43 protein-coding genes and 2 tRNA genes are annotated in these 57671 nt (G+C 51.6%); 20 read left to right on the forward strand and 25 right to left on the reverse strand.

Annotated features, from left to right (window positions below; translation table 11 throughout):
* Positions 1 to 143 precede the first annotated feature (143 nt).
* Entirely contained in the window at positions 144 to 341 is a 198-nt protein-coding gene (locus WG891_RS23140; protein WP_337264691.1) for a hypothetical protein, read from the forward strand.
* 149 nt (positions 342 to 490) lie between these two features.
* Entirely contained in the window at positions 491 to 985 is a 495-nt protein-coding gene (locus tag WG891_RS27135; protein ID WP_443006290.1) for an ESPR domain-containing protein, read from the forward strand.
* Here the strand turns inward: WG891_RS27135 and WG891_RS23145 are convergent.
* Complete coding sequence (locus WG891_RS23145) at positions 961 to 1455, reverse strand: hypothetical protein (protein WP_337264690.1); 495 nt, start codon at positions 1453 to 1455, stop codon at positions 961 to 963. The two genes, WG891_RS27135 and WG891_RS23145, sit on opposite strands and share 25 nt — an antisense overlap.
* A gap of 744 nt (positions 1456 to 2199) precedes the next feature.
* Between WG891_RS23145 and WG891_RS23150 the strand changes: the two genes are divergently transcribed.
* Entirely contained in the window at positions 2200 to 10878 is an 8679-nt protein-coding gene (locus tag WG891_RS23150) for an autotransporter outer membrane beta-barrel domain-containing protein (RefSeq protein WP_337264689.1), read from the forward strand.
* Between the two features lie 295 nt (positions 10879 to 11173).
* On the opposite strand, the gene WG891_RS23155 is transcribed toward WG891_RS23150, so the two are convergent.
* Entirely contained in the window at positions 11174 to 12691 is a 1518-nt protein-coding gene (locus tag WG891_RS23155; protein WP_337264688.1) for an FAD-dependent monooxygenase, read from the reverse strand.
* Positions 12681 to 13343, reverse strand: coding sequence for a class I SAM-dependent methyltransferase (locus WG891_RS23160; RefSeq protein WP_337264687.1), 663 nt, complete (start codon positions 13341 to 13343; stop codon positions 12681 to 12683). Before WG891_RS23160 ends, WG891_RS23155 begins: the two co-directional genes overlap by 11 nt.
* A gap of 253 nt (positions 13344 to 13596) precedes the next feature.
* Between WG891_RS23160 and WG891_RS23165 the strand changes: the two genes are divergently transcribed.
* From WG891_RS23165 to WG891_RS23205, 9 genes are all read left to right on the forward strand, one after another.
* Positions 13597 to 16683 (forward strand): amino acid adenylation domain-containing protein, encoded by a 3087-nt coding sequence (locus tag WG891_RS23165; protein WP_337264686.1) that lies wholly within the window; start codon positions 13597 to 13599, stop codon positions 16681 to 16683.
* 13 nt (positions 16684 to 16696) lie between these two features.
* Complete coding sequence (locus WG891_RS23170; protein WP_337264685.1) at positions 16697 to 19882, forward strand: non-ribosomal peptide synthetase; 3186 nt, start codon at positions 16697 to 16699, stop codon at positions 19880 to 19882.
* A 3-nt stretch (positions 19883 to 19885) separates the two neighbouring features.
* Positions 19886 to 24208 (forward strand): non-ribosomal peptide synthetase family protein, encoded by a 4323-nt coding sequence (locus tag WG891_RS23175; RefSeq protein ID WP_337264684.1) that lies wholly within the window; start codon positions 19886 to 19888, stop codon positions 24206 to 24208.
* Positions 24209 to 24212: 4 nt separating this feature from the next.
* Positions 24213 to 25265, forward strand: coding sequence for a hypothetical protein (locus WG891_RS23180; RefSeq protein ID WP_337264683.1), 1053 nt, complete (start codon positions 24213 to 24215; stop codon positions 25263 to 25265).
* 62 nt (positions 25266 to 25327) lie between these two features.
* Complete coding sequence (locus WG891_RS23185; protein WP_337264682.1) at positions 25328 to 25519, forward strand: MbtH family protein; 192 nt, start codon at positions 25328 to 25330, stop codon at positions 25517 to 25519.
* 55 nt (positions 25520 to 25574) lie between these two features.
* Positions 25575 to 26642: a methyltransferase gene (locus tag WG891_RS23190; RefSeq protein WP_337264681.1), complete on the forward strand. Its 1068-nt coding sequence runs from the start codon at positions 25575 to 25577 to the stop codon at positions 26640 to 26642.
* 68 nt (positions 26643 to 26710) lie between these two features.
* Complete coding sequence (locus tag WG891_RS23195; protein ID WP_337264680.1) at positions 26711 to 27754, forward strand: methyltransferase; 1044 nt, start codon at positions 26711 to 26713, stop codon at positions 27752 to 27754.
* 78 nt (positions 27755 to 27832) lie between these two features.
* Positions 27833 to 28372, forward strand: a complete 540-nt coding sequence (locus WG891_RS23200) for a dihydrofolate reductase family protein (protein ID WP_337264679.1) — start codon at positions 27833 to 27835, stop codon at positions 28370 to 28372.
* Positions 28373 to 28409: 37 nt separating this feature from the next.
* Positions 28410 to 29918, forward strand: coding sequence for a M28 family metallopeptidase (locus WG891_RS23205; RefSeq protein ID WP_337264678.1), 1509 nt, complete (start codon positions 28410 to 28412; stop codon positions 29916 to 29918).
* A 241-nt stretch (positions 29919 to 30159) separates the two neighbouring features.
* On the opposite strand, the gene WG891_RS23210 is transcribed toward WG891_RS23205, so the two are convergent.
* From WG891_RS23210 to WG891_RS23230, 5 genes are all read right to left on the reverse strand, one after another.
* Positions 30160 to 30921, reverse strand: coding sequence for a lysogenic protein (locus WG891_RS23210; protein ID WP_337264677.1), 762 nt, complete (start codon positions 30919 to 30921; stop codon positions 30160 to 30162).
* Between the two features lie 42 nt (positions 30922 to 30963).
* Positions 30964 to 31968, reverse strand: a complete 1005-nt coding sequence (locus WG891_RS23215; RefSeq protein WP_337264676.1) for a phage integrase — start codon at positions 31966 to 31968, stop codon at positions 30964 to 30966.
* A gap of 97 nt (positions 31969 to 32065) precedes the next feature.
* A complete protein-coding gene (locus tag WG891_RS23220) occupies positions 32066 to 32587 on the reverse strand; it encodes a hypothetical protein (RefSeq protein WP_337264675.1) in 522 nt (173 codons plus the stop codon).
* The gene (locus tag WG891_RS23225) at positions 32554 to 33651 is read right to left on the reverse strand and encodes an ORC-CDC6 family AAA ATPase (RefSeq protein ID WP_337264674.1); all 1098 of its coding nucleotides are present in this window, start codon (positions 33649 to 33651) and stop codon (positions 32554 to 32556) included. Before WG891_RS23225 ends, WG891_RS23220 begins: the two co-directional genes overlap by 34 nt.
* Before the next feature lie 10 nt (positions 33652 to 33661).
* Positions 33662 to 34231: a phage repressor protein CI gene (locus WG891_RS23230; RefSeq protein WP_337264673.1), complete on the reverse strand. Its 570-nt coding sequence runs from the start codon at positions 34229 to 34231 to the stop codon at positions 33662 to 33664.
* A 376-nt stretch (positions 34232 to 34607) separates the two neighbouring features.
* On the opposite strand from WG891_RS23230, the gene WG891_RS23235 reads away from it, so the two are divergent.
* Positions 34608 to 35051 (forward strand): phage regulatory CII family protein, encoded by a 444-nt coding sequence (locus tag WG891_RS23235; RefSeq protein WP_337264672.1) that lies wholly within the window; start codon positions 34608 to 34610, stop codon positions 35049 to 35051.
* A 515-nt stretch (positions 35052 to 35566) separates the two neighbouring features.
* On the opposite strand, the gene WG891_RS23240 is transcribed toward WG891_RS23235, so the two are convergent.
* From WG891_RS23240 to WG891_RS23250, 3 genes are all read right to left on the reverse strand, one after another.
* A tRNA-Leu gene (locus WG891_RS23240) sits at positions 35567 to 35652 on the reverse strand.
* A 10-nt stretch (positions 35653 to 35662) separates the two neighbouring features.
* Positions 35663 to 35736, reverse strand: a tRNA-Cys gene (locus WG891_RS23245).
* A gap of 310 nt (positions 35737 to 36046) precedes the next feature.
* Positions 36047 to 37507 (reverse strand): TrkH family potassium uptake protein, encoded by a 1461-nt coding sequence (locus tag WG891_RS23250; protein ID WP_337264671.1) that lies wholly within the window; start codon positions 37505 to 37507, stop codon positions 36047 to 36049.
* A 609-nt stretch (positions 37508 to 38116) separates the two neighbouring features.
* On the opposite strand from WG891_RS23250, the gene WG891_RS23255 reads away from it, so the two are divergent.
* The 3 genes from WG891_RS23255 (at position 38117) to WG891_RS23265 (ending at position 39245) form a co-directional block, all read left to right on the forward strand.
* On the forward strand, positions 38117 to 38416 hold the full coding sequence (locus WG891_RS23255; protein ID WP_076939816.1) for a sigma-S stabilization anti-adapter protein IraP: 300 nt from the start codon (positions 38117 to 38119) through the stop codon (positions 38414 to 38416).
* Positions 38417 to 38540: 124 nt separating this feature from the next.
* Positions 38541 to 39044 (forward strand): YlaC family protein, encoded by a 504-nt coding sequence (locus WG891_RS23260; protein ID WP_156293857.1) that lies wholly within the window; start codon positions 38541 to 38543, stop codon positions 39042 to 39044.
* Positions 39045 to 39113: 69 nt separating this feature from the next.
* On the forward strand, positions 39114 to 39245 hold the full coding sequence (locus WG891_RS23265; RefSeq protein WP_277755854.1) for a hypothetical protein: 132 nt from the start codon (positions 39114 to 39116) through the stop codon (positions 39243 to 39245).
* A 565-nt stretch (positions 39246 to 39810) separates the two neighbouring features.
* Here WG891_RS23265 and WG891_RS23270 read toward each other — a convergent pair.
* On the reverse strand, positions 39811 to 41532 hold the full coding sequence (locus WG891_RS23270; RefSeq protein ID WP_337264670.1) for a potassium/proton antiporter: 1722 nt from the start codon (positions 41530 to 41532) through the stop codon (positions 39811 to 39813).
* 509 nt (positions 41533 to 42041) lie between these two features.
* On the opposite strand from WG891_RS23270, the gene WG891_RS23275 reads away from it, so the two are divergent.
* The gene (locus WG891_RS23275) at positions 42042 to 42281 is read left to right on the forward strand and encodes a YceK/YidQ family lipoprotein (RefSeq protein ID WP_337264692.1); all 240 of its coding nucleotides are present in this window, start codon (positions 42042 to 42044) and stop codon (positions 42279 to 42281) included.
* Positions 42282 to 42335: 54 nt separating this feature from the next.
* Here the strand turns inward: WG891_RS23275 and WG891_RS23280 are convergent, their stop codons facing one another.
* The gene (locus WG891_RS23280) at positions 42336 to 42710 is read right to left on the reverse strand and encodes a MysB family protein (protein WP_337264669.1); all 375 of its coding nucleotides are present in this window, start codon (positions 42708 to 42710) and stop codon (positions 42336 to 42338) included.
* Positions 42711 to 42969: 259 nt separating this feature from the next.
* Between WG891_RS23280 and WG891_RS23285 the strand changes: the two genes are divergently transcribed.
* Positions 42970 to 43368 (forward strand): VOC family protein, encoded by a 399-nt coding sequence (locus WG891_RS23285; protein ID WP_337264668.1) that lies wholly within the window; start codon positions 42970 to 42972, stop codon positions 43366 to 43368.
* Positions 43369 to 43413: 45 nt separating this feature from the next.
* On the opposite strand, the gene WG891_RS23290 is transcribed toward WG891_RS23285, so the two are convergent.
* From WG891_RS23290 to WG891_RS23310, 5 genes are all read right to left on the reverse strand, one after another.
* Entirely contained in the window at positions 43414 to 44949 is a 1536-nt protein-coding gene (locus WG891_RS23290; protein WP_337264667.1) for a peptide MFS transporter, read from the reverse strand.
* Between the two features lie 461 nt (positions 44950 to 45410).
* Complete coding sequence (gene mdtG, locus WG891_RS23295) at positions 45411 to 46649, reverse strand: multidrug efflux MFS transporter MdtG (protein WP_337264666.1); 1239 nt, start codon at positions 46647 to 46649, stop codon at positions 45411 to 45413.
* A gap of 199 nt (positions 46650 to 46848) precedes the next feature.
* Positions 46849 to 47133, reverse strand: coding sequence for a YciI family protein (locus tag WG891_RS23300; RefSeq protein WP_337264665.1), 285 nt, complete (start codon positions 47131 to 47133; stop codon positions 46849 to 46851).
* A 67-nt stretch (positions 47134 to 47200) separates the two neighbouring features.
* Positions 47201 to 48121, reverse strand: coding sequence for a Kdo(2)-lipid IV(A) acyltransferase (locus WG891_RS23305; protein ID WP_337264664.1), 921 nt, complete (start codon positions 48119 to 48121; stop codon positions 47201 to 47203).
* Positions 48122 to 48414: 293 nt separating this feature from the next.
* Positions 48415 to 49512: an NADH:flavin oxidoreductase/NADH oxidase gene (locus WG891_RS23310; RefSeq protein ID WP_337264663.1), complete on the reverse strand. Its 1098-nt coding sequence runs from the start codon at positions 49510 to 49512 to the stop codon at positions 48415 to 48417.
* 203 nt (positions 49513 to 49715) lie between these two features.
* On the opposite strand from WG891_RS23310, the gene trhO reads away from it, so the two are divergent.
* Positions 49716 to 50768: an oxygen-dependent tRNA uridine(34) hydroxylase TrhO gene (gene trhO / locus WG891_RS23315; protein ID WP_337264662.1), complete on the forward strand. Its 1053-nt coding sequence runs from the start codon at positions 49716 to 49718 to the stop codon at positions 50766 to 50768.
* A 57-nt stretch (positions 50769 to 50825) separates the two neighbouring features.
* Here the strand turns inward: trhO and WG891_RS23320 are convergent, their stop codons facing one another.
* Positions 50826 to 51404 (reverse strand): YceI family protein, encoded by a 579-nt coding sequence (locus WG891_RS23320; protein ID WP_337264661.1) that lies wholly within the window; start codon positions 51402 to 51404, stop codon positions 50826 to 50828.
* Positions 51405 to 51428: 24 nt separating this feature from the next.
* Positions 51429 to 51983: a cytochrome b gene (locus WG891_RS23325; protein WP_337264660.1), complete on the reverse strand. Its 555-nt coding sequence runs from the start codon at positions 51981 to 51983 to the stop codon at positions 51429 to 51431.
* A 433-nt stretch (positions 51984 to 52416) separates the two neighbouring features.
* Between WG891_RS23325 and WG891_RS23330 the strand changes: the two genes are divergently transcribed.
* Positions 52417 to 53475: an AI-2E family transporter gene (locus WG891_RS23330; protein WP_337264659.1), complete on the forward strand. Its 1059-nt coding sequence runs from the start codon at positions 52417 to 52419 to the stop codon at positions 53473 to 53475.
* A 23-nt stretch (positions 53476 to 53498) separates the two neighbouring features.
* On the opposite strand, the gene WG891_RS23335 is transcribed toward WG891_RS23330, so the two are convergent.
* From WG891_RS23335 to pyrC, 5 genes are all read right to left on the reverse strand, one after another.
* Positions 53499 to 54107: a LuxR C-terminal-related transcriptional regulator gene (locus tag WG891_RS23335; RefSeq protein ID WP_337264658.1), complete on the reverse strand. Its 609-nt coding sequence runs from the start codon at positions 54105 to 54107 to the stop codon at positions 53499 to 53501.
* A 216-nt stretch (positions 54108 to 54323) separates the two neighbouring features.
* Positions 54324 to 55436: an N-methyl-L-tryptophan oxidase gene (solA, locus tag WG891_RS23340; RefSeq protein WP_337264657.1), complete on the reverse strand. Its 1113-nt coding sequence runs from the start codon at positions 55434 to 55436 to the stop codon at positions 54324 to 54326.
* Positions 55437 to 55578: 142 nt separating this feature from the next.
* Complete coding sequence (gene bssS, locus WG891_RS23345; RefSeq protein ID WP_024913228.1) at positions 55579 to 55833, reverse strand: biofilm formation regulator BssS; 255 nt, start codon at positions 55831 to 55833, stop codon at positions 55579 to 55581.
* Positions 55834 to 56189: 356 nt separating this feature from the next.
* Entirely contained in the window at positions 56190 to 56429 is a 240-nt protein-coding gene (gene dinI / locus WG891_RS23350) for a DNA damage-inducible protein I (RefSeq protein WP_076939829.1), read from the reverse strand.
* Between the two features lie 75 nt (positions 56430 to 56504).
* On the reverse strand, positions 56505 to 57554 hold the full coding sequence (pyrC, locus tag WG891_RS23355; RefSeq protein WP_337264656.1) for a dihydroorotase: 1050 nt from the start codon (positions 57552 to 57554) through the stop codon (positions 56505 to 56507).
* Positions 57555 to 57671 lie beyond the last annotated feature (117 nt).

Raw genomic sequence — 57671 nt, forward strand, 5'->3', positions numbered from 1 at the left:
GAACAGCCGGATCAGCGAGCTATTACCCTACGCCGAAAACAGCTTCAGTTAATGTCTGCTAGCTTATTACATTATTTTAATCACACAACGCGAGTTCGCCGTTCGGTTACGGAGCCAGTACCTATATCGGCAACATGCTGGCAATGAATATCCGTTGGGGCAACTTGCTAATGGGTAAAATGATTGTTGCAGGAGACTTATCAGGCACGCCTCGGGTGCAGGCGCAGCGGCATGCTCTGCTCACTGCAGATGCGGTAAAAAAAGCTTATGATTATCACGTCAACCTTCCTGTAGCCCCTCCGTTTTTTACTACACTACATTTAGTAGGGATATTTTTTTAGCAAGGCTCTCACTAAATAATTCTTATTTGATAATCGTATTCTTGGCGTTTCTAAAAATTCATGCAATCAGTGACATTCCTTAATAATTTGTAAACTAAACGTATTGTCATCTGATCTAAAACAACGCCGGCGTATAGAGGATGATTTTAATGAATCGTATATACCGTATTGTTTTTAACTGTGCATTAGGGCTTGTGCAAGTGGCTTCTGAATTGGCACGCGGTGCTGGTAAGTCACACCAAAGCAGCACTGTGGTTGAAAGTGATGGACATTATGATTCCGAACGTCAAAAAATCGGTTCGCCAAACTGTTATCACTCCATCGGTGGCCAAGGGGTTTCTTGCTACTTTTTGGGGCAAGTGACAGATGGCCCTCAATCTTGTGCCAGAAAAATAACACATTGGCCACTGCTCAGCGCCATATGTCTTCTCATGCTCTCTCAGGGGGTTTCAGCTAACGGAACAGGGGGTGCGAACGCTTCCGTCCTAGGGGGAATGGGGCTTATGGTGGTGCAGGCGGTGGCGGCGGCGCTAGCGGTGCAGGAGGGCAACCCAGTTCCCGTTCTACGGCAGGTTCTCCCGGTTTGGCTAACGGTACCGGAGGGGCAGGTTCTCCAGGATCAGGTGCAGATACCGATCCCGTAGGAGCCGCCGGGACAGGGGGGAGCGTGGGCAGTGCCGGTAACCCTGTTGGGGGGGCGGGCGGTGCCGGGGGGAATGCGGCTTGTGTCCCTTCTTGTTCCGGAGGGTTCGGTGCTGGCGGCGGCGGCGGCGGTGCCGGATTTGTAGGTAGTACATTGAACGCGGTTACTGCCATCATGCGGGGAGGGCGGGGTGGCAATGGTGGTAGCGCTATATCGGGCAATGCGGACGGAGGAAGTGGTGGTGGCGGTGGCGCCGGTGTTGTACTCAACGGGACCGGTACTACCACTATAAATAACAATATTTTCGGTGGTGATGGGGGTAATGGAGGAGGGGGCTTTGGTGTCGGCGGCTCTGGTTTTGGCGGTGGTGCTGGCAGTGGTCTGGTGAGTAACGGCATCTCGGTTATTAATAGCCGTTCTATTACCGGTGGTGCCGGAGGTGTTGGGGGAACCAGTGCGACGGCTACGCACAGCCGCTCTGGCGGTGTAGGCGGTTCTGGCGTTACGGGATCATCCTTTACGTTAACTAACAGTGGAGTTATTCAGGGCGGTAATGGAGGAGCAAGTGGTACGGGGGCTACAGGTACTCCAGGTGCAGCGGCATTAGGCGGTATTGGTATCACCGGCAGTAACATAAGGATCATCAACTCTGGCACTATTATTGGCGGCAACAGTGCCGACTCGGTGCGCAATAATGCTATCTCATTTACCAGTGGTACCAATAGCCTAGAGTTACAGACTGGCTATTCTATTACCGGAAACATCGGCGGGAGCGGAACCAATACGTTGATATTAGGGGGAGACACCAATGCATCCTTCAATATGTCGAATATAGGCGGTCAATACAATAGTTTTAGTGCGTTACAAAAGACCGGTAATAGTGCCTGGACGTTGATAGGAAGCAGCACCACGACTATGCCATGGACTATCACTGCAGGTACATTACAGACGGCTGTTAATGGTGGACTAGGACGCGGTGCAATCAGTGTTGGCAATGGGAGTACTTTATTCTTTAACAACTATGCGAGTGGAACTCTTGTTACATTTAACACTAATACACTCAGTGGTGCAGGGACCTGGACATTAAATAACAGCAATATCAATTTGGCCAGTCTTAACTCGGCTAGCAATTTTACGGGTGCTATTAATCTCACCAACACTTCAAGTTTAACTATTAATAATGCAACGGGATTAAATGCTAATGCCAACCTCAATATGGAGAATGCTAATAGTCGGTTACTGATTAACACGACGGCTAACTATACTCTCAATAATACTATTACTGGCGCAGGGCAAATCAATGTCAATGGTGGTAATGCTACCTTTGGTTTTGGTGCCGGTGCTGGCAGCGCGTTTACCGGTACGGTGAATCTGCAAAATAGCCAGTTCGCCTTGGCGAATAATAATACTGCTGCGTTAACCCGCTCCACGCTCATCCTTGATAGTGGCAGTAGTACCACCGTTGGGGCTGCAGGTACCTCGAGTACGCAAAATATCGGTAACCTGGGTATAACCGGCGGTACATTAGCGTTTTACAGCAATCTATTCAGCGATCGTGCGGATAGCATCATCTCAACGTCAGCCCTGACCGCGAGTAGCGGTGTAATTAATATTATTGGTGATGGTGCGACCAATGTAGATACGCTTAGTGGGAATAACTCGTTACTCAATCAAATCGTTAATACCCAGTGGACACAGCTTGTCAGCTCCACGAGTGCCGGCAGTGTCAATGGGTTAACTATGCAGGTCAATGGTGCGGCAGTGGGCCAAGGTGGGCGTTATGGCATTAGGCAAAATAATGTACATGTCGCCAACGGTATTTATGATTTTGGTTTATCTAATATCGGGAGTAATGGTCAAGGGCTCTATATGAGTTATGACCTTGGTGCCCTGGAGCTACTGCAAGATGGCCCGGATGCACTGGTGATAGCCACCGACGGAGTCGCGGGTTCTAACACCCATTTATCTGTCAACATTTTCGGCAGTGGTGGCCTGGTGCTGGACGGCACCCTGGCCCCGCTCACCCTATCCAACACCGCCAACAGTTACAGCGGCAGTACCACTATTCAGGGAACGGTACTGGCCGGGGGTAATGGCACCCTGGGCAACACCTCTTTGCTGGCGGTTAACGGCGGCAGTACTTTTAATCTCAACAATTACACCCAGAGTGTGCAGGGTGTAAGCAACAACGGCACGGTGCTGTTGGGCAGCGGTCTGCTGACCAGCGGCGCGTTCACCAATGCTGGCGTGATGGACCTGGGGACCGGGACGCTGGCGCTGACCGCTGGCGGGAGCTCCAACGTTACCGGGGGTTTGACGGGCGGTGGGGTGTTGAATGTTCAGGGGGGCACCTTGACCGTCAGTGCCGCAAACAGTGGCCTGACGGCGGACACCCGGATAGACAGCGGTGCCTCGCTGGTGCTGAACGGTGCCGGGACGCTGGGCAGCAGTGACGTGAACGTGGCGGGCAGCCTGACGTTTGCCCGGGATGGCAGTTTTGCCAATCTGCTGAGTGGTACCGGCACTGTCAATACCCAGGGGGATGTGCGGTTAAGTGGGGCCAACACCTTCACCGGTGCCCAGGTGATTGCGGCGGGCAGCCGGTTGAGCGTCACCGCCGCCAATAATCTGGGGGCCGCGGCAGCGACGGTGGCTTTAGCTGCCGATACCTCGACGCTGGAGTTCGATGGGGTAAACGGCGCGGTGGCCAATGCGCTCAGCGGGGTGAGCGGCTCAACGGTGAGCGTCAATCAGGGGGCCGTGATGTCGCTGACCGGGGATAACAGCACCTTCCAGGGGCAGTATGCGCTGGCGGGGGGCAGCACCCTGACGGTGTCACAGGCACAGCACCTGGGCCAGGGCTCGGTAGATATCGCCGATGGCAGCACGCTGCTGTTTGCCACCTACGCCGGTGGCCTGTTGAGTACGCTGAACAACAGTCTGAGCGGGAGTGGAGACTGGACGCTGAGCGCCAGCCATCTTGACCTGAGCAACAGCAATCATGCCCAGGGCTTCAGCGGTACGGTGAATCTTACCAACGGCACCCGCCTGACCCTCGACAGCGGCACGGTGCTCAACAATGCCACGGTGATGAACGTGGCGGATGGCAGCAGTGCGCTGAACCTGACCAGCAGCGGGGCATTGACTTTCAACAATACGCTGCTGGGGAGCGGGGACGTGAACGTCAATACCAATAATGCGGCGTTTAACTTTGGCGCCGCGGTAGGCAACAACTTCGCCGGTAACGTGAATCTGCAAAACACCCTGTTTGATTTGTCTGGCACCAACACCGTGGCGTTAACGCAAGCAACGCTGGCGCTCAATGCGGGAAGTCTCACCACCGTGGGGAGCAGCGGGGTAAGCAGCAGCGAAGCGGTGGGTAATGTTGCTGTGAATGGCGGTACGTTGAAATTTTATGCCGCGATCCCTGGTCAACTGGCGGATGGAGTGATTGCGACCAGCAACTTTATCGCTAACAGCGGTGTGGTCAATGTGTTGGGCAACGTCTCTATTGATAACACCCCTCCTGGTGGTTCATTACTGAATCAGATCTCTGCCGCTAACGGCATTCAACTGGTCAGTGCCCAGAACGCCTCAGGGGCGAATACCCTCACGCTGCAAATCAACGGTATCGCAGTCGGGCAAGATACTGTCAAGCAGATCGATCAGGGGGGCGTACATGTTGCTGATGGCATTTACGATTATGGCCTGAGCAATACGGGGGATAACGGCGCGGGCTTGTACATGAATTATGCCCTCACGGCCCTGCAACTGATTGAAGATGGCCCGGATGCGTTGGTGATAGCCACCGACGGAGTCGCGGGTTCTAACACCCACTTATCGGTCAATATTTTCGGCAGCGGGGGGCTGGTGCTGGACGGCACCCTGGCCCCGCTCACCCTATCCAACACCGCCAACAGTTACAGCGGCAGTACCACCATTCAGGGAACGGTACTGGCCGGGGGCAATGGCACCCTGGGCAACACGTCTTTGCTGGCGGTTAACGGCGGCAGTACTTTTAATCTCAACAATTACATGCAGAGTGTGCAGAGTATAAGCAACAACGGCACGGTGCTGTTGGGCAGCGGCCAACTGACCAGCGGCGCGTTCACCAATGCCGGCGTGATGGACCTGGGGACCGGGACGCTGGCGCTGACCGCTGGCGGGAGTTCCAGCGTTACCGGTGGCCTGACGGGGGCGGGGCTGTTGGAGGTTCAGGGGGGCACTTTTACGGTGAGTGCCGCAAACAGTGGCCTGACGGCGGACACCCGGATAGACAGCGGTGCCTCGCTGGTGCTGAACGGTGCCGGGACGCTGGGCAGCAGTGACGTGAACGTGGCGGGCAGCCTGACGTTTGCCCGGGATGGCAGTTTTGCCAATCTGCTGAGTGGAACCGGCACTGTCAATACCCAGGGGGATGTGCGGTTAAGTGGGGCCAACACCTTCACCGGCGCCCAGGTGATTGCGGCGGGCAGCCGGTTGAGCGTCACCGCCGCCAATAATCTGGGGGCCGCGGCGGCGACGGTGGCTTTAGCTGCCGATACCTCGACGCTGGAGTTCGATGGGGTAAACGGCGCGGTGGCCAATGCGCTCAGCGGGGTGAGCGGCTCAACGGTGAGCGTCAATCAGGGGGCTGCGGTGTCGCTGACCGGGGATAACAGCAACTTCCTGGGGCAGTATGCGCTGGCGGGGGACAGTACCCTGACGGTGTCACAGGCACAGCACCTGGGCCAGGGCTCGGTAGATATCGCCGATGGCAGCACGCTGCTGTTTGCCACCTACGCCGGTGGCCTGTTGAGTACGCTGAACAACAGTCTGAGCGGGAGTGGAGACTGGACGCTGAGCGCCAGCCATCTTGACCTGAGCAACAGCAATCATGCCCAGGGCTTCAGCGGCACGGTGAATCTTACCAACGGCACCCGCCTGACCCTCGACAGCAGCACGGTGCTCAACAATGCCACGGTGATGAACGTGGCGGATGGCAGCAGTGCGCTGAACCTGACCAGCAGCGGGGCATTGACCTTCAACAATACGCTGCTGGGGAGCGGGGACGTGAACGTCAGCACCAATAATGCGGCATTTAACTTTGGCGCCGCGGTAGGCAACAACTTTGCTGGTAACGTGAATCTGCAAAACACCCTGTTTGATTTGTCCGGCACCAACACCGCGGCGTTAACGCAAGCAACGCTGGCGCTCAATGCGGGAAGTCTCACCACCGTGGGGAGCAGCGGGGTAAGCAGCAGCGAAGCGGTGGGTAATGTTGCTGTGAATGGCGGTACGTTGAAATTTTATGCCGCGATCCCTGGTCAGCAGTCGGACGGTATGATTACCACGGATAATTTTACGGCCAGTAGTGGCATTGTGAATGTCTTGGGGAATGTCACCATTGATAATACGCCTCCTAATGGTTCATTACTGAATCAGATCTCTGCCATCAATGGTATTCAACTGGTAAGCGCCAATACGGCCTCGGGAGCCAGTCATTTAACTTTGCAGATTAATGGTAATGCGGTTGGGCAGGATACCGCCTACCAGATCGACCAAGGCGGCGTACATGTTGCTGATGGCATTTACGATTATGGCCTGAGCAATATTGGGCGCAATGGCGCGGGTTTGTACATGAATTATGCCCTCACGGCCCTGCAACTGATTGAAGATGGCCCGGATGCGCTGGTGATAGCCACCGACGGAGTCGCGGGTTCTAACACCCACTTATCTGTCAACATTTTCGGCAGTGGTGGCCTGGTGCTGGATGGTACCTTGGCTGCGTTAACCCTCTCCAACAGTAACAACAGCTACACCGGTACGACCACGATTAGGGGAGGTAACGTCCTGCTAGGGGGCAATGGTGCCTTAGGCAACACGTCTTTGCTGGCGGTTAACGGTGGCAGTACCTTCAATCTCAACGGCTACAACCAGAGTGTGCAAAGCTTGGCCAATAACGGCGCGATACTGTTAGGCGGCAGCATACTGACGAGCGGTGTGTTAACTAATACGGGCACCATGGATCTGGGAACGGGGACGTTGTCACTTACCTCTGGTGGGACATCCACCAGCACAGGGGGGTTGATCGGTAACGGGTTGCTGCATCTTCAGGGGGGGACCTTCACCGTTAGCGGTGCCAACGGTGATTTGGCTGGCAATACTGAGATTGATAACGGCGCGGTACTGGCGCTGAACGGTGCCGGGACGCTGGGCAGCAGTGAAGTGAATGTAGAAGGGAGCCTGAATCTTGCCCGGGATGGCAGTTTTGCCAACGCGTTGAGCGGTACGGGCACTATCAACACCTTGGCAGATGTGCAGTTAAGTGGGGTTAACACCTTTACCGGCTCCCATGTGATTGCGGCGGACAGCCGGTTAACCGTTACTGCTGCCAATAATCTGGGGGCGCAAGCTGCTATGGTGAATTTGACCACGAGTAGCTCAGAACTGGCATTCAATGGGGTTCACGGGGTGGTAGCTAACGCGTTAACCGGGGTGACGGGCTCAACGGTGAGCGTCAGTCATGGCGCAGAGATGTCGCTGATCGGGGATAACAGTAACTTCTTTGGCCAATATGATCTGGTGGGCAGCAGTATCCTGACGGTAATGCAGGATCTGAATCTGGGCAATGGATCGGTGGCGATTGCCAGAGGCAGCAGCTTGCTGCTTAGTAATTATGCCAACGGGGCATTAAGTTCACTGAAGAATGTGTTAAGCGGGGTGGGGGATTGGAGCCTGGAGGAGAGCCACATCGATCTGACCAATAACAGTAATGCACAGAATTTCAGTGGCATGGTGAACATCGCCAACGGCTCCAGTTTGGCTATTAACAACAATACACTCCTAAACAGTGCCGTCACTCTGAATGTGGTGGATGATGGCAGCGATCTGAACATCAACACCAGTGCTCCTTTCACTTTCAGTCATGCGCTGATTGGTTTAGGTGATGTGAATGTCGATACCAACAACACAGCATTTCACTTTGGGGCTGCGGTGGGCAGTGCTTTTGCTGGCAATGTGAAACTGCAAAATACCCTGTTTGATCTTTCTGGCCTCAATACCAGCGCGTTAACACGGGCGACATTGGGCCTGGAGGGGGGGAGTAACACCACGGTCGGTGATGGGGTCCAGGCCATAGGTGGCTTGGTGATGACGGGGGGATTATTAACCTATGCCAATCTCACTGAAAATAATGGTCTGGTCACCAGCGAGGGCAAGATAGCAGCGCAAACCATCGATACCCGCTCTGGCGGTAAGGTGAGTGTAAATCTGCCGCAAAATCTATCGCCCAGTATCAAGGGCTTGAATACCCTGGATCTTGACACTGGGGTAATTGTTGTCGGATTGGCACAGGGTGCAGCCATGGGAAGCGGTGATGAGCTTACGCTGACCGATGGTAACGATATTCCAATTGTGACCACATATCAGCAAGGTATCACCAATCCGAATGACACTACCGTGGCGGCAATGGGAACCTTTAAGTATGGGCTCAGTACTGGGGTTGATCAGGATGGCTTATATGTTAACTACGGTTTGAAACAGCTTGAGTTGCTGACCAGCGGCACTGAAGCGCTGATATTGCAGGGCACGCTGGCCAATAACGGTACGCTGCATAATAACCTCAATGCCAAAGTCACCGGCAGTGGCGACTTGGCGATTGACACTCTCAATGATGGCACCATCATTACCTTATCTAATGGCCACAATGATTACACCGGGGATACGCTGGTTCGCTCCGGTATCCTGAAACTGGTTGTGGATTCAGCCTTGGGTGACACGGCAAATCTTGCCATTAACACCGGTGCCAGCGTGGATTTAAATGCACATTCCCAAACGGTGGGGGCATTAAATACAGGCAGTAATAGCACCTTGAAACTCAACAATGGCAGCCTGACGGTGAAAAATGGCGGGCAAGCTAATGGCGTGATGAGCGGTGCGGGTGACTTGATACTGGATGCGGGCACCCTCAAGCTGACCAGTAATAGCCCAGACTACCTTGGCACGACACATATCCACTCTGCAGCCAATGCGGAACTGGCTCAAACTGCAGCCTTGGGACAGGGCACGATTATTGTGGATGGCAACCTGACGATGGCAAATGCGGTGGGGGATCTTGCCAATGGGCTACAAGGGGCGGGGAAAACTGACCTGACTGATGCAGCCGACGTTCGGCTGACGGGGAATAGCAGCCTGTATACCGGTACTTTCTTCACGCAAATGGGGACAACACTACAGGCTGGAACCACCGAAAATTTGGGTTCCGCCACCGTGGTCAATGAGGGGCGTTTAGTTCTGGATACCGATACGCTCTGGCAGTTTGACACCCCAGTCAGCGGCCATGGTTCGGTGATTAAGGCAGGCAGCGGCACGCTGCAAATAGCCAATAATCTGGTGAGTGCCAACAGCACAATCGTCAGAGCTGGCCGGTTATTGCTGAGCACTATTCCTGTCATACCCACTAATCTGCAGGTCAGTACCTTTGCTGCCAGTGGGATATCTCAGGCTGTCTTGCACAGCGACGTATCGGTTGAGGCGAACGCTACCTTGGCCGGTGACGGTCAGGTGATGGGAAATGTGACCAATGCGGGCAATATCAGTGTCGGGCGTAATGCAACGGCGGCAGATTATGCGGATTTCACTATTAATGGCAACTATGTTGGCAATAACGGCAATATCACATTTGATAGCGTGTTAGGGGATGATGCCTCTAACACGGATAGACTGGTGATCACCGGTAGTACCTCCGGCAATAGTCTGGTGACGGTGAATAATATTGACGGTCAAGGGGCGGAAAATATCAAAGGTATTGAAATCATCCACGTGGGTGGCGCTTCTGCGGGTAATTTTACATTAAATGGCCGTGCAGTGGCGGGGGCGCTGGATTACTTCCTTTACAAAGGAACTCCAGCCGATCCTAGCGATGGTAGCTGGTATTTGCGCTCTAACTATGAAGATCCGGCCAAGGATACCTATCGTCCAGAAGCGGGCAGTTATCTGGCCAACATTTCTGCCGCCAATAATTTGTTCAATACTCGCCTGGATGACATAAAACCCTCTCTTAATGGCGGTGAAAGCAGCCTATGGCTACGTCAGTTGGGATCGCGCACTAAGTTCAACGATGCCTCCGGCCAGCTTTCCAACAGCAGTAATAACTATGTTGTGCAACTGGGAGGGGAGGTGTTTAAAGGCCAACTGACGGGAGAAGATGATTTTTCAGTAGGGGTTATGGCGGGATACGGCCAGAGCAATGGCAGCTCAGACTCGCGGGAAAGCCAGTATCGTTCTGACAACCGTTTAAATGGTTATTCTCTTGGGGTATATAGCACTTGGTATCAGTATGCGAATAAGCGTAATAGCCCTTACCTACATGATTGGCTGCAATACTCCTGGTTCAACAGTTCCATCAAGGGGCAGGCAGAGGAGGGAGAGGATCAACGGTTGCATGGTATTAGCGCCTCTGTGGAGGGGGGATATCCGGTGCAGGTTTATCAACTCGCTGATAACACGGGCTATATCACACCACAGGCTCAGTTGACCCTCAACGGTGTGAAAATGAGTGATTTTACCGAGGCCAACGGTACTCGGGTACAACAAAGTCGCAGTTACAATCTACAATCCCGTGTCGGGGTGAAATTCTCCAATGATACACAGATAACGGGTGATAAAACCGGTAGCAACCTCTTCACCACCTATGCTGCTCTTAATTACATCGCCAATAGCCATATGTCGGGGGTCACCCTGAATGGAACCACGTTACAACAGACGGGTAACCGCCATTTGGTTGAAGTACAGGTTGGTGCTGAAGGTAAGTTAACTAAAAATTTAACCGTTTGGGGGAACCTGACAGACCAGATTGGTCAGCAGGGGTATGACAATAAGGCGGTGATGCTGGGGGTGAAATATTCGTTTTAACCGGTTGTTATCCAAGTGAAACGAGTTGCAAGGCGAGCGTTTCATATATTGATGACATCGTAGAATCTCCGATTCTGGAGTGGGATTATTGTTTCTGCGATCAAAAAGGCGTAGGCGTGCCAGTAGCAGCAACGTTTCCAGCGGATGGATTCGTTGCTGAGGTTCGACAGCTTGCAGGCCCACGCTCTGCTCGCCAGCGGCATCGCCCCAGGTTGGCGCAACACCGGAAAGTAAAAAATACCCTGGCAGAAACATTCCCCGCACGCTGCCTTCTTTTCTCTGGCGGCACGCAGTATTACCTGGGCGTTCCCTTCAGCCACGGAGCAAGCTTTTCTTGCGCAGCCGTTATTTGGTTACCTATCCATATCACTACGCCATCGGGCCTGACCAGGGCCGCCTGGCCAACAGACAACCGATTGTTAGGCGAGTCATGGCTGACGCTTGCCGTATGCAGGTTGGGAAAATGCTGCCGTAATTTTGTTGCCAGCGCCGGTGCCTGATGATGAACCAAAACAAACTCCCTCTTCCGCAGCAACTGCGTTAGACTCTGCCGCTGTGCCTGCTGCCGATCCGGCTGCAAAAACAGCAAAGGTAAGCGACGCCCCACCAGCCGATGATCGCCTTTACGCCGCAGGCTGCGATATTGCACGCCTTCACCCGCCAAGGCATTAACGACCTTTTGAGCGACGTACGGGATGCGCGTGGTCTGCAACCCGAGCCAATGGAGTAAACGGCCAGCCGGGCCAGATGCGGTATTAAAACGAAACAGCAGGTCGGTATTGCGCAATGCCGCGGCGGCGAGGGGTTTTCGTTCACTTTCGTAACTGTCTAAAATATCTACCGGCAGGGTTCCCTGGATGGTGCCCGCCAGCTTCCAGGAGAGATTAGCCGCATCGCCAATCCCCATCTGCAACCCCTGTCCTCCTGCGGGCACATGGGTGTGGGCCGCGTCTCCCAGCAAAAATACCCGCCCTTGGCGGTAATGGGCCGCCAGGCGCTGCTTGCTGCGATAACGTGCGCTCCATAATACCTGGCTGAGGCCAAAATCATGCCCCAGAATCGCCTGCATCCCGCCGGCAATCTCCTCATGGGTGACCGGCTGTTCAACCGGGATATCCATGCGTGCATTATCTTCAATGCTGACCCGATAGCTGCCGTCGGGTAACGGGAATAGGGCGACCAGCCCCCTGGAGACAGAACGTGCGTGTACGGCAGGGGACGGTGGCTGCTGCAGCAGCACGTCCGCAACCACCAACGAATGTGGGTAATCCTGGCCCGGAAAGGGAATATCAAGTAACTGCCGTACCGTGCTGTTAACCCCGTCGGCACCGAGAACCCAGTCATATTTCACCTGATGTTGCCGAGCGGGGGTGCCATGTTCCAAGGTTACCTCAACGCTATCCTGGTGGGCGGCCAGTGCGGTGACTTTATAACCGCGCTGCAGATTTACCCCGACACGCAGAGCCCATTCGGTTAATACCGACTCTGTTTGCGACTGCGGGATAATAACCATGTAGGGATATTCACAGGGCAAGCGGGAGAATGAGAGCGTCCTGCCAGCCCGATCGCCAAGCGGTGCACTTGTCCACACGATCCCACGACGGATCATTTCGTCGGCAACGCCCCAGGCATTGAGCAATTCCAGCGTGACGGGTTCCAGGCCAAAGGCGCGGGAATAAGGCGAGGCAAGCGGTCTTTTATCGATAAGGTCAACGGCGATCCCTTGAGCGGCCAGCGCGGCTGCTACGGCTAGCCCAACAGGGCCCGCCCCCACAACCAGAACCCGTTGTACAGATTGGGGATTAGTGTCCATGCTGAATCGGTGCTCCGTGATCCGGGCGGAAAGTTGCCACAATGATGCGCTGCTCGGTCGTTTGTGAGGTTATTTTCTTCAGCCCGGCGTGGTGAGCCAGACGAATGATTTCACCTTCCGGGCGGTAATCTGCCAGCGATCCCAATAGCCAGTTAATCAGCGTAGTTACCCCCCAACCTGCCGGGGCGTTTTCCACTAGGCAAAACAGCCCCTGGGGCTTCAGCAAGCGCCGCACTTCACGCAGGCCTGCGGATTTATCGCCCCAGTGGCCGAATGACATCGAACAAACCACCCAATCCACGCTTGCGCTGGGGAGAGGCACGGATTCCGCGCTGCCCTGAATGAATGACGCAAAAGGACGCCGTTTCTTCCCCTCGCTGATCATGCCCTGCGCCGGATCGATGCCGACATAGTTTGCCGTAGGCCATTGTGTGTGCAATTGCGCTAATAACGCCCCCGTTCCGCAACCGATATCCAGCACACAATCAGGCGCTGAAACATCCAGCGACTGGCTTAAGGTACGCAAACATTCATCATGCGCCTGGTGCAATTTCTCTGCGTATTTCTCTTCGTAAACCGGGGCGATGCGGCTGAATGTCTGGACAAAACCCGGGCTGCGCCTTCCTTTCTCTACGTCCTGATTGTTAGGCATGTTTTATATTCCGTGTCGCAAATGTTATCAAATATGAACAATCATTGTTGACATTTATCGATAAATGTCAAATTATAACTACAAGTTATGATTTGTTTCACCGTTTAATTCACTGTTTTTAAACTAAAAAATTATAATCAATATGGATTAATATGAAATTTAAATAAATATAAGTTAATTATTTAGAGTGCTAATTATAATTTCGATATTTATTTGATAAGGATATTTAATAGATCCTTAAGGGCGGCGTAAGGTGAAGTCATCACTCCGACAAAGCGTTCTCTGTGTACAGCAGTCTATTGATCCAGGATTGCCTGGCTTGTTACTGGAAGTGGTTTTTCGCGTCGACACCTCCATGTCGACTCCGCAACTGGTTGAGCGCATTGAACGGGTTGTTCAACGGCATGCGGCTCTCCGACAACGTTTTGCTCTTCGCGATGGCCACTATTGGATTAAACAAGCGCCACCAGAGGTTCAGGGCTATTGCCGGGTTCAACGCTTAAGCGCCACAGGCAGCACTACGTTACTATCTGCGACCCGTGAACCGATCGGGGCCGAGTCTGAACGCCTGTTTCATGCTGATATCATTGAAAAAGAGGGCGGAGAACGGTACCTGGTCTTTAGGATCCATCATGCCATTGCAGATCTCTGGTCCGTTGGCCTGCTGATCCGTGATTTTGGCGCTGGCTGCGAAGTGCCTGATGGCGATTGGCCACCAGCGTCAGCAAGCCCTGTGCGGATCGATCGCCAATTCTGGCGGCATTTATTGGCACGGGAAGTGCCGCTTTCTCTGCCGATGGCTTCCCGACGCTCTTCGCACACCGCGCGTAGCAAAGTACTGTCTTGTTTTGTGATCGAGCGAGACCGTACCGCTGCACTGCATCAATTAGCGGCGGCATGTGCAGTCACACCCTACGTCATCTTTCTTGCAGCCCAGGCACTGACCCTCGCCAGGCTAGGCCAAAGCCAACGGCCTGCGCTGGCGGTGACCTTCCACGGTCGCAATCGCAGCAACAGAGAACAGGTGGGGTATTTTGCCAATACGCTGTCGGTGCCTTTTGAGGTCGGCGAGTGCGATGTAAGCACCTTTATCAGGCAAACCGCCGCTCGTCTGGACAGTGTGTCACAGGCTACGCTCGGTGCCGGTTATCCTGAATTGGCACAGCAGATGGCGGAGGAGGGATATCAGCCCGCGCCTCCTTCTTCCGCGGTGATCTTCCAGCAAGACATGCCTGGCATGCCTCGAGGGTTGGCCGCAGCCTTATTGGGGATCGGGACGGTGCAGGTGGGGGAAATGGCGTTAACGGCCGTGGAGGCTCCACCCAGCATTGGCCCATTTGCCAGCGCATTGCTGTTAACCCAGCATGACGGCAGGCTGCATGGGCGGGTCGAGGTTGATCCTGCACAACACCCGGGTTGGCTGGCACAGGCAATGGCCGAGCAGTTTGCCCAGATGATTGAAGCGATGGTGCAACAGCCGTATGCCATGCTTGCCACCCTGCCGGTGGCTTTATTACCAAAACAGAACGCTCAGCCCACTTCCAGCGCAACGCCTGCAGCAGAAACGTTGATTGCGAGTTTTCTCCAACAGGCTGCCGTTTTCCCAGAGAGGCCTGCCGTGATCACGCCTCAGGCGGTGCTCAGTTATGCTGAGTTGGCGAGCCGGACGGCTATCATTGCGGCCGCGTTACGCCACAGGGGGCTCCAGCCCGGGCAAGCCGTAGCGATACTGCTGCCACGCGATATTTCTCTGATACCCACGTTACTGGCGGTGATGGCCTGCGGTGGCAGCTATGTGCCACTCAGTGAGAGTAACCCGGTTGAACTCAACCGTACCATTCTGGGCAAGGCCCGCTGCCGGGCGATCGTCACAGACGATAGCGGCATGGCGCAATATGGAGAGATCGCGTCGTGCTGGCCGGTCGAAAGCCTGCTGGCGGGCGCAGAGGCCCCCTTAGAAGATCTGTCCACGCTTCAGGCAACGGCCTACACCCTGTTTACCAGCGGTTCGACGGGGGAACCGAAAGGCGTGGCGATCGCTCATGCCAACGCGGCCAACCTGCTGCGTTGGGCGGCTCGGGACTTTGGTGCGCAAGAGTTGGCGCAAACCTTGGCGGTTACGCCGCTGACCTTCGATCTTTCCATTTTTGAGTTATTTGCTCCGCTCACCGTTGGCGGCTGCGTCAGGCTGGTCTCCTCGGTGCTGTCGCTGATCGACTCAATGAGAATGATGGATCATGCGACGTTGCTGAACACGGTGCCTTCGGCGGCAGAAGCGTTGTTGCAGCATGATGCTTTCGGCAGTTCTTTGCGTGTTCTGAATCTTGCGGGGGAACCTTTGTCCCGCTATCTTTATCTGCGCCTTCAGCAAAAGTTGCCCGCCACGCGCATCGTCAATCTTTATGGCCCGACAGAAACCACCACCTATTCAACCGGCGCGGTTATCACGCCTCAACAGCCAGAGATCACCATCGGCTCTCCACTGTATGGTTCCTGGGTTGATGTAGTGGATGAAGACATGCAGCCCGTTGGGGTCGCTGTGCCGGGGGAGTTAATCATCTATGGTCATGGCGTCGCGCAAGGTTATGTCGGCGATCCGCAACGCACTGCCGCCGCATTTTTACCGGCTCCTGATGGTTTACGCTGTTACCGAACCGGAGATCGCGTTCGCTGGCTGCCAAATGGCGAGCTCGACTACCTTGGAAGGCAGGACGATCAGATCAAAATTCGTGGTTTTCGGGTTGAACTTGGGGCCGTTCAGGCGGCGCTGAGCGGTATGGATGAGATCCGCGAGTCTGTCGTGATGGTGGTTGGCAACGATCAACGACGCAGTATCGTGGCTTTTATCGTGCTGACGGAGCCAACCGCAGATGAGAACACCTCACGTCATATTATCAAGCAAGGTTTGCTTAGCCTGTTACCCCCCTATGCGCTGCCGGAAAAATTACTTTTTCTGCCAACGCTGCCAAGAAATAAACATGGCAAGGTTGATCGACACGCATTAATAAAACAGAGCACATACTCTGGGCCGGTAAATAATAATGCGCGCGCCATGACGGATATTGAGCAACGGGTTGCTGATTGCTGGCAGCAAGTTCTTGGCGGCGAAATACGGCTTTACGATCACTTTCTGGAAATTGGCGGGCATTCACTGTCGCTGACGCAATTAACCGGATTATTAAGGAAAGAATTTAATATTCATATTTTACTGCATGATCTATGGACCAGACCTACAGTCGAGCAGCAGGCTGCGCTTATTATTACGCTGCTGAATTCCTCACTGACAACGGCCGCGCCAACACCGATACCACGAGTTAATCGAAACAGTTTCCATCATTAATCAGGAGTGACGGATGAGCGTTAATTCATACCCTGTGGCCGCATTCCCCGCGTCACAAGGTCAGGAGCAGCTTTGGTTTCTTAATGAACTGAACCCGAATTCACAATTAGCCTATACCATGGCGGTAAGAGTCTCTATTAAAGGAAAACTCGATACTCTTCAGCTACAGCGCGCGGTTAACCGAGTCGTGGCAGCGCAAGAAATATTGCGCACGTCATTCCGCTACATTAATGGTGAATTAAATCAGGTTATTTCTCCGTCGGCCACGCTGCCTATTCATAAGGTAGATTGCATCAATGATAGCCACGCCTTGCAACGGCTGATCAATATGGAGGTGCGGCGTGGCTGGTCATTAACAACCGCTCCCATCTATCGCTTGTTATTAATTAGAACGGGCGAGGAGAACCATGAATTAATTATATGTACCCATCATATTGTCTGTGATGGTATTTCATTGCAGTTATTGCTCAAGCAAATCGTTACCGCTTATCAAACGCCACAGGATTCGCCGATAGTAGACGATGAGCAGCGGTTGCAATTTGTCGATTATGCCGCGTGGTCAAAACAACATGCGCATTTGGGTATGGACTATTGGCAAGCACAGTTGGCCGATGCGCCAACGGTGCTGGATATTACGTCGCTGCCTTCACGCGCTGAGCAGCAGACTTTTGCCGGTGCCAGAATCCCGTTGTCCTTTATAAAGGATGAGTGGCAAGCGCTGCGGCAGACGTTTGCACACCAGGGTATTTCTACCGCGTCCGTGTTTTTAGCTGCCTATTGTGTGGTGTTACACCGGCTGGCTGAACAGGCGGATATTCTTATCGGCGTCCCTACCTCAAACCGTTTGCGCTCAGAGTTGGCTCAGATGATTGGTTACGTGTCCAACATCGGTGTTTTTCGCAGCCGCTATGTTGATTGCCAAAGCGTGACGCAGTACCTGCAGGGCGTTCAGCAAACGCTGAGCAACCTGATTGAGCACGGGGAAACGCCGCTATTGGAAGTGCTGCACCGCGTTGAGCATGCGCGGCAACCCGGAGTGACCCCGTTGTTCCAGGTGCTGTTTGGCTATGAGCAAGACGTTCAACGCACGATAGAGAGCGGCGATCTGCAACTGACGCTGAGTGATATTGATATTGGCGCGGCACGTCTCGATTTATCGCTGTTTCTGTTCGAGGACAACACCGGTAACGTCAGTGGCTTCCTGGAATACGCCAGCGATCGGATCGAGGGTGAAACCGCGGAAAGCATCAGCCATATGCTCAGCAATGTGTTGCGTGCCTTTATCGCGGCACCCCAGGCCGCGCTGAGTTCGGTGCAGCTAGGCGTAGCGGACGCCCATCAGGCCGCCGAGATGTCCATCGAGCCATTTTTGAGCGTACCCGCCCGCCTGTTTGCGTTGGCAGAGCAGCAGCCTAACGCCATTGCCTTATGTGACGATCACGGCGAACTCAGTTTTGCGCAACTGCGGCGGCAGGTTGCGCTGGCAGCGGCAAGGCTGCGAGCCAACGGGGTGAAGAGGGGGATTCCGGTTGCGGTGATGGGCAAACGGGGGATCCCATGGGTTGTCACCCTGTTAGCCATTTGGCAGGCGGGCGGCATCTATGTCCCACTGGATGCGACATTGCCGGAACAGCGCCTGCGCAGCATTCTGGCGGAGCTGAAAGACGGGGTGCTGATTGCTGACGCCAGCGTTGCGGCGGCCCTTATACAGCCTGATACCTTGGCAATGACATCATTATGGGCGGGCAGTGAACCTACAGAGCAATACTGGGATAGCGCGGCCAGTATGCACTCTGGCTATATGATGTTTACTTCCGGCTCGACCGGCAAACCGAAAGGCGTGTTGGTCAGCCAGGGCAATTTAAGCTCTGCGCTAAGTGCTTTTGGTCAGTTGTTCAAGGTAACGCCCCATGATCGGATGCTGGCGTTGACCACTTTTTCTTTCGATATCTCGCTGCTGGAACTGTTGCTGACCTTAGTACACGGCGGCAGTGTTTACGTAGCCGCTGAGCAAAGCCAGCGCGATGCAGAAAAACTCGCAGGCTATCTGGCCGATCCTGACATCACCTTGGTTCAGGCGACGCCGAGCGGCTGGTCGCTTTTATTGTCAACCGGCTGGCAACCGCGTAAAAATCTGACCCTGCTCTGCGGCGGAGAAGCATTGCCACAGGATCTGGCCGATCGGCTATGCCAGCCAGGTACGGTTTTGTGGAACCTTTACGGCCCAACGGAAACAACGATCTGGTCAACGGCATACCGCATGTCACCCGGTGCCTCGGTACAGTTGGGTTACCCCATTCCGGGCACCCAGGTGAGCGTTGTCGATCAGGCGTTGAACAGGGTAGCTAAAGGCATGGTCGGTGAGCTGCTGATCTCCGGCCCCGGCGTCAGTCAAGGTTACTATGGCAACGCGCGGGAAACTGCGCAGAGGTTTGTGCCAAGCCTGATGCGCTCAGGGCAGCGCGCCTACTTAACCGGCGATAGAGTGCGTATGTTGCCAAACGGCTCGCTGGTTTATATCGGCCGCCGGGACGACCAGATTAAGCTGCGCGGCCACCGCATCGAATTGGGCGAGATCGAGGTGGCGCTGCGCAAGCTCCCCGGCATACAGGATGCCGTAGTGCACCTCTCCGGCCCACAGGCGGCTGGCGGTATACAGGCGTTTATTCAATTTTCTCCAGATATTGAGAGCGAACGGCTCGATCTTACCCCTTGGCTGGAGGCGCTGCGCCAAACGCTGCCGGCCGCCTGGTTGCCGACAGAATATTATCGGATCGACAGCATCCCTCTCACGCCGAACGGCAAACGCGATAAAAAGCGCCTCGGCAGCCTTGCCGTGCGCTTGGATACGCCCAGCCAAGGCATCGCGCCGCGAAATGAAACCGAAGCTCAGGTGCAGCGCATCTGGTGCAACCTGCTCAATCTCGAACACATCGGCGTTACCGACGACTTTTTCCAGCTCGGCGGCCATTCCATTTTGGTTGCTCGCATGGTCGAGAGCATTGAAGCCGCTTTCGGTCAGCGCGTACCCATCGCAGATATTTATGTTGCACCGACGATCGCACGCGTTGCGGCGACGTTGGATTCCATGAAATTTACAGGGAACACGCGGGTGGAACAGTCACTTGGCGATTGGGAGTTCACGGCCATCAGCCTTCAGGACAACACCCCTTGTTCATCCCCTGTTCAGGAGAGATAAATCGTGCAGAGTCAAAATGTTGATGCCTTCGAGGCAGCATTGCGTTCATTACCGCAGGCCCGCGAGGCGCTCGGCGCTTACCCGTTATCCAGCGAACAGAAACGTCTCTGGCTGCTTGCTCAATTAACCGACGCCGACACATTGCCGGTTACGGCGCGCTATCAATTTACGGGAACGCTGGACATTGCTCTTGTCCAACAAAACCTGAGCGCCTGGGTGGCTCACAGTGAAGCATTGCGCAGTGTGTTTGTGGAAGTGATGGGCCAACCGGTGCGGCTGTTGATGCCCACGGGGCAGGTCAAACTGGAATATTTTCAACAACGGTATGCCGACAATGATCTGGCCGAATGGGTGAACGCGCCTTTTGATCTTGGCTTGGGGCCGCTATTACGTATTTTCATTAGCCGCATCAATGCGCAATGTTACGAACTGCGGCTTTGCGGCCATCCTATCGTGGTTGATGAATACTCGCTACAGCGGATCGCACAGTTCCTTTTCCTGGCCGATCCTTGCTATGAACAGCCTGCTCCCGGTGCCTTGGCGACGGCGTTCCAACAAGAACAAACGCAACTGCGTGATGAACAGTACCGAGCACAGTGGCAGCAATGGGGGGCGACCCTCCAGGCACCGGCCGCAACGGAAATTCCTAGCGAGTCTCCGCGCCCACCGGTCAAGGGCACTCGCCGCAAGATACATGAGCTGCAGACCGCCCATGCGGGCTCGCCGCCGAGCGAAACCAGCCTGGTTGCCAGTTGGTTGACGGTATTGATGCGCTGGCAAGGCTCACAGTCGGCATTATGCGGCGTCAAAGTGCGCGATCGGGCGCATGCTGCGCTGGTCGGCCCCTTGCAAACCTATCTGCCGATTCGTGTAGATATGCCTGATAACAGCACCCTGGCCGACGTCTGCCATCAGGTCGAGCAGCAGTTTAACCATGGTGTTAAACCTTCATTCTCTTCGCTGCTGGAGATTTGCCCACCCAAAAGAGATTTGAGCCGCGCTCCCTATTTCCAAACCGGCGTGGCGTACATTGCAACGCCTGTCGGCTTGACGCCGGTGGAAAGCGGCCAATTGGTGTACCTGCCTAGCAGGCACCCCTCAAGCGATCTCGATCTGTTTATTACCTGCTGGGTTTATGAAGGCACCCTGACTCTGGCGTTGGACTACGATGGCGACGTGCTGGATAGCCATCAGATCGCTACATTGGCGCAGGCGTTAGCGGTGGTGTTGTCGACGTCGCGCCACCACCCGCTGGCTACGGTTCCCTTGATGAGCGAAAGCATGCAAGCGCAGATCCTCATGCGTTGCCACGGTGAGCGCACGGCGCAGGAGGAGGGCACCTTGACCGCGCGGGTGGCGGCCGCCGTAGCGCAAACGCCGGCAGGTATCGCCGTTATCGATCACAATCACCGGCTTTCTTACCGCGATCTGTGGGCCAGGGCGGAGTGTGTGGCCGCTAACATCCAGCAACACGTGGCAAAAACCGGCAGCATCATTGCGCTGGCTCTGCCGCGCTCAGCGGATTTTATCGCTTCTTTGCTGGGTGTCTTGCGCTCGGGCCATACGTTCCTGCCTATCGATCCGCGCTTACCGGCCGATCGTATCCGTTTTTTGATTGAAAACAGCGGTTGCGAACTGGTGATTACCTCGCGCACTCAGTCGGTCGCTGGCTGGCCGGAGACGGCCAAACTGTGGCTTGAAGAACTTGACCCCGAGGCGCGCTGGACCCCTCCCGCCGGGCTGATGGACCGCGATGCGGCTTATGTGATTTACACCTCGGGCAGTACCGGCGTTCCTAAAGGCGTGATGGTTGAACATCGGCAGGTGCTGAATAACCTGTCATGGCGGCAACGAACCTGGCCGCTGTCGACGCACGACAACGTGCTCCATAACCACTCCTTCAGCTTTGACCCAAGCATTTGGGCGCTGTTCTGGCCGTTATTGAACGGTGCAACCGTCGTTCTGGCCGACGTCAGCGCGATGGAGGACAGCAATGTTCTGCTGGATTTGATGATTCGTCACAACGTCAGCGTACTCGGCGGCGTGCCGAGCCTGCTGGGTGCCCTGATCGACCATCCATCGGCCAATCAATGTCGCGCAGTCAAGCTGGTACTCAGCGGTGGAGAGGTCCTGAACACGGAGCTGGCGCGCAAAATCCGCCAAATCTGGCGGGCAGATGTAGCCAATTTGTACGGCCCGACGGAAGCCACTATTGATGCGCTTTATTTTAACGTGCCGACGACGGGGGGCGCCGCAATACCGATCGGTTATCCGCTGGATAATACCGCAGCCTATATTGTTGACCCCGATCTTAATCCGGTGCCGGATGGCGTGATGGGCGAAATCATGCTAGCCGGGCAGAACCTGGCGCGGGGGTATCTGGGTAAGCCAAGTGAAACTGCACAGCGTTTTTTACCCAATCCTTTTGGCCGTGGGCGCTTGTATGCCACCGGTGATCTGGGCCGCCGCGGGTCATCCGGCGCTATTGCTTACCTGGGGCGGCGCGATCATCAGGTGAAGATTCGCGGTCATCGTATTGAGCTGAACGAAGTGGCTCACCAGCTCAGTCAGATACTGGATCTTAACGAGGCGATTGTGTTTGCCCTGCATGCTGGCACGGAGCAGGCACAGCTGGTCGCGGCGATTGAACGGCAACCGGCCCTGAATGACGCCAGTATCAAGCAGATATTGCAACGCCACTTACCGGCCTATCTGATCCCTGGGCAATTCCTGCTGTTGGATGAGCTTCCCAGAACGCCAACCGGAAAAGTCGACATGCTCAAGCTGCAGCAACTGGCGATCCCTGCCCGCGATAGCGTTGTGGCCACTGAACAGCGGGCACCACGCTCGGAGCTTGAAAAATCGGTAACGGATGAGTTTGCGCAGGTTCTTGGGGCAACCTACATCACTCCTGACAGCGATTTCTTTATGCAAGGGGGCACGTCCATCCTGCTCACCCGTCTGGCTGGCCGGTTGTCCGCGCAGTATCAGGTGCAGATACCGCTCCATGAGTTTTTCCGCACACCGACACCTGCAGCGGTGGCGGAGGCGATCGAAATTTATCGACGCGAAGGGCTGACCTCATTGCTGGCACGCCAGCATGCGCAAACGCTGGAGCAGGATATTTTCCTGGATGAACATATTCAGGCGGGTGATTTACCGCACGCGAATTGGTATCAGCCTGCGGTGGTTTTCCTGACCGGTGCTACCGGCTATTTGGGATTGTATCTGCTAGAGCAATTGCTAAAGCGCACCCGCAGCCGGGTCATCTGCCTGTGCCGTGCGAAGGATGCCCACCATGCCAAGGCGCGGATCATGGAAGGGCTGGACATGTACCGCATTACTCTTGGGGAACAACTGCAGCGCGTTGATTTTCTGGTGGGCGATCTGGCGTTACCGCACTTTGGGCTCAACGAGCAGCAATGGCAAACCCTGGCGGCAGAGGTTGATGTGATTTATCACAATGGCGCTCTGGTTAACTTCGTCTATCCCTACAGTGCGTTGAAAGCCACCAACGTGGGTGGAACGCAAACCATTCTGGAGTTGGCCTGCACCACGCGGCTGAAAAGTGTCCAATACGTTTCCACCGTGGATACGCTGTTGGCGACACATTCACCGCGCCCCTTTATCGAAGATGATATGCCGCTGCGTTCCGCCGTCGGCGTCCCGGCGGGTTACACCGGCAGTAAATGGGTGGCAGAAGGTGTGGCGCATCTTGGCCGCTCGCGCGGCATACCGGTCAATATTTTCCGGCCAGGGCTGATTCTTGGCCATAGCGAAACCGGGGCGTCACAGAGCATCGATTACTTATTGGTGGCTCTGCGCGGCTTCCTGCCGATGAAGATCGTCCCCGACTATCCACGTATCTTTGACATCGTCCCGGTAGATTATGTTGCCGCAGCCATCGTCCACATTTCACTGCAGCCACAAGCCAGGGATAAGTTCTTCCACCTGTTTAACCCCGATCCGGTCACCATCCGGCAGTTCTGTGACTGGATCCAGGAGTTTGGCTATCAATTCGAGCTGGTTGACTTTGAGGTGGGGCGTGAGAAAGCGCTGTCTGTCGCGCCGGGTCACCCGCTATATCCGCTGGTTCCGTTGATCAGAGACGCCGATCCTCAGCCGCACCGTGCGCTTGATCCTGAATTTATCCATGAAGTGAATCCTCTGTTGGAAGGCCAACAGACATTTGAACTGCTGGCTTCTTCGGATATTCCGCTACCGCAGACCACTAAAGCGTACGCACATAAAATTTTGCGCTACCTGATCGAAACAGGTTTCTTGGCCGAGCCGAACAGGCAGGCGATTTATGAGACACAGGATTAACAACATGGGATCACTTGAATTTCCAATTGCACGTGCGCCTTTCATTCTGGGATGCCCGGAAAGCCTGCCGGAGAGCGAGCAAGCACTGGCGGGATCGGCTGCGATAGCGCGCCGAATTCTGGCCAGCCTGGGTGAATTACCTCAGCCCCGCAGCCTGCAACAGTATCTCGACCGGCTGCGGGAACTGATGGCGCAACTCCCTTCGGCCTCTGAAGGTTTAATGACTGACGATCCGCGCGAGAGCCAGGAGAACCGAGACAATGATGTTGCATTCGGTATTGAACGCCATCAGGGAGACTGTGTGGTCCTGATGATCAACGCGACGTTGGATGCGGTGATCCAGGCAGGTGAGCTGGCAGAGCGCAACGGTACGAGCCTCAGTCATGGCGAATGGAATGACATGATGGCTACCGCCGATGCCATTCTGCAGGGCATTGCCACGCCGCGTGCCTTACCTGCAGTGCGCATTCTGTTCCAACCGGCGAAGGCCAAAGCCGGGGAGGACAGCCAGGACCCGCTGCGGCGCTGGGTTCGCGGCCATCTGCTGTTCATGGTGCTGTGCCAGGGCATGAGCCTGTCGACGCAACTGCTGATCGGCGCTGCTCGCAATCAAGATTTTGAGCTGGCCTGCGCGCAGGCAAATAAGTTGATTCAGTTGATGGATATTTCCCGCATCACGCTGGAGTTTGCGACGGATCTCAGCCAGCAACAGTACCTTAGCCAGATTCGCCCCACGCTGATGCCGCCGATCGCCCCGCCCAAGATGAGCGGTATCAACTGGCGCGACCACGTGGTCATGATCCGTTTGATGCGTCAATCCACCGCGGCCTGGCACTTTATTGAGCAAGCGCAACCCGCCCTTGCGCAACGTATGCGCAGCGTTTTGGCGGAAGTTTATGCCGCCCATCGCGGCGTCTGCGAAAAGTTTGTCGGCGAAGAGAATACCAGCCTGTTAGCCAAAGAGAATGCGACCACCGCCGCAGGCCAGGTTCTGGAAGGGCTGAAGATGTCGCGGCTCAAACTGTTGAAAACCAATAACGCTTGTGGCGTGAAGTGACGCCGATATTCCCGGCTGCTCCCGCTCATGACGCGGGAAGCCAAATTGCAAAGGAGATAACCATGGCGACGTTCCTGGGTGAAGACGATGCGGTGCAATGCATCGTCGTCGTTAACGCCAGCAAACAGTACTCAATCTGGCCTGTTGGAAGAAGCATTCCGGCAGGTTGGCAAGAAGAAGGGTTCAAAGGGGCACGTGCAGACTGCCTGGACCATATTGCAGAGGTCTGGGTGGATCCCACCGCACCTATTTAACGTGAAGCAACACTCTTTACTGCAAACTACCACTCATCGTATAGAAGGAAAGAAAATGACATTAACCCATCGCGTCATCGATCGTGCTAAACCTGCCGTGTTGGATATGCCAGGCTTGTCGAACATTCTTTTTGGTCACGCTGCTTTTCAATATCTCCAAGCCAGTTGTGAGCTGAACCTGTTTGAACACGTCAGCGAGTTACGTGAAGCAACCAAAGAGAAAATCAGCGCCGCGATGAACCTGGAGGAGCGTGCGGCAGACATCCTGCTGCTGGGTGCTACGTCATTAGGCATGTTGGTCAAAGAAAACGGTATCTACCGTAATGCCAAGGTGATCAAAGAGCTGATGGAAACCGATGATTGGCAACGTTTCAAAGATACCGTCGCCTTTGAGCATTACATCGTCTATGAAGGGCAATTAGACTTTACTGAATCGCTACAGAAAAACACCAACGTCGGGCTCAGACGCTTCCCGGGGGAGGGGCGCGATCTCTACCATCGCCTGCACCAGAATCCGAAGCTGGAAAGTGTGTTCTACCGCTATATGCGCTCCTGGTCAGAGCTGGCCAACAAGGATTTGGTTGCGCACCTGGATCTGTCTCGCACCCATAAACTGCTTGATGCGGGCGGCGGCGACGCCGTTAACGCATTAGCGTTGGCTAAGCACAACCCGGATCTGAACGTTACCGTGCTGGACATCGCGCACTCGATCCCCGTTACTCAGGGCAAAATCAACGAGTCCGGGCTAGGTGACCGGGTGAACGCCCAGGCGCTGGATATTCTGCACGAACCCTTCCCGACGGGGTATGACTGCATTATGTTTGCCCACCAGTTGGTTATCTGGACGCTGGAAGAAAATACTCACATGTTGCGTAAAGCCTACGACGCGTTACCAGAAGGCGGGCGTGTGATCATCTTTAACTCCATGTCGAACGATGAGGGCGACGGCCCGGTCATGGCGGCACTCGACAGCGTGTATTTTGCCTGCCTGCCGGCTGAAGGCGGCATGATTTACTCCTGGCAGCAGTATGAACGCTGCTTGGCCGAAGCGGGCTTCAAAGACCCGCAGCGTACCGTCATTCCTGGGTGGACCCCGCACGGCATCATCGTTGCCCACAAATAATGGTTACTCCTCCAGCTTGGCTGGAGGAGCACTCGGCGTTAATCTCATTTAGCGGGAATAAACAGGATATGGCGAACCAAGCAGATACTCATGATGTAATGCCGCAACAGATCAGGCAATTACTGTATAGCCAGCTTATTTCTCAATCGATTCAGACGTTTTGTGAATTGAAATTGCCCGATGTGTTGCAGGCGAATGACCAGGCGACCTCAGTGGCAAGGCTGGCAGAAGCAACGAGCACCCACCCGGCAGCGCTCTTGCGCCTGTTAAAAGCGTTAAAGCAATTCGGCCTGGTCAGTGAAAATGCCGAAGGCTTTGCTTTAACCCCGCTCGGGGCAAGCCTGACAACGCAGGCTTTTGCCTCGGCACAGCCCAGCGCGCTGTTAATTAACGGTGAAATGGGGCAGGCCTGGCGCGGCATGGCAAGCACGATCCGCACCGGGGAGTCCAGTTTCCAGCGCCAATACGGCACCACATTGTTTGAATATTTTGAGGCGCATCCTGAGCGCAGAGCCATTTTCGATCGCTCGCAGGATATGGGGCTGGATCTGGAAATTCCAGAGTTGCTGGAACATATCAATCTGCGTAATGGTGAGACCATTGTTGATATTGGCGGTGGTTCTGGGCACTTGCTGATGCATATGCTGGAGAAATGGCCAGACAGCCGTGGGATCCTGTTCGATTTACCTGTCGCTACCGATATTGCCAGGCAGCGCCTGAATGCCTGTGAAAAAGCAGATCATGTTGAGATCGTCGCCGGCGATTTCTTTAAGGCAGTGCCGGGAAACGGCAGTTTTTATCTGTTATCGCATGTCCTGCATGACTGGAGCGACGAGGATTGCCACAACATTCTCACCACCTGTCGACGCAGTATGCCGGATAACGCTCTGCTGGCGGTGGTTGATCTGGTTATTGATGATGCAGAGAGTACGCAACCTAATACCACGGGGGCGATGATGGATCTCTATATGCTTTCTCTGTTTGGCATCACGGGGGGGAAGGAGCGCAGTGAGAGTGAATTCAGAACGCTTATTGAGCAGAGCGGCTTTGTTGTCGAACAGGTAAAACGCCTGCCAAGTGGTAACGGGATTATTTACGCCTATCCTAAATAGCCCGGTCAGCAGCATCAAACCGTTGCTGCTGTACAGAGATCAAGCCATATACCTGGCTTTAAGCCTTGAGGAGAAAGAATGTCTAAGCTGGTTTATTACGTTGCCGCAACCATGGATGGCTATATTGCCACTCAACAACACGAGTTGGGCTGGTTAGAGAGCTTCACGCTGGGGGATGACGCCACCCCTTATGATGATTTCTATCAGACCATCGGGGCCGTGATCATGGGGGCCGAAACCTATAACTGGATCATGAAAAATGCGCCCGATGACTGGCCTTATCAAAATGTTCCGGCTTTTATCATGACCCACCGCGAGCTGGCAATACCCGCTGGCCTGGATATCACGCTAGTACAAGACGACGCGAAGACCATTGCCGCGCAGGCAAAACGCGCCGCGGGTGAGAAGGATGTCTGGCTGGTTGGTGGGGGGAAAACCGCCGCTTACTTTGCCGAGGCGGGTGAACTGCAACAGTTGTTTATCACCACCATTCCGGTTTTCCTGGGCTCCGGCGTTGCCGTGCTGCCTGTCAGCCAAAACGTGCAGGTGATCCCCAAGGTACAGCGCATTTTGCAAAGTGGTGCGCTGGAATGTGTCTCGGATGTAAAACTCACATAGTAGCCACGCGGCGCGCCGGATAAACAGAGGAAATAATATGAAACGGCTTATCTTGAGCCTATGCCTGCTCATCGCAGTCATGCTTGCTGCCTATCATGGGGTTCGTATGGTGAAGCCCGCCGGGCTGACGAATGCGGATATGCACGACGCAGGCTATCTGAATGTAAAGCAAGATTTGGGCGTGATCGCCGCCCATCCTCATCCGGCAGCCTCGCCGCGTCAAGCGGAGGTAAGGCACTATCTGCAAGAGACCATCAGCGCCATGGGCTATCGCGTGGTTGAGCAGCCGTTCACGTTCACCATTACCGATATGGTCAGCCAGCAAGAAAGGCTTTACGCCAAACTCAATGAGCCGCAGCGTAAGGCCTTTGATGCCGAACTGGCGCGCGTGGGCGCCGCAGGCAGTTTTGAAAAAGAAGTACGCATCCGCTCGGGCTTGCAAGACGGAGAACGTGGGCAGGGCACCAACCTGATTGTCACGCATACTGTTCCGGGAGCGACCGGCACCGTTCTGCTTATGGCTCATTACGACAGTGTCGGTACTGCACCGGGGGCCAGTGACGACGGCATGGCCGTATCCTCCCTCCTGCAACTGATGCGGGAAACCATTTCGCATAGCGATGTGAAGAATAACGTTATTTTTTTACTTACTGACGGGGAGGAACTGGGGTTATTGGGGGCAAAGCATTTTGTCTCTCAACTGAGCCCCGCAGAACGGGATGCGATCGGGCTGGTGGTCAATTTTGAAGCCAGAGGCAACAGGGGAGTGCCTTTGTTATTTGAAACTTCACCCAAAAATAACCGATTAATAAACGTCTTAAATAACGGTGTGAAGGATATTATTGCTTTCTCATTTACACCGCTCATTTACCAGATGCTGCAAAACGATACTGATATGACGGCGTTTAAACCCTATAACGTCACAGGGCTGAACTTTGCCGTGGTCGAAGGGGTTGAGCATTATCATCATATGAGTGATACGGTAGAAAACCTTCCTCCGGAAACTCTCTTCCGCTATCAGAAAATGGTACGCGATGTTGGCCAATATTTTATTCATGATGTCGATGTTTCTACCCTTTCTGCCGACGAAGACGCGGTCTATTTCCCGCTCCCCTTCGGCAAACTGCTGGTGATGCCGTTAATGGCTGCCTATTTGGCCGGTGTAGGTTTACTGATATTATGCGGCGTATGGGCATGGCAATGCCGCCATCCAGCGAAAAATAACGGCAATCGGCGTGCCCTGATTAAACCTGGGGCGATCGTGCTTTTGGGTATGATTTGTGCTGCGCTGTCATTCCTTGCCTCCACGGTTGTTTACCTGCTGACGATCCCGCTGCTGTTCTGTGTTCTCCTCACGCTGCTAAAACAGCATTTCTACCTGGCTTCCTTAACGGCATTATTGGGAGTATACGTTACGGGGATCCTCTATTTCCCGGTGATATATCTTGTTACCTCCGGGCTTCAACTCCCTATCGTCGCTGGAATTATTGGGCTCATCCCTTTGGCTTTGTGGATCCCGGCGATCGCCGGTGTGATGCGCAAGTGAGCCCCGCATGATAGGCGTGCAACCGTGCCGATGACGGTTGCACGTTAATGGGGGAGGGATGTGATGGTTAAATATCCTGTACCCCCTCCGCTAACCGTGCTGCGCTTGTGATCTCAAAACTTCACACCCGCGGCTTCTTGCTGACCCATTTGAGCATAAACCTCCACAGCGGCTCGGAGTTCTTCCTCTATCCATTCTGTTTTTTCCTTTTCTAACATTGTTAACTCCTACTCATACTTGGTTATAGCTTTTCTCTATCTTCTTTAGGGAAACGAATAGAATCCGGATCTAAAAAATCCATCAAATCAATTAAGGCATGTTGCATTTTTGTAAGTCTAACATGCCCATCATTAGTATTTCCTGCTGCTATACGCTCAATCTCTTCAGTAAGATAGTTCAATGAAGCATCTCTGGGTTGAATATAATCCTTAACATATTTTCCATATCCAATACACTTCACCCCATTAGCATAAGGTACTAGCATCCCTTCACCTATTGCTCTTTGTTCACCTGCAAACACCATTAATACCTCACCTAACTTCTCAGTACCCATATAATGATAAATTTCATTCTGTAGTTTACATAACTCTCTAGTTTGGTTATCGTCATCTAAACTTATGAATTGAATTTCACATCTGGCAGCCTCAGTCCAAGCAAAAAACTGTGCAAATAAAAATACTGTGTTATTGATTGCGTAATCTCGCTGCCTACTGCCCCCCTCAACATAGTAGGTTTGAAAAAAATCACCCTTCACAATGTTATATATTCTACTTTGTAAGTCTGCTGCAGCTCTAATTAATGGCTCTTTGTATGTACGTATCCTATCCTCCTTCTCAACTCTCCGTTTTTCATTCATCAAGAAAATATCAACTGACCGACTTGCTTGAGATGCCTTAATATTACCCCACGCTGAAATTCTCGCAGACCTTATAGATGCGAGAATAGCTATTCCAGAAAAAACCATGGATGCTATTGCAGCGAACTCTTCCAGACTAATGTCCATAAAATCTCCTGAAAAATAATCCCGCAGTGTATTCAGTTGCAACTATCGTAATCTATCATTAGGATTCAACTGTACCGCTGCATCCAAATGATCCGGAGCAAAGTGCGCATACCGCATGGTCATCTGAATCGAGGTATGACCGAGTATCTCTTTCAAAACCAATATATTGCCACCATTCATCATAAAATGGCTAGCGAATGTGTATCGTAAAACGTGAGTTAACTGCCCTTCTGGTAGCTCAATATCAGCCTGTCTTAATGCTCGGCGGAAAGAGTCATAACTGGATGAAAATAATACACCGCGTTTTTTAGGCAACCGATTATAAAGAGTTTTTGAGATTGGAATTGTGCGGTTCCGTTTCCCTTTCGTATTAATATAGGTAATTCGATGTGGTACAACCTGAGATTGTTTCAAACCTTCGGCCTCACTCCAACGTGCACCAGTAGCAAGACAAATACCAACAACATTACCTAAATCCTGGTTAGACGATTGATCGTAAACGCTAAGTAGATGCTCAATATCATCCTGGTAGAGAAATGCCAGTTCGTTTTCGCTCTCTTTAAACTGACGAAGGCCATCAAGAGGGTTATCTCCCTCCCATTCGCCTAGATGTTTAAGCTCGTTAAATACTGCATTAAGGTACGAGTGTTCACGGTTAATCGTCGACTCTTTTACTGGCTTTGTGAATCGACCAAATTTACCACTTAGGCGTTGTTTCCGGTATTCGGCAAAGTCAGCTTTGGTGAATTCACTATCGACTGGATCGCCGAGACTCTCGCATAGTTGTTCCAGTTTACGCAAGCGCCCTTCGCCATCAGCGAGAGAACGACCATGCATGTCATACCAACGATTAACCAACGTGACCAAGCTTTGGGCGTTGCTCTCTGCATAAGAGCTATCAACATCCACAGAGTACAATTTAAGCTGACGCTCATAAGAGAGCGCTTCACCTTTGGTCGCAAACAGTTTACGGATTCGCTTACCTTCTCGACCCTGCGGGTAAATTTCACAAATCCACTTACCACCTGGGGACTTTCTTACCGCCATTAGCTATCCTTATAGTGCATTACGTAATAAGCGTTTTTCTGTATGTAATTACAGTCATCAACACTTGATGACTGTAATTACATACACGCAGAGAATTTTATGCACTCTTCAAACTATCATAAAATTCGTTCAACTCTAGTATGGCTCTTCGGATAGAACGATAATCATTTTTAGGAACATCTGTATAAGCTTCACTCCCATCCTCATTCTCTTCAATCAAAAGACCTTTAGGTTTATATATAGTATTCAATAAATCTACGTAGCAACCATAGTCTATTGAGTAAACATTATATCTCCTACCTACGATATCTTGAGCTGACGCCCCTTGTTTTATTACATGTAAAACCCTGTTATCAAATAAGAAATCTATCAATTGATTTCTTATGCTCGACTCTAACATAAACGCTTTGGCAGAGCGTCCCTTGATAACTTTGTCTACTATCCAATTTAATAAATCTGATGCATTTGGCATGCTTTCTATTGTATTTTTCTTTGCTCTTATAAAGCAATCTTTAGCAGACCTTCTAATGATAGGTATTGATATTTTGTCATTCTCCGCTTTAAGTGCGCACTCGGAAATAATGCTTAATGCATCTCTTGCAACTCCTTCACAAGACATTGCAAACTCACTAGCCGCATTATCTTGAGTAAAAGTTTGAGAGGCGAATTTTCGCACATTTGTAGGTACCGCAGATTCATCATCAAACGCCAAGGCATGCTTATGAACAAGATTAATAAAAAACTCTGCGCTTTTTTAGCATCATTATCGAATACCATAAATTCATCCAAACTGATATGACTACTAGCGTCAGCACCAAGCTCGATACCTAAATTATATCCAGAAGATAATACTTTTTGAAATTTACTTCGGTTTTCTATAGCACCTATCTTGACGATAATATTGTGGTGAGAAAAAAATGTTCTCTTCAACATATCGGCCAAATATGGTTGTAGATCTAATGGTATTTCCGCCCACTCATCAATTAGCAACCATAACTTTTTATCACCCAAAGCTGCGTTTATTTTTTTAGTGGCTCTAGCAATGTCTGGATATATAATGTGAAATTCTTCACTTCCTGTTGTTTCTATTATCTCTTTACTTTTCAGCGCCCTTGCCAAATCTTCTTTAATTGCCCCACTTGCAATTAAACTATCAAGTTGAGCCTTCAACTCCAAACTTAATCCATATGAAGATGTTAGTTCTGAAGTATTCTCTGTTGTTGTTTTCTTTTCTCCACTGATCTTCGTATTAGATGCTGAATCAATAAAATCATCTAACCCCTCAAGAAGTTCTTCTGATTTTATATCTGATGTTTCTGGTAGTTTAAATGCTTCATCTTTTATATGTTCATGAATTGCTTGCAATGTATCAACTATCAATGTCATTGCTTTCTGTGACGCAGGAGTATCCACTTCTGAATACAGCCCTCCATTTGAACCAATATTTCTCAGATCAATATAAACAGATATATCACCATTATTTTTCATTTGCTCTGACACATATCGCAATAAATGAGTTTTACCTGTGCCCCTACGACCAAAAACAACTGCATTTTCCTTTACTGTAACCGAATCAAATAATGTTCCCGTATCGACAAATGACTCAATTATATATTGCCCTTCAAGCTTCTCGGCTCGTTTGGCTATTTTCCTAAGAATTTTATTAATTTTTATCGATGACATTAATCTCTCCTTAACCAATATCAATGGTCACTAAGAACTTTGCAATAAAATCAATACTTCTACTCGGCCACACAACATCCTCAATCAACCAATTTTTATCTGGTAATGCTTTCACTTTCTCTACAATCGCAACCTCTTCTTTTATCAAAACCCACCGGCCGTCAGTGATACTGTTAAAATCTCGTTCGGTCAGCCACGCAATATTTGAGGATTGTATATACAGAGGATTTCGAGGCAATAGAGGAAACATATCTTTTTCCACAACTAAGTTTTTTAGCACCTGAAAAGTACCATCATTCAAAGACCATCGTTCGAAATTATCGAACTCCTTACTCATCTCAGCATGGGCAAGTTTATTATCGAATTCAACTGTCTTTGTACCCAGTGCAAGCCACTCTAAAGATCTGCCAGTTTCTAAAGCACACTGAATCACCACATCCCCAGGAAAGTAGTCTCTCTTAATCCATGTGCTTACAGTCCCATTCCCTACGCCAAGGTGATCATGTAGTTGCTTTTGCGTACTAAAGCCGTATGCCTGAAGAATGCGCTGAATGACTGCTTTGCCACCGTCAAATTTCATGGATAACACTTTCCACTTTTTATAAGTTGAAATATAACAAATTTGAATTTATCGTGAAAAAATATATCAAATGATATCAGTCAGTAACCATTTATAACTAACAGAATAGAATGCCTTATGAAAAAGCCACTTTCAATATCTCTGATCACCCCTTTCGTCACAGTTGATGAGTTTTCTCGTATCAGTGGCTTACCTGTTGGCACCTGCTATGACTGGATCCATAAAGGAAAGTTGCCTATCAGACCAAAGGTTAGCGGGAATGAGCGAACTCTAATCAACATGCTAGCTCTGCTCAAAGAAGCGGAGTTATGCACCTTAATCGCCCTTTGAATTCAAATTTGTGAACCAATTATCGGATAATGTGAAGGTTGTGGATATGTTTGATACGCAGCAAGGCATACATACACATTGGGATTCAGCTTGTGAACGCTTTGCTGAAAACCATAACCTTGCCGATCTTGCGCGAGTCACAGAAATGTCTGCTCAGGTATTGCGTAACAAACTGAACCCAGACCAACCGCACCGCTTGACCGTTAATGAACTTCTACGTCTTATCCATCATACCAAAGACTACACCTTGGTCGATGGCGCACTGGCGCAGTTAGGCCGTTTACCTTCTGTAGCTGCTGATGAAATCGTATCTGCTACTAATATTCCCGCCCAAGCGCTAAAAATTAGTGCTGCGGCCGGGGAGTTTGCGGGTGAATCAGTTCAGTTAATGACGGGCTCCCGATTAACCAAAGAACGTAAAAACGCCATCGTAGCGCGTGCTAATACTGCTGTTCGCGATCTGATGTTGTTTGCTTACGCCATTGAATAGCGTTTCCACTCTATACCCGTGCTTTCAACCACAGCGGATCTACTTACCAATGGCACACTACCTGGCTTTATGTGAGGACAACCATGGATAATCCTATCTCGATCACCCCGTTACTATGGCGGCAGAAAGGCTGCCAAAGTAACTCAGTTGAAATTCGCCACGGCAAGGGCCACCAAGGATAAAACACACCAAACAGGAACGCGGCGATCGCTACTGGTGCAAGAAGAACGCAGAGGCATCGCTCACTCTCTTGGTGAAGGTGTATTCGCTGAGCGGCATACGGTACCTGCGTTCGATGTTGGCAAGTTACCGATAGGCCCGCCCATTGATGTAAAAATGCGTGCACTACGGGCTAAACGGCATCAGCGGAGCGGTTACGAGCGGGAACTATTAGTGGTTAATGACGCGTGTAGATCATGCATAATTATGCAGATGCTAAATTTTATCTTCTGAAGTGTGATTTCAGGCACAAAAAAACCGCCCGAAGGCGGTTTGAAAATCTTTATAAATCAATGTGGTACCCGGGGCGGGACTTGAACCCGCACAGCCATAAGCCGAGGGATTTTAAATCCCTTGTGTCTACCGATTTCACCACCCGGGCTCGGGAAATTTGGAGGCGCGTTCCGGAGTCGAACCGGACTAGACGGATTTGCAATCCGCTACATAACCGCTTTGTTAACGCGCCTTAATTCTGTTTGCCTTTTCAGGCCAAGACTCGTGATACACCAGCCTTATTAAACTTTACTAGGATAAGCATTGACAATCATGACTTATCTCTATGAAAACACTAAATTTTATTAACGCTGTGTGCTTTCGATGTGCAGGATTATGGACTAATTAAAAAAGGTTGGCAACAAAAAATTGCGTATTCCACCTGGCGCTCTGCTCGTTTGCTCAAAACTTACCTTATCTGGGTATAATCTAATCAATTCAGTATCTTGGCGGCTAATTCCTTGCACTATTCCTGGTCAGCCGCCAAGCGTCAAAGCGCATTATCAGGAGCGCCAGAAGGTGCGTGAGCATAGGATGAGGATAGGGTAGATCTCCAATCGGCCGAACAACATTGTGGCGCACATCAGCCACTTAGCCGGTGAACTCAAGGTGCCAAAGCCAGCTGCGGTTTCGCCAAAACCTAAGCCCATATTATTAATGCAGGCGGCGACAGTGCCGAAAGAGGTCATCAGATCGTAACCCATCAGGTTCAGCGCCCAGATGAAGAAACAACTGAAAAAGATATAAAGAAAGAAGAAACTCCAGACGGAGCGTAATACTCGATCCTGAATAGGGGCACTCCCCACCTTGATGGTATACACCGCATTAGGGTGCAACATCTGGTGCAGTTCACGCCGACTTTGTTTGTACATGATCAGGAAACGTAATGCCTTGATCCCGCCGCAGGTCGAACCGACACAGCCGCCAAAGAAACTGGATGCGAGCAGGATTATCACCGTGTGCGAGGGCAGGTTGGCGTAATCTGCGGTTGCCAAACCATTGTCTGTCATCATGGAACTGGTGAGCAAGAATCCATGAACAAAAGCATCTTTGGCACCGTACATCTTTGAGCTGAAGAGTTGAATGCATACCAATGCCATGACAATGGAAAGTGCCAACAGGAAGAAACGTAATTCTGGGTTTTTGTATAAAGGTTTCAGGCTGCGGTGCTGAGCGGCGACAAAATAAAGCGTAAAGTTGACCGCCGCGAGTATGGAGAAAATCCCTCCCACCATTTCGACGGCGGCGCTGTCATAAAAGCCCAAACTCTCATTGCGGGTGGAAAATCCCCCTAGCGAAACCGTCGAAAGGCCATGACACAGAGCATCGAACCACGGCATGCCAGCCAGACGGAACGCAAGAATACAAAGCAGCCCCAGTAGCATATAGGTTGACCACAGGCTTTTAGCCGTATCGGCCAATCGTGGTGTCAGACGTTCTTCTTTAAATGGGCCCGGCATTTCAGATTGATACAGCTTGGTGCCACCAATGCCCAGCAGCGGTAATATTGCAACAGCCAGCACGATGACGCCCAAACCACCAATAAAATTAAGCTGGGCACGGTAATAAAGAATAGATTTTGGGACACCGCTGATATCATTCAGTACCGAGGCTCCCGTGGTGGTGATACCGGAGACACCTTCAAAGACAGCATCTGTCAGGCTGATATTCAGGGTATCGTCTATCCATAGTGGCAGGGCGCTGATGAGAGAAAAGAATATCCAAAATAGTACGATAATTAAAAAACCATCTTGAGTACGCAGTTGTACTTTCTTTTGACGCGAACTTTGCCAACAGATCCCCCCCAGCAAGCTAGCGATAATCAGGGTGTAGAAAAACGAAAACAGGCTCTTTTCTTTGTAAATAAGAGCTATTATCATCGGCGGCAGCATAGAGAGGCTATAAAGCAGAACCAGGAAACTGCAAAGATTGATAACGACTAACGTTTGTTTTTTATTGACCATGTTGTTAAGCAGACTACGCTAGCGGCAAGCGGGCACCTTGGGTGAATTGTCATAGTAAAGAATAAAGCAAGTGGCATAAAAGCGTAAGATTTTAATATCAAATTTGTCTTTTACCTTAGCGGCACTATGATTCAGGCTGAGCGTTAAATCAGGAGAATGCAATAGAAGAGATTGAGCTTTTTAGGCGAGAACATCTCTGTCACCAATGCACGATTTATGGTTGGCTACAAAACTTATGCCATGAACGGGGTCACCTCGGTTAGAAAAGGTGAAAGGATAAGGCCTAAAATAATACCGATACTCTTTGTTCTGGCAGGGATCCTCCTTTTCTACGCCCATCATCACGTTTAGAACCCTTGCCTCTGCATTGCTGATTGCTTATAAGGCGATCAAGCCTGAATACAGCGTTGTGTTTAATAGCGCGTCGGGCGAGAGTCAGAATGAAAAGTATATCAATACGGTTATTGATGCGTTAAATCAATCCATTGGCCATCGCGGCGAGTCATAAATCAGCGAGACCAAGGCCCGCGATTTCCCCTCCGGTTGCAGCGCGCTATCCTTTGCTAAACTGTAAACAGGTAGATGTGCTGCTCGGCAACAGGGGGTTATATGTCTGAGTCCGAACTTCTTCAGGCGTTGTTGCAACGTATTGCCGCTCTGGAGGCCAGAGAACAATCACTGACCGCGGCTTCAAATGCCTATCAAGCCATTATCACGACCATTTTGGGTAATTTGGATAAAACTACGCGCGACAAAATTATCACGATGATCGAGCAGGCGCATGAAATCGCCTACGTGCGTGCTGCACAGCGTTGTGATGAAGCGAAGAAACGTAAAATCAAACAGGCTGATGACGTTGCTCAACGCATGTTTATGGTTGCCCAGGGGAAAGCCTCACAATCGCGCTGAACCCGAAATATAACAGTTTACGGTGGATAATATCGTAACTGATCTACCTCGCCAGACTGCCTCTGTGTTAGCGTGAACAGATGTGGGTGGAAGTAATGATGTGCTGATGCATAAGGTCATTGCGATGGATGTGATCAAAAATATCTTGATGAAAGAAATCGAGCAAATTAACCAGCAAGAGGGGCGTGATGGCAAGCCTCGCTTCAACGGTGAATTTGCACGTAACCACCGTTATTTGTGCCTGGCGATGTTTGTTGGCTATTTGGCCGTGGTTGCGGTGATGTATCCAGTGCCTTACATGGGGCTGCTGGCTTTCTTCGGTTTTACGGCTTTTGTACTGTTTATGTTTGCCATGCTGTTGCTTGAGATTAAACCGGTTTACCGCTTTGAAGATATCGGCGTGTTGGATTTACGCGTTTGCTATAACGGGGAATGGTATTTTACCCGTGCGTTATCACCACAGGCAGTGCAAGCGTTGCTTGATGAACCCTCTGTTAGCATGGCGCTAAAAGCACGGGTACAGGAAATTATCGCTCACAAGGGTGAGATCGATTTTTACGATGTTTACGATCTGGCTTATTCAAAGAAGCTGGATAGCCAAGTGGCAACGCTAACTGCGCTAAACTGAAGGGTTTGCGCACGTGTGGATGTCGATTATAATCGCTCCCTGAACTAAGTGGGTTTTGAGGGTGTTGCGATGAGTGATGATATTTTCGATTTTGATATTGATGCCGAATTAGCGAAAGCTGAAGAAAAAGCGGCGCAAAAAGCCAAAGAAGTCCCGGAAGTCCTTGAAGATGAGGCGGACTGCGAGGGTTGCAAAATCTGATCGTGATTCCAATCAAAAGACCGCTGCGGCGGTTTTTTTTTGCCTATCAAAAGGTAAAAAAAAGCCCGTGCTTTAGACGGGCATAACACTTGAGTATGAGGGCAATTTATTGTTTTTATCAATCCTGTTAAGCATACGCTGAATGGGCATCTGATGATGTAGGCACATTGTAACAAAATTGTTATTTTAATCTCTTGCCGTTGTTCACGGGCTAGTCCAGCATGAATCCCCAGATTAACAACCCCACAACGATGACGGTGCACAATGCCGAAACCGTGAGCAAAATCTTTCCCAGAATGTCTTTTTCTTGTTGTTGTGCCACGTTACCTTACCCAATCAATGTGTTATGAACCCAATCGGCGATATTCAGAGCCAGCACAGCCACGCGATGACATGTATTATTATTGAGCATAACGCCAGGCTAAAGCCCGATACTGCGCAACCCACACCGATATTGCGACAGGCAGAATACCTGGTCTTTGATAATGACTATCGTTAAGAGTTTTCCGGGAAGGATAAGTTCCCGGAATGTTGTGATTAGCGTGGTTGCGGCGGGTACTTGAGGTCAATCGGTAACGATCTTTACACCTATCTTAATGATTTTATTGGCTTCCATCTCGGCGATAGTCCAGGTCAGGCCATCCCACTCAACCTGATCGCCTAACACAGCCTCACCGCCGATCAACTCGGTAACAAACTGACCGAGCGTCTGTTGACTGTCGATACCTTCCTGCAGGTTGAGGCCATAGAGCTGAGAGATATCACTCAGGCGTGCATCAGATTGCAGAATGAAATCGCCGAAAAAGCGTTCATCGGGCGTAATGGGCGGTGCAGTGCTGAACAGTTTACCGAGCATGGGAAGATCGTGCTCGTGGCCGATAACGCACAGAATATCATCTTCAAGCAAACGGGTACTGCCGCTGGGGTGCAATAGCTCTTTGCCGCGGAACAGGGCAGCAATATGGGTACCTGGCGGCATTTTGAGTTCGCGCAGCGCGGCCCCAACGCACCAGTTTTCTGATGTCAGTTGATAGACGAACTGCTCCCACTGGTTTTCAGGATGAATATCCAACCCCACGCGGGAAATCGGCGTCGGTGCCGGTGGCACGACCACTTTGGCTTTTCTGGCTGCGAAAGAAAGGGTTGTGCCTTGCAGCAGCAGAGAAACCAACACCACAAAGAAAGCGACATTAAAAAACAGATTCGCATTCGGCAATCCTGCCATCATGGGGAATACGGCCAGGATCACCGGCACTGCGCCGCGTAACCCGACCCAGGAGATAAATACGCGCTCGCGCAAAGTAAAGTTGCGGAAGGGCAGCAGCCCGACAAATACCGAAAGTGGCCGTGCAAACAGGATCATCCACAGTGAAAGCAGCAGGGCAGGGATCGCAATCGGTAACAGGTCATGCGGATTAAGTAATAACCCCAGAACCAGGAACATACCGATCTGGCTGAGCCAAGCCAGCCCGTCAAAGGTTTGCACAATGCCGTGCCGGTTGCGGATTGGGCGGTTGCCCAGCAGCAGCCCGCACAGGTAAACCGCCAGAATGCCACTGCCGTCCAACGCCGTGGTCAGTGCGAAGATCAGAATACCTCCGCTGACGGCCAGCAGAGGATACAATCCTTCAGCCAGCTTGATATGGTTGATCAGTGTCAGCAATAACCAACCGCCGCCCAGCCCCACAATGATCCCCATACCGAACTGCTGCAGCAGGTGGACAAGGAACATCCAGCTCAGGGAGGTTTCCCCTGCGGCAATCATGGCGATTAACGTAACGGTCAAAAACATGGCCATAGGATCGTTGCTGCCGGATTCAATTTCCAACGTGGCGCTGACTCGCTCGTTCAGCCCTTTGCCCCCCAGCAAAGAGAATACGGCTGCTGCATCGGTGGAACCAATGATAGCGCCGATCAGCAAGCCCTGAATCAGATCGAGGTTAAACAACCAGGCAGCCGCCATGCCGGTTAATCCGGCGGTGATCACAACGCCAACGGTGGCCAGTGATAATGCGGGCCATAATGCAACGCGGAATGAGCTGACGCGGGTACGCATACCCCCATCAAGCAGGATCACGGCGAGGGCCAGGTTACTCACCAGATAGGCGGCTGGGTAGTTGTCAAAAGCGATCCCTCCTGGGCCATCCACGCCGGCCAGCATACCGATTGCCAGAAATATCACCAGAATTGGAATGCCTAATCGCGAGGAGAAAGAACTGAGGAAAATGCTTGCCCCCACCAACACGGCACCGATGATGAACAAGCTGTTGATCGTGCTGGCATCCAAAATAGCGATCTCCTATAGGCTGAATGAAATTAAGGGGAATCTGAGCATAAACTTTGCGTAATAATAGCCTGTTTTTCTGGTAAAACGCCAAGGCTGATTGCCAAAAGAATTGAGCTATTATTGCTATTTCAGATTAAATTTATAGAAAAGAGCGGTGAAAGAGTGCTATTTCTCACTTTTATCGCTATTAATCAGCTAATTGATTGATGGCTATGATAATAAACCCAGCTGCCGAAACGCGCCTGCTGCTGGAAAACCATTAAATCCTGATGGAGATTTAATGGTTTGCCACTGGTTTCTCGTGACCGAGGGATGGTAGGGGCATTTGATCAACTCTGTTGCCCGTTTCCTGTCTGCTTCTGAGATCACATCAAGATCGCGACTGGTCAGTTCGGCTACCAACAACCCCACCACCTTATGCTCAGCCTGTTTGATAAAAAATCTGTTAAGATCGGCGCCAACCCACTCATTTCTTTGTACGAACAAGGTAAAGCATCACGTTGTTGAATATCAAACTGTCAGTTCGCTTAGCGCTGCTCGTCAGCAGCGCAGCACTATTATCCGGCTGTGGCAGTATTATCAGCCGCACGATACCTGGAGCAGGGCACGGGCACCAATACTATCCCGGGGTGCAATGGGATCTCCGTGATACGCCTTGGCGCTATATCACGGCGATAGATGTGCCGCTGTCGATGGTGGTGGATACCTTTATGCTGCCGTTTGACGCTCAGCATGGGCCTTATGAATAAGCATCGCGGGCAGGCAAGTGGCAGAAAGCTGGCATTGCCTAGCCCGATCGTTGCTCAGCGTTCATCCCATTCATCGGCTGCGCTTTGGCCTTCTTCGGTATCCAGTGGCGGAACCAACTGGAAGTCACCTTCTTCCCATTCATGCAGCGTGTTTTCGTCCAGCCATTCTGCACGGATTTCAATTTCGTCATAATCACCATCAAAAATCGCTTGGGCAGCAGCACCGCTGCGCATGGTCAGGCACTCGACGGATTCGCCTTCCTCTTCGAAAAACTCTGCCTGCCACATGGCGTCACCATCCAGCATGATGTATTTCTGCAGATTAAATTGCTGCGGTACCGGGGGCTCATTATCGATGCCGATGGCAGATTCTATAAACTCTTCGCGGGCGGCTTCGATTGCCTCTTCCAGGGTTGCATACAGGCTCATGTTCATCTCCTTGTGCAAATCGTCTTTGGGAACCCGAAGGTTGTGTTGAACATCAGAATTAATTGTTGTCGCACTGCCACAGGATGCAAATATTTTATTGTCCGTTTTGCGACGAGAAGAAAGCAGGAAATAATGGCAGGGTATCGCCCGCCATAATCAACGCGATGAGACCAGATTATTGCTAGCGAAAAACGCATTAGCTGAACTTTCGCTTCGGGCCGAAGGTGATAGGCTGCTTCTCACATCGACAGGAGGGAAAATGGATCTGGTGAATGCCGTTTTACGTATTGCCCGCCCAACGGATAGGTTGCAGGAAATTGCGCAGATGTACTGCCGCGGGCTGGGTTTTGCGCGGTTGGGTGAGTTTGAGGATCATCAAGGATTTGATGGCATCATTCTTGGCCATCCGCAGCATGCCTATCATCTGGAATTTACCCATCATCGCGGGGTGCTGGTTGGGCAAGCCCCTACGCAAGACAACCTGCTGGTGTTCTATCTGCCTGATCTGGCGCAGTGGCAAGAGCGGTGTAAACAGATGTTGGCCGCAGGATTTCAGCGTGTTCCGGCTTATAACCCTTATTGGGACATCAATGGGCAAACTTTTGCGGACTTGGATGGTTATCGCGTAGTGCTACAGCAGCGGGCATGGCCGATATAAAAAAGCCAGCGATAGACGCTGGCTTGAAAGAGTCACTGAACGCGATTAAGCGCTTGCTTTACCCTGCGTATTCTCCAGCATGCGGCGAATCGGTACGATCAGCAGAATCAGTACAGCGGCGCAGATCACCAGCGCGATCGAGCAGCGGGCGAACAGAGTCGGCAGCAGTTCCAGCTTGTCTGCTTTTACATGACCACCGATCAGGCCAGCCGCCAGGTTGCCCAAGGCGCTAGCGCAGAACCACAAGCCCATCATTTGGCCGCGCATTCTGTCCGGTGCCAGCAGCGTCATGGTTGCCAGGCCAATCGGGCTCAGGCACAGTTCACCCAGCGTCAGCATCAGAATACTGCCGACCAGCCACAGTGGTGATACCCCCGCTCCGTTATTGCTCAACACTTGCTCAGATGCCAGCATCATTAAGCCAAAGCCTGCGGCGGCAAACAGAATGCCGATAACAAACTTGGAGATGCTGCTCAGGCGCACTTTATTGCGCACCAGAGCAGGCCACATCCAGCTAAAGATCGGCGCCAGCAGGATAATGAACAGGGCGTTGATCGATTGGAACCACACCGCCGGGATCTCGAAATCGCCCAACATACGGTTGGTGTAATCATTGGCAAACAGATTGAACGAGGTTGGTTTCTGCTCGAAGGCCGACCAGAAGAAGGCGGCAGATACCAGCAGGATAAAACACACCAGCAGGCGTGCGCGTTCTTTGCGGTTCAGGCCAGCAAAAAAGAACAGGTAGATAAAGTACAGCGTAACGGCAGCGGCGATCACATAAACCAGCATACTGGCTACGGCGACCGGGTTGATTTCGATGATGCCTTGAGAAATCAGCCCCACGATCGCTGCAACACCTACAGCCAGCGCCAGCAACCAGGCACCAACGCCATTTTTCTTGCTGATTGGGCTATTCCAGGTGGAGTCCAGGCCAACTTCGCTGTCATAGCGTTTCATTGATGGCACGGCAAAGATGCGGAAGATCAGCAGTGCTACCAACATCCCGATCCCACCAATACCAAAGCCCCAGTGCCAGCCGTGTGAGCGAACCAGCCAACCGGAAACCAACGGAGCGAGGAATGAGCCCATGTTGATGCCCATGTAGAACAATGAGAATCCGCCGTCACGGCGTGCATCGCCTTGCTTATACAGGGTACCGACCATCACCGAAATACAGGTTTTGAACAGGCCGGAACCGAGAACGATAAACATCAGGCCGATAAAGAACAGGTCGTTCCCCATGATCGCCGACAGGGCGATGGACAGGTGGCCGAGTGCGATCAGGATCGAACCATACCAAACCGCTTTTTGCTGCCCCAGCCAGTTATCGGCCAACCATCCCCCAGGCAGTGCGGCCAGATACATACTGCCTGCAAAGATACCCACGATCGCCGAAGCATTTTCGCGCGCTAACCCCATACCGCCATCGTAAACGGTAGCGGCCATAAACAGGATCAGTAACGGGCGGATGCCATAAAACGAGAAGCGTTCCCACATCTCGGTGAAAAACAGCGATCCGAGTGGATAAGGATGGCCGAAGAAGGTTCGGTTTTCTTTTGGTGTAACAGAGGATTGCATAAAATCTTCCCAATAAAATGTGCCACCATCAAGCGGCTGTACTGTGGTAGGTATGTGCGTTTAAAAAGGTAACCGCACTTTGTGCGAGCGACCTGACAAAACCTCAGCGTAACGAGAGACAACCGTGCTGGCCCTTTGCTTCACTTGACCAGAGTTTTAGCCTCGGCGTGATATTATTTAACCATCTGATTAATGGGCAATGATTTTGTCTGATATCTATATCCCATTTTTTAGACAAAAAGTCGACAAACATCTACTTTGTTGGTTTTTATTTTGTCTAAAAGTGAATTTTCAGCGATCGCTGGTTTATTGCTCTAATTTTTAAGTAATTTTTTTAGAAACAAGGGATTGATCGTCGCGTTATAGGAATTAACTTGTCTAATAACAGGCAGGTTCTAACAGAGAAAGTATGGGAAATAAGGCTTAACTAAGAAGGGGGGCGCAAGTGGGGAGAAATACGGTTATTGCTCTTCCTGTAACCGGTCTTTGCGGAACCTGGCCGGGCGCCGTTGCAGACACCACCAAGAGTAGAAAACGTTAAATAATACCACCAGAGCGGTGACGCAGAAGACGGCGCGGAATCCATAGCTTGCCGATACCGCCGCACCTAACAATGGGCCACTGACGTTACCGACATCGCGGAATGACTGGTTATAGCTGAATATTCGCCCGGCAACCTGATTAGTACAGTTATAAATCAGCAATGATTGTACCGCTGGCAGCAGTGCACCATCCGCAGCGCCAAGCAGGAAGCGCAGTACGCCAAGCTGCCAAGGCTCCTGAACAAAGGCCATCGGGATCAACAGCAGCACTGAAACGATCAGCATAACCACCAGAATGCGTTCAGGGCCGATTCTATCCCCCAGCTTGCCTAGTTTTGGCGCACTGATCAGCGCCGCAACGCCGGGCACCGAGGCGATTAGGCCACTGATAAACGCCAGGTTGTGAGTATCGCCAGCCAAATCACGCACGTACAGCGTCAAAATCGGGGCAATCGAACCGGTGGCAATCTGGATAATCATCGAAGTCACAAACAGGCTGAGGATCAGCTTAGGGCTTTTCAGTGCTGCAAATACCTGGCGCATGTGCAGCATGTCTTTTTTATTTACCGGCGTGAATTGCTCTTTCACACAGAATAACGTCAACAGAAAGCAGATAAACAGCACGGTTGCGGTGATGAAGAATACTGGGCGTAAGCCGTATTGATCGGCCAGCAAGCCGCCGATCAATGGGCCGATCAAGGCACCGCTGACGCCGCCGGTGGAGAGGGTACCCAAGGCCCAACCGCTACGGTTGCGCGGAACCTGAGTGGCAATCAAGGCGTTGGCATTGGGAATAAAGCCGCCCAATAATCCCAGCAGCGCACGCAGCAGCAGAAATTGCCAAATATTCTGCGCCATCCCCATCAGAACCATCACGATCGCCATACCCAAGGCCGAGCGCAGCAGCATCAATCTACGCCCGTGCCGATCGGCGAGGCCACCCCAGAAGGGGGACGCAACGGCCGAAAACAGGAAGGTGATGCTGAAAACCAGGCCGGACCACATATTCAGTTCTTGATGGCCGCTAACGCCAAGGGCTTCAACGTACAACGGCAGGAATGGCATGACCAGACTGAACGCGGAACCCGTCAAAAAGCACCCAATCCAGGTGATAAACAGGTTTCGTTGCCAGTTAACGGGGTCTGATGCCAAGGCCATAGGTTTCCGTGCAGAAAGTAAAAAGCTTTTGAATTACATAGAGTAATAGCGTAAAGCGGCAATAAATAGCCTGATAAGTATGCGCTTAATGGCAGGGGTTATCAATTAACCCGCGGGGTAATAATGCAAAAATGAAATAAAGTTTTAAAAAATAACGAAAGGAGAGCCCCGCATGCAGCGCCTGCGGGAATCTTAGGGCTTATATGCCAGCCAGTGCTTCAAATCCGGCAGAGGTCAGGGTGAGATCTACATCGATAACGTCATAATGGGCGATGGCGTTAAACGGGTCTTGCGCCAGGATGGCATCCAGGCGTGCCCGCTCGATCCCCTTCACCAGGATCACACCGCCGGTACGTGGGTTCTTACGGCCGGAAGCGATAAAGGTACCGTCCTGATAGTGCTGCTGTAACCAGGCGACGTGCCCTTCAAGGTGATTGTCGACTTCTTCGATGGGACGATGATAGGTTAGGCTGACGACGTACATAATGGCTCCCTTTGCCAATAATAAAATCCTAGCCTCACAGGGTTAGGTCGGTTGTTCAAGCTTATGCTCAATAAAGCGAAGCTTCACCCTCCGGGCGGGTTTTGAAGCGGCGATGCAGCCACATGTATTGATCCGGTGCCATCAGGATCTCCTTTTCTACCACTTTGTTCATAAACGCCGCGGCTTCCAGCTCGTTATCCAGTGGGAAGTTTTCTACTATCGGCTGTATGATCAATTCATATCCTTTACCTTGCGGCAGACGGCGTGGGGTGAAAGGAATAATGGCCGGTTTGCTCATCCGCACCAGCATGTAGCTGCCGGTGGTGGTCGCGGCTTTTTCGACCGCAAATAGCGGCACAAACACGCTGCTGCGCGGGCCGTAATCGTGATCCGGCGCGTACCAGATGATCTCACCCTGTTTCAGCGCGCGGATCATCCCTTTGACGTCTTTGCGATCCAGCATCGATTTGTTGGAACGCATACGGCCCCGGGTTTGCAGCCAATCCATCAGAGGGTTGTCGTGCGGGCGGTAAACCCCGATGCCCGGATTATGGATGCCAAAAATCCGTGCCCCCAGTTCCAGCGTCAGAAAATGCAGCCCGATCAGCAATACCCCTTGTTGGTTGCGGCGTGCCTGCTCAAGATGCTGCAAACCGCTGATCTTAAACCAGCGTTCAATGCGCCAGTCTGGCCAGAACCAGGCCATACCGGTTTCGAACAGCCCCATACCTACCGACTCAAAGTTCTTTACGATCAACGCATCACGTTCCGCCTTTGGCATCTCTGGAAAGCACAACTCAAGGTTACGCTGCGCAATCGCGACCCGGCGTTTCAGAAAACGCATGGAGAAGCGGCCCAGCCCGGTCCCGAGAGAGTAAATAACCGGGTAAGGGAGCAGAACCAGCAGATACAGTAAACCGATGCCGAACCAGGTGAGCCAGTAGCGGGGATGCAGTAAAGATCGATTAAAAGAAGGAACTTGAGTCATGTGTTCTCAGCTTAGAAGCAGTCATTTAACAGTAATAACAGAGAAATTATCGGGGCAGCGATCCGAAGATTTTGCCACATGTGATGATTTTCCTGCCGTTTATTACCCTCTATTGTGACATTTTTCTATTGCAACAGGAAAACCCACAGCATTAAAACATCATTTTTTGCCTTGAACCGGGTAAGAATGATGGTTTTTTTAGCAAAACCAGTACTAAAAGACGCCATGCGTCCTAAACGGCTTCCGGATAATAGTAGAAAAGGGCGGGCGCAATGGCCCGCTCCAGACAGCCTTTAATCATGCTTGAACAGGCCCTTTAGCCCGTGCGGTTCCGAACGCCAATATTGTGGTGGTGCCTGTACTTTAGCACCCAGCTTGGCCGCCGCATGCCATGGCCAGCGCGGGTTATAAAGAATACCGCGTGCCAAGGCCACCATGTCGGCCTGGCCGGTGGCGACGATCGCTTCTGCCTGTTCAGGTTCGGTAATCAGCCCCACGGCGATAGTCGGCATGCCCACTTTCTGTTTAATGGTTTCTGCAAAAGGCACCTGGTAATTCGGGCCCAGCGGGATCTGCTGTTGCGGTGATAAACCACCGCTGGAAATATGAATATAGTCGCAGCCCAAGGCTTTCAAGGCCGTTGCCAGTTCAACCGATTGTTGCTCATCCCAGCCACCGGCAACCCAGTCGCTGGCGGAAATTCGCACGCCTACCGCTTTTTGCACCGGAAAGGCAGCCCGTACGACGCTAAAAACTTCCAACAGAAGTCGCATGCGGTTGGGTAACGAACCGCCATAGTGGTCGTCGCGCTGATTGGAAAGCGGTGAGAGGAATTGATGCAGCAGATAACCATGTGCGCCGTGCAGTTCAATCAGCTCGAACCCGAGACGATCGGCACGCTGTGCGGCTGCAACAAACTGTGCTTTTAATTGCTCAATTTGCGCCAGGCTCATCGCCTGCGGAGCGTGATCGTGGGGGTTAAAAGGCAACCCTGAGGCCGAGAGGGTTTGCCAACTCCCTTCCTCGTAGGAAAGCTGGCCCCCGCCTTCCCAGGGAATGGCGCAAGAGGCCTTACGGCCCGCATGGCCCAACTGGATGCCGAGCGGCATGGTGGCGTATTTTTTAACGGCCTGCACCACCTCTGCCAGCGCCTGTTCTGTGGCATCATCCCATAGCCCTAAATCTCCCGGCGAAATACGGCCTTCGGGTGATACGGCGGTAGCTTCAACGATCAGCAAGCCCGCTCCTGATAGCGACAGGTGGCCAAGGTGCATGGTATGCCATGCGGTAGCTTTACCGTTATCGGCAGAATACTGGCACATGGGGGCGATAATGATGCGATTGGGTAACTGCAGTTGCCCTAGCATGATTGGCGTAAAAAGCTGGCTCATAAGGTCCTGTCCATCAAAAACAGAGAGTAAGGTAATGATTAGGCTTATCGGGATTGACGAGTAACGTCAAGTTTTGTGTGAGCAGCGTACCCTTCGGGTTATGCTGTGTTACTGCCTATTTTCGGGTATGATGTGCGCCGCGCGCGGGCCAGCGGCCTGAACGCACTCAATCAGTCACCTCCCGAAAGACAGGAAAGTACACCATGCCAGTGTTACATAACCGAATTTCTAATGAGGAACTGAAGGCGCGTATGCTGGCTGAAACCGAGCCACGCACCACAGTTTCTTTTTATAAATATTTTACTCTTGATGACCCCAAGGCGTTTCGCGACAGCCTGTATATTCAGTTCGATAAACTGAAGGTCTTTGGCCGTATTTACGTGGCTAAAGAGGGCATCAATGCGCAGATCAGCGTGCCACAGAGCCATTTTGACGCCTTCAAGGCCACCCTATTTGCATCCCATCCCGCGCTGGATCAGGTACGGCTTAATATTGCCTTGGAAGACGACGGCAAATCCTTCTGGGTGCTGCGTCTGAAAGTCCGTGAGCGCATTGTGGCTGACGGTATTGACGATGCCACCTTCGATCCTTCACAGGTGGGGGAATATTTGCAGGCCGAACGCGTCAACCAGATGATCGACGATCCGAATACCGTCTTTGTGGATATGCGTAACCACTATGAGTATGAGGTCGGGCATTTTGAGCGGGCGATCGAAGTGCCTTCTGATACTTTCCGTGAGCAGTTGCCGATGGCGGTAGCAATGTTGCAGGAGCAGAAAGACAAGAACATTGTCATGTACTGCACCGGCGGCATCCGCTGTGAAAAGGCCAGTGCTTACATGCTGCATAACGGTTTCAAAAACGTTTATCACGTGGAAGGCGGCATTATCGAGTATGCCCGTAAGGCAAAAGAGCAGGGTTTACCGCTGAAATTTATCGGCAAAAATTTTGTGTTTGATGAACGCATGGGGGAACGTATCTCTGCAGATGTGATAGCCCATTGCCACCAGTGTGGCGAACCCTGCGATACTCACACCAATTGCCTGAATGATGGTTGCCATCTGCTATTTATCCAGTGCCCGAACTGTGCGGCGAAGTTTGAAGGTTGCTGCAGCGAGAGTTGCCGCGAAGAGCTGAAGTTGCCGCGTGAAGAGCAACGTGCCCGCCGTGCCGGGCGTGAGAATGGTGTCAAAATCTTCAATAAATCCAAAGGATTGTTGCAGACTACGATGCATATTCCAGAGCCTAAGAAATAGGGCCCGGTAAACTGGGCCCCGCTCGTGGCAAGGGCGCGAACTCCGCGCCTTTGTCTCTTACTTCTCGCGCACACCTTCCACAGCGATAATCAGCTCAACCTCTTGCGAAGCCGGGCCGAGATCGGTCGTGATGCCAAAATCTTTCAGTTTGATTTTACCGTTGGCTTCGAAACCAGCACGGTAACCACCCCATGGATCGTTACCTTGGCCAGTCAGTTTGGCATCCAGAGTAACTGGCTTGGTGACACCGTTCAGGGTCAGGTTGCCGACGATGGCGTAACCTTCGCCATCTCTCTTCACTTCAGTGGATTCGAAGGTGGCCTGTTTGTGCTTCTCAACGTTCAGGAATTCAGCACCGCGCAGGTGTTTGTCACGTTCTGCATGGTTGGTGTCCACGCTGGCGGTGTTGATAGTGACGTTTACTTTATCTTTGGACGGATCTTTTTCGTCGAAGGTGAAAGCCCCATCAAAATCCTTAAAAGAACCATATAGCCAACTGTAACCCAAGTGCTGAATGCGGAATTCGATAAAGGCATGCTGCCCTTGTTTGTCGATCTTGAAGTTGGCGGCCAGCGCCGAGCCTGCACTCAACAGTAGGGCACCGGCAGTGAGGCCTAATACGGTCTTCTTCAACATAGCAATCTCCATAATTCCAAAAGGTTAATCGGCGCTGCGACCCAGCATCCGTTTCAAAGTAACATCACCATCAATAAAGTGATGTTTAAGCGCAGCCAGGGCGTGCAGTGCAGAAAGAACAACAACAACCCAGGCTAAGTAAAGGTGGATAGTTCCGGCGGTATCAGCCTGTTGGGGAAGACCAGTCAGGGTGGCTGGCACATCAAACCAGCCAAAAACGCTGATCGCCTGACCATCGGCGGTGGAAATCAGATAGCCACTGATCAGGATGGCAAACAGCACGGTATATAGCGCGATATGGGCAAGTACCGCGCTTATACGGGTGAAACGGCTATAGCTGGCCAGTGGCTTGGGCGGGGGAGAAACAAAGCGCCAGACAACCCGCACCAGCATGACGATAAACAGCAGAACACCGACGGCTTTGTGGATTTCAGGTGCCGGATGATACCAGGCATCGTAATAACCCAGCGTGACCATCCACAACCCGAGAGCAAACATCCCGTATACCGTCAGCGCAACCAGCCAGTGGATCAGAACAGAAACATGACCAAAGCGGTCCACAGTATTTTTCCAGAGCATTCGGTTTCCTTACATAACTCATTTTCTGGCAGCAATAATTAAACGTTAAAAAACATAAAATCAATAATAAATTTAACTATGTTACTTCTTTATAATATCAATCAGTGGATTTGTGTGACTTTGTGACAACTCAGTCAAATGAATCGTTGGAGTGAATATTTTTTTCGCAAAAAATGGAATTTGCCTTACTAATTGAATTTATTTGATTTTATTTATTATTGTCAGGTTTTGTCATGTTACGTAAATATCAACACATAGGCTGCTTATTAATACATAAACAGCGATAGTGATTATTTATTACACTAGGGGAAGTAGGTAATAATCTTATTTTTCTGCAGCTACGAATGATGATTTACCTGCGCCAGCATGAGAGAGTTTGCTAACATAGTAGTCATCAGTGGCTTGCGCAGCCTGTTTTACGTAAGGAAATCCGATGGGCAGTTTTGAATTTGATGATCGCAAGCTTCGCTTGCTCATGATGCTGGCGATGCTGGTGGTTATTCTGGCCGGAATCAAGGCTGCTTCAGAGATTGTGGTGCCTTTCCTGCTGGCAGTATTCCTCGCCATTGTGCTCAACCCGTTAGTGGTATTGCTGGAGCGTTGCCGAGTGCCCAGGGGCCTGAGTGTGATGTTGCTGATTATCACCGTTATTGTGCTGCTAATGATGTTCGTTGGTATGTTGGGCTCATCATTAAATGAGTTTGCCCGCAGTTTGCCACAGTACAGCGGTGTGATGCTGGAAAAATTACGCGAGCTGCAATACTACGCCGAGCGTTTCAATATCGATATTACGTTTTCTGCCGATGCGGTGGTCAAGTTTGTCGATCCGGGCGCCACGATGAATCTGGTTACTCGGTTGTTGAGCCATCTTTCCGGTGCAATGACCAGCATTTTTCTGTTGCTGATGACGGTGGTATTTATGCTGTTTGAAGTACAGATATTGCCTTACAAACTGCGGCAGGCGCTGGACAAGCCGAATGAAGGCATGGCCGCCATCCATCGTGCGCTAAAAGGCGTAACGCATTACCTGGTGATCAAAACGGTTATCAGCCTGGGGACTGGGTTGATTGTCTGGGGCTTCCTGACCTGGGTGGGCGTTCGTTTTGCCTTCATTTGGGGCATGATGGCGTTTTTGTTCAATTTCATCCCTAATATTGGTTCGGTTATCGCGGCGATCCCTCCGTTAATTCAGGCTTTGCTGTTCAACGGCTTTGGTGATGCGATGGTGGTGGCGAGTGGATATGTTCTGATTAACCTGGTGATCGGCAATATGCTGGAGCCGCGGATTATGGGGCGCGGGTTGGGTCTTTCTACGTTGGTCGTCTTCCTCTCTCTGATCTTCTGGGGATGGCTGATGGGGCCTGTGGGGATGCTGCTCTCGGTTCCCTTGACCATTATTGCCCGCATCACGCTGGAAACGATGGACGGTGGGTATAAATGGGCGGTGATCCTGGGGGACGGACGGCGCACCGAGGATGTCCCCCGAGAGTAGGCTCGCATTGCCCACACGGCCTGTTATATAGCCAGCAGATTACCGGTCGCCGGTGGATAAAAATAGCGCAACACGTTATACAACGAGTAAAACTCTAACCGGTTGCGGGTATGGGTTTTTTCGGTGATATGCCGCTTATGCACGTATACGGTGTGATCGCTGATTTGCAGCTTTTTGGCGATGCGGTAGTTTGGCATCTCCGACATCCAATATTTTATTACCGCCAGCTCCTGCGGACTAAAAAGTGAATATTCATGGCGATAGCCGAAAGGCGACACCGGCTTTTCACGCAGCGTGTGCAGCACGCTGGGCAAAATCGTTTTGCTGAACATCAAGGCATTGTCTGCGATGCGCATGGGTTTCTCACTGTATGGATACGGGGTCTCCAAGTAAATATGCAGCATTGAGCACCGAGTGGCGCCGATAAACGTCTCGAGCAAGGGGGCATTTTCAGCGTGGCGGCAGTAGCTCGTCAGATTAACCAGAATATGATTGGGTTTAAGGCTGGCCAAGAAAGGGAGCGTGGCATCAATGTTCTGGCTGCATGTCACTGAGGCAAAAACGCTGTCTGTAAAGTGACTAGTGATGCCTAAACGAGTGAAACAACATTCGTCCACAACGAGCAATCTCATGACGATGTCCTTGTTAACAGTGCGAAAAAACCGAATAATCACAATAAGTTAAAATAGGCTTTACACGATTGCGGGATCAATTCGGAAATCCAGATACTTTCGGTAGAAATAACCGTTCATATAAAATTATTTATATGCTTCGATTGACTTATAAGGTTGTATTGCTGGTTTTTTAACCTGCAGCCGACATAAATAGCAAGCTGCAGGAGGAGGGGATCAGAAGCGTTGCAGGCTGAAAGGGGTGATATCCCAGGGTATGGTTTTGCCCTCGGCGAACAGGGCGGCAATTTCACCTAAGACGCTGGCAAACTTAAAACCATGGCCGCTTAAACCGGTGATCACCATCAGGTGCTGGCAGCCAGGAAGAGTATCAATGATGAAGTCTTCATCCGGGCTCATGTCATAGCTGCAGGTTTCACCCTGTAAACAGACGCCGATCCCAGGCAGAAACTGGCGTAAAAAGCCGAACACTTCTGCGCCATCGCCAGCGTTGGTGCCAAAAGGCCTGCACTGTTCAGGGGTTTCAATCGGCTGACCACCATCGTGTTTACCCACTTTCAAGCCGTCTTTATCCGCTGGAAAACCGTAATAGCGGCCGCCATCCAAGGCTTCGACGGTAAAGGCGGGGAACTGATTATTTTCGCTGTAACGGCCATCGGCCTGATACCAGGAGAAAACTTTGCGTAGCGGGGTGAGTGGCAACTGAGGTAACAGGCTCTTCACCCAGGTGCCCACGGTGATAACGGCCTTACGCCCCTGAAAGCGTCCTTCAGCCGTGGTCACTTCTACGCCTCCTTCAATAGGTTCTACCGCGCTGACGTGACAGTTGAACAGTTGTGCGCAGCCCGCTTCTTTGGCCAATCTGATGTAGCTGGCGATAGCCAGTTCAGAAAGTAAAACCCCGGCATCTGGCTCGAATAGGCCGATATAACCCTCGGGAGCATTAAATTCGGGCCAACGCTGTTTTATTTGCTCTGCATTCAGTAATTGCGTATTGAGGTTGTGGCTTTTTGCGCTGTGTTGCGCAGTAGCGATAAATTCGCAGCCCGGTGGGCCCATATTGAGTACACCACAGGGGTGGAACAGCTTCTCACCGCTTTGCTGTTCCAGCCCGTTCCACAACGCTTGGGCGCGCAGGATAAGTGGCACGTATTGCTCACCTTCACCGTAAGCATGGCGGATGATGCGCGTAGTGCCATGATGACTGCCGTTGCGATGCGGCGGTATAGCCTGGTCAATCATGAGCACTTTCAACCCGTTGCTGGTGGCATAATAGCCTGCCGCCGCACCCACCGAACCGCTCCCCACGATGATTAAGTCATATTCCACGCGCCTTACCCTCACTGTTATGTGTCTTATGGCTTTATGATAAGAGTTTGCTGGCCGTAATGCACATGCTGCACGAAAGCGAGAACCAAAAGAAAAAGGCGCCAGAATATTGCTGGCGCCTTAGAGGGTGTTGATGCCTAAATCAGTGTTTTCTTCGGTCAAGATCGTGGTAGTCCGTTGATTCTATTTTTGCGATACCCGCCTCTAAGATATTGATCAATTGGCGGGCGACATCTGTGGTTAGCCAAAGCGTTCGATCGACTTGAGCTTCTTCGGCTGTTTGGTCTAGAGAAGACAGGTAATGAAGACGAATCATCATGGCATTATAAACATCGACGGTACTGATATCCCAGCCAACAAGCGGATGTGTCTGAATAACTTCATCATTTCTGTCCATAAAGACCCCTTATCAAGTAGTGACTGGCGTGAGTTACTAACGAGGATCAATGCGGCCCATTAATTATGAGGAGCTTTTACAGTATACGCATCCCAGCACCTCTGTGTGGGTTTTCCTACAAATTATAAAAAATAATTATTTGTTTGAACAATTATCAGGCAATAATGTAAATGAACGATAAAATATTCTGCGGTGATTTTTTAAAGTCGTGAGACGTTGCCTGATGAGGAGTATGGGTTCTACCGTTCAGTAGCCAGGTGAGCAAAGTATTTTTGCGTTTCAGCATCCCCGAGAGTACAACATGGCAGAAACAAAAAAGCCGGAGAGCGACCTCCGGCAACAACAGCATTACAATGTTATTCTGCACTGAACCAATCGTCGGCACTTTCCCAGGTTTCCTGGAGTATTTCCTCGATCAGATCTTTATCCGTTTTAGCACCACCCAATACCGACAGCCCATTGGCTCCGGCATAACGTACCTGCACGGTGGTATCTGGAAATTGGCGGTTTACCCGCTTGCTAAATTCGCCGGTCAGGGCTTCGATTGCCCCTGGTGGCAGTGGTTTGGTTTTATCGATAGTGACTTCAATACGCATAATTGCCCCCGAAGCTGTTTACTGTTTATTTATACAGTCAATCGCAGGCGGAGGCAAGTGCTGGCGTAAAAAAGATTAGCAGGCCGTTACAGACCAGTTAATGCTTTCACCGGCCAGGAACGGCACGAGTGACTCATTGCCCAGCGCGATCTCTTCCGGTTGCGTCACCGCGACACGCTGCAATTCGATAAAATCTTCGTTAACCGGTAAACCGTAGAATCGTGGGCCATTGAGTGAACAGAAGGCTTCGAGATGCTCCAGCGCCCCCAATTGCTCGAACACGGTAGCATAAGCGGGCATCGCGCTCGGTGCGTTGAATACCCCGGCACAACCGCAACTGGATTCTTTGCGATGCTTGGCATGAGGCGCTGAGTCAGTGCCCAGGAAGAAGCGTTCGGAACCGCTGGCCACCGCTTTGCGCAGAGCCTCTTGGTGTATGTTACGTTTCAGTATCGGCAAGCAGAACAGGTGCGGACGGATACCGCCAACCAGCATATGGTTGCGGTTGAACATCAGGTGCTGCGGAGTAATAGTTGCTCCCAAGAAATGGTTGCCTTCTTGCACATATTGGGCCGCTTCTTGAGTGGTGATATGTTCGAAAACAATTTTTAGCTCAGGGAAATGACGGCGGATAGGCTCCATGACCCGATCGATAAAACGCGCCTCACGGTCGAAAATATCAATAGCTGAATCCGTCACTTCGCCGTGGATCAACAGCGGCATGCCTATTTTTTGCATCTGCTCAAGCAACGGATAAATCCCTTTAATATCGCTGACGCCGTGGCTGGAGTTGGTCGTTGCATTGGCTGGATACAGTTTGGCGGCGGTAAATACCCCCTGTTCAAAGCCATTAACCAGCTCTGTGGCTGCCAGTGAGTCGGTCAAATAGCAGGTCATCAGTGGCGTAAATTTATGATCCGCAGGAATTGCCGCCAGAATACGCTCGCGATAATGGATAGCGGCGGCGATGGTGGTGATTGGCGGAGCCAGGTTTGGCATCACAATCGCCCGGCCAAATACCTGACTGGTATAAGGCAGAACCGTTTTCAGCATGTCATCGTCACGCAAATGGATGTGCCAATCGTCAGGGCGGCGGATTTTCAGGGCTTGAGGTTGTGCGGTCATGTTGCAAAGCTCCGGCGGTCAGAAAAATATCGTAATAAAAGCGAATAATTGAGGGTTATTCACGCCGGGGTGTAAGGATAAGCGGAAAGCGTTCTGGATGCATCTGTTTGTTAATGG

Source organism: Serratia sp. MMO-28, from assembly GCF_037199905.1.
Taxonomy (GTDB): Bacteria; Pseudomonadota; Gammaproteobacteria; order Enterobacterales; family Enterobacteriaceae; genus Chania; species Chania oryzae.

Coding starts and splice junctions, on each gene's coding strand:
- WG891_RS23140 (WP_337264691.1), top strand. CDS start 144: ATGAATATCCGTTGGGGCAACTTGCTAATGGGTAAAATGATTGTTGCA.
- WG891_RS27135 (WP_443006290.1), top strand. CDS start 491: ATGAATCGTATATACCGTATTGTTTTTAACTGTGCATTAGGGCTTGTG.
- WG891_RS23150 (WP_337264689.1), top strand. CDS start 2,200: ATGGAGAATGCTAATAGTCGGTTACTGATTAACACGACGGCTAACTAT.
- WG891_RS23155 (WP_337264688.1), bottom strand. CDS start 12,691: ATGGACACTAATCCCCAATCTGTACAACGGGTTCTGGTTGTGGGGGCG.
- WG891_RS23160 (WP_337264687.1), bottom strand. CDS start 13,343: ATGCCTAACAATCAGGACGTAGAGAAAGGAAGGCGCAGCCCGGGTTTT.
- WG891_RS23170 (WP_337264685.1), top strand. CDS start 16,697: ATGAGCGTTAATTCATACCCTGTGGCCGCATTCCCCGCGTCACAAGGT.
- WG891_RS23180 (WP_337264683.1), top strand. CDS start 24,213: ATGGGATCACTTGAATTTCCAATTGCACGTGCGCCTTTCATTCTGGGA.
- WG891_RS23185 (WP_337264682.1), top strand. CDS start 25,328: ATGGCGACGTTCCTGGGTGAAGACGATGCGGTGCAATGCATCGTCGTC.
- WG891_RS23190 (WP_337264681.1), top strand. CDS start 25,575: ATGACATTAACCCATCGCGTCATCGATCGTGCTAAACCTGCCGTGTTG.
- WG891_RS23195 (WP_337264680.1), top strand. CDS start 26,711: ATGGCGAACCAAGCAGATACTCATGATGTAATGCCGCAACAGATCAGG.
- WG891_RS23200 (WP_337264679.1), top strand. CDS start 27,833: ATGTCTAAGCTGGTTTATTACGTTGCCGCAACCATGGATGGCTATATT.
- WG891_RS23205 (WP_337264678.1), top strand. CDS start 28,410: ATGAAACGGCTTATCTTGAGCCTATGCCTGCTCATCGCAGTCATGCTT.
- WG891_RS23210 (WP_337264677.1), bottom strand. CDS start 30,921: ATGGACATTAGTCTGGAAGAGTTCGCTGCAATAGCATCCATGGTTTTT.
- WG891_RS23215 (WP_337264676.1), bottom strand. CDS start 31,968: ATGGCGGTAAGAAAGTCCCCAGGTGGTAAGTGGATTTGTGAAATTTAC.
- WG891_RS23220 (WP_337264675.1), bottom strand. CDS start 32,587: ATGTCTTGTGAAGGAGTTGCAAGAGATGCATTAAGCATTATTTCCGAG.
- WG891_RS23225 (WP_337264674.1), bottom strand. CDS start 33,651: ATGTCATCGATAAAAATTAATAAAATTCTTAGGAAAATAGCCAAACGA.
- WG891_RS23230 (WP_337264673.1), bottom strand. CDS start 34,231: ATGAAATTTGACGGTGGCAAAGCAGTCATTCAGCGCATTCTTCAGGCA.
- WG891_RS23235 (WP_337264672.1), top strand. CDS start 34,608: ATGTTTGATACGCAGCAAGGCATACATACACATTGGGATTCAGCTTGT.
- WG891_RS23250 (WP_337264671.1), bottom strand. CDS start 37,507: ATGGTCAATAAAAAACAAACGTTAGTCGTTATCAATCTTTGCAGTTTC.
- WG891_RS23255 (WP_076939816.1), top strand. CDS start 38,117: ATGTCTGAGTCCGAACTTCTTCAGGCGTTGTTGCAACGTATTGCCGCT.
- WG891_RS23260 (WP_156293857.1), top strand. CDS start 38,541: ATGGATGTGATCAAAAATATCTTGATGAAAGAAATCGAGCAAATTAAC.
- WG891_RS23265 (WP_277755854.1), top strand. CDS start 39,114: ATGAGTGATGATATTTTCGATTTTGATATTGATGCCGAATTAGCGAAA.
- WG891_RS23280 (WP_337264669.1), bottom strand. CDS start 42,710: ATGAGCCTGTATGCAACCCTGGAAGAGGCAATCGAAGCCGCCCGCGAA.
- WG891_RS23285 (WP_337264668.1), top strand. CDS start 42,970: ATGGATCTGGTGAATGCCGTTTTACGTATTGCCCGCCCAACGGATAGG.
- WG891_RS23290 (WP_337264667.1), bottom strand. CDS start 44,949: ATGCAATCCTCTGTTACACCAAAAGAAAACCGAACCTTCTTCGGCCAT.
- mdtG (WP_337264666.1), bottom strand. CDS start 46,649: ATGGCCTTGGCATCAGACCCCGTTAACTGGCAACGAAACCTGTTTATC.
- WG891_RS23300 (WP_337264665.1), bottom strand. CDS start 47,133: ATGTACGTCGTCAGCCTAACCTATCATCGTCCCATCGAAGAAGTCGAC.
- WG891_RS23305 (WP_337264664.1), bottom strand. CDS start 48,121: ATGACTCAAGTTCCTTCTTTTAATCGATCTTTACTGCATCCCCGCTAC.
- WG891_RS23310 (WP_337264663.1), bottom strand. CDS start 49,512: ATGAGCCAGCTTTTTACGCCAATCATGCTAGGGCAACTGCAGTTACCC.
- trhO (WP_337264662.1), top strand. CDS start 49,716: ATGCCAGTGTTACATAACCGAATTTCTAATGAGGAACTGAAGGCGCGT.
- WG891_RS23320 (WP_337264661.1), bottom strand. CDS start 51,404: ATGTTGAAGAAGACCGTATTAGGCCTCACTGCCGGTGCCCTACTGTTG.
- WG891_RS23325 (WP_337264660.1), bottom strand. CDS start 51,983: ATGCTCTGGAAAAATACTGTGGACCGCTTTGGTCATGTTTCTGTTCTG.
- WG891_RS23330 (WP_337264659.1), top strand. CDS start 52,417: ATGGGCAGTTTTGAATTTGATGATCGCAAGCTTCGCTTGCTCATGATG.
- WG891_RS23335 (WP_337264658.1), bottom strand. CDS start 54,107: ATGAGATTGCTCGTTGTGGACGAATGTTGTTTCACTCGTTTAGGCATC.
- bssS (WP_024913228.1), bottom strand. CDS start 55,833: ATGGACAGAAATGATGAAGTTATTCAGACACATCCGCTTGTTGGCTGG.
- dinI (WP_076939829.1), bottom strand. CDS start 56,429: ATGCGTATTGAAGTCACTATCGATAAAACCAAACCACTGCCACCAGGG.
- pyrC (WP_337264656.1), bottom strand. CDS start 57,554: ATGACCGCACAACCTCAAGCCCTGAAAATCCGCCGCCCTGACGATTGG.